We start from the raw sequence: 57,671 nt of genomic DNA, 5'->3' as shown, positions 1-57,671 counted from the left end.
TTTGATACTTCCACAATAAATACTATAATTATTGGCACACAAACTAATGTGGCTGTTACTTATTTTGATGAGAATGGAACACCGCTTTCTAGTCCATTACCAAATCCATTTATAACGGCTTCACAAAATATTACAGCAAGAATTGTAAATACAAACTCCCAAGATAAAGACGGACAATGTTTTGATGAAACTATACTAAGTTTTATAGTAAATTCTGTACCTATTGCAAATGCAATTGCTCCACAAGAAGAATGTGATGATGATTTTGATGGAATTATAAGTTTTGATACCTCAGCAATACAAGGCACAATTCTAGGAGCTCAAACAGGTTTAGTTGTTAAATATTTTGATGAAAACAACAACATTTTACCAAGTCCATTGCCAAATCCTTTTACAACAGCATCTCAAACCATTAGAGTTCGTTTAGAAAACCCAATTTACGATGTTTGTTTTGAAGAAACTACTATAGATTTTATAGTTAGAGAAAAACCAACTGTAAACGTAATTAAGGAAGATATTATTTGTATGAATGCCAACCCTCAATTACAAATTAGCGTTGAAAATCCAAATTCTAATTATAGTTATACTTGGAGAGATGAAAACAATACCGTAGTTGGTAATTCTGAAAACACAACAATTTCCAAAGGAGGGATATATAGTGTAACAGCAACTTCTGTTTATGGTTGTAATTCTGAAGAAGCTAGTATTACCGTAAAAGAATCTTCAGTGAGTACTATTCGTATAACTGATCTTGAAATACAAGATGATTCTGATAATAATTTTATAAAAATTAATACCACGAATCTTGGTTTAGGAAATTATGAATTTAGATTATTAGATTCGAACTCTAATATTTTATTCGGATATCAAGATAATTTAAATTTCGAAAATCTCGACGGAGGAAATTATATTATAGAAGTAAACGATAAGAATGGTTGTGGTAGCATACCTTTTGAAGTTTCACTAATTAGTTTTCCGAAATTCTTTACACCAAATGGAGATGGAAAAAATGACATTTGGCAAATAAAAGGATTAGAAAAAGGTTTTTATAAAAGTGGAGAAATAGTTATTTACAATAGATATGGAAATCGTATAACTAATTTTACGATAAATGATGTAGGTTGGGATGGAACTTACAATGGAAAAATATTACTTTCTAATGATTATTGGTTTAGCGTGATACTAATTAATCAAAACAATGAGATAAAAAAAAGAGTTGGTAATTTTAGTTTATTAAGAAAGTAAGTTCTCACTTTACTCCTCCAATAGTTAACAACTCACTCCATTGAGTAGTAAATCTTGGGCTTCTGTGTTCTTTAATTAGCGCCCATTTTTTTTCGCGATTGCCAACAGTTGCGAGTTTTACTTTATTTTTACCAAACTTACTGTTTAATGCATCAATAACTTCAGTCAATTTTGAAGATTCACTTTTTTGAGGTTGATAAAATAAATTCGTTTGAATATCTGTATCTGGTACTAAACCAAACAAGTTTACGCCTACTTTTTTGTAACGGTATCCTTTTTTAAAAATAGCTCTCAATCCTTTTAAAGCCTCTTGTGTTAATTTTACAGTACTATTTGTAGGAACCTCTAAAGTGATGATAATTTTATTACGATATTGATTATCAATATTACTAAACGAATTGGTGGTTAAAAAAATTTCAATATACTTGGCTGCCGAGTTTTGCTGGCGTAATAAATCTGCCACTTCTGCTACATAATAACTAGTTGCTTCTTCAATTAAACCATAATCTTCTAACTTGTAGCCAAAAGATTTTGCAGTACCAATTCCTTTTTTGGCATCAACCTCTACTGTCATTTCATGGCAAGGTAAGTTGTTAAGCTCTCGCCACAAACGCTCACCAACTACTGTCATTTCTTTACGAACCCAAGCCAATGGTAACTTTGTAAAATCGAAAGCGCTTATGGCTCCTGTATTTTCTACTCTAATCTTATGCTTTCTTCCAATTCCCCAAATATCTTTCACCTTAAAATAATGTAACATTGCTATTCGCTTTGCTTCATTTTCTACAGTATAAACACCATTGTTTTCAGTTACTTTTTTGGCAAATTTATTCGCCATTTTAGACAACGATTTTGTTTTGGCAACACCCACTCCAACAGGAATTCCTGTATTTTTATGAACTCTTTCTTTAATTCTATGAGCGATTTCATCCAATTCATCAATAGCGTAATGCGATAAATCCACAAAACTTTCATCAATACTATATTCTTCTACAATTGGCGAAAATTCTCTCAAAGTATCCATAACACGTTGAGACATATCTGCATACAAGGTGTAATTTGATGAAAAACAAGTAACATTATTGGCTTTTAAAATCTCCTTAATTTTAAAAACAGGCTGAAACATAGGAATGTGTGCCAAGGCTTTTGCTTCTTTATTGGCAGCAATTATACAACCATCGTTGTTACTTAAAACCACAACTGGTTTTCCTTGTAAATCGGGTCTAAAAACTTGTTCGCAAGAAGCATAAAAACTGTTACAATCTACTAAAGCTATCATAAAGTAGATTTTATAATATAGGTAATTACTCCCCAAAGTTGAAGCTCTTCTTTAGAGTTGGAATCTATTCTATTAATTTGAAAACATCCTTCTTGCACAACAACTGCTAATTGATTATTTTTTGGTGTGAGCGATTTATCAATAATTAAAACATCTTTCTCAAAAATTTCAAATTCGCTAAAACTATTATCTGCAACTCGCACATAAAAAGTGGCTGACGGATTTTCGATTAAAGCATCGTTTAAATCTATTCTTGGTTCTGTATAATGTGTTGCAGGACTTGAAAAACCCGTCTGATTTGGACGCACAACTCTGTAGCTTTTTTTCGTTTTTTGAATTCGTTTTACTTCTTCCTGTTCCACACTTTAAAATTACGAGAAAAAGAAATATAGAATTGTTAAATTAAAAAGAACTAATTAACAAATTTAAAATACCTTGATTATCAGTGTTTTATAAATAAAAATTTCTAAAGTCTAATTTTTAGTCTTATTCAAAAATAGACTAGAAAAACAACGGAATTACATATTGATAGTACAAAATTAGTAAACCAACAGCTATTATATTTAAGACAACTCCAGCTTTTACCATTTGATTAACTTTTACATAACCACTTGCAAAAACAATCGCATTTGGTGGTGTTGCCATGGGTAACATAAAAGCACAACTACTTGCCATAGTTACAGGAATTAATAAATTCAAAATCGGAATATTTAATCCGATAGCAATACCTGCTACAACTGGCGCTAAAACTGCTACTAAAGCAACATTGCTCATGAGCTCTGTCATAAACAACATCAACACAATTAATAAAGAAACTGTGAGTAAAATTGGGAAGTTACCAGCTGCAATTGTTTCGGTTATTAAATCTACCAAACCACTAGAAGCCATTCCTTTTGCGAGCGCTAAACCTCCTCCAAAAAGAATTAAAATACCCCAAGCTAATTTTTGGGTATCATTCCATTCTAAAATAAAATTTCCTTTTTTAAAATTTAGAGGAATTGCAAATAACGAAACAGCACCTATTAAACTGATAATGGTATCAGACAATTTTAGTTCTGGAAAAATACTATTGATAATTGTCCTGGTAATCCAAAGTGAAACTGTAATGGCAAAAATGGTTAATACTCTTTTTTCTTCTTTGGATATTTTACCCAGTTTTTTAAGTTCGTCATCTATAATAGTTCCTGATGCTGTAAATAAAATGTCTTTGCAAGGAAACATCCATTTTACCAATACAAAATAAACTGCAGTTATCATCAATAGCGAAAAAGGTAAGCCAAAACTCATCCAAGTTAAAAAGGATATTTGGATGTTGTATTGATTTTCAAGTAAGCCAATTAAAACAGAGTTTGGTGGTGTACCAATAACGGTTGCAATTCCACCAGCATTTGCTCCAAAAGCGATACCTAACATAATACTTAAAGCAAAATTTTGATCGCCTTTTGTAAAACCATCTTCGTCTTTTATTAATAATCTAATTACGGAAATTGCAATGGGCAACATCACTACTGTACTTGCTGTATTGCTAATCCACATGCTCATAAATGCTGTGGCCAACATAAAACCCAAAACTACTTTTTCTGGTGTTGTGCCTGTAAGTTTTACAATGGTTAACGCAATTCTTCTATGTAAATTGACTTTTTCTAACGCTAAAGCCAACACAAAACCTCCAAAGAATAAAAAGATAATTGGACTCCCATAATTGGCGCCAACATCTGCAATGTCCATAACTTTTAACAACGGAAAAAGTAGTAAAGGCAATAATGCTGTTACTGCAATATGAACGGTTTCTGTAATCCACCAAATAACCATCCAAACAGCCACTGCAATTACTGCATCTGCTTTGTCTGAAATTAAAGTGATTGGTAAAAACTGAATCAAAAAAAATAAAATGGGACCTAGTAATAAGCCTATTTTTTTGGTTGGTTGCATTTTGGTTGATTAATATGAATGCAAAATACTAAAAAGTAATCTTCAAAAAACATCTCACTACAAATTTGATGTAAAATCATTATTTTAAAATTCTGAAAGTTTGCTTTAAGGATAGAAACGACATCCTTTTTTGAAAAATGAAAAAAAGATATAGCCTTTCGTCTTCGCTCAAGATAAATTCTTAGCCTGTTAAAACGCCCAAATAAAAAAATCCCTACAAATTAATGTAAGGATTTTTGAGTTTTATGAGATTCTGAAACAACCTTTCGACTGCGCTCAAGGTGACATTTTCAGAATAACGCTTTATTAATATCTATATTGCTCTGGCTTGTAAGGTCCTTCTTGAGTAACACCAATATAATCTGCTTGGTCTTTACGCAATTCTAGTAACTCTACACCAATTTTTTCTAAATGTAATCTTGCTACTTTTTTATCTAAATGTTTTGGTAACATATACACTTCGTTTTTATACGCATCTGCATTGTTCCATAATTCCATTTGTGCCAAAGTTTGGTTGGTAAACGAGTTACTCATTACAAAACTTGGATGACCTGTTGCACAACCTAAATTTACCAAACAATCTTCTGCTAAATTAGAAATAATCGATTTAAACAAAAAAAGGAAAATTTTAAAAACTTAAAATTTTCCTTTTTCACTCTGTATTATTTCTTAATTATTTTTTTAGTTTCCAAAATGCCTTTGTTTTGAATTCTTACAAAGTATATACCAGATTTATTTTTTAGTTGAATCTTCATTTTTTCATTTGTAACTGCTATTTTTTGGATTAATCTACCAATACTATCATAGATTGTAATTGTGCCATTTTCTATATCTGCATCATTAATATGTACCGTTAAAGATCCTGATGTTGGATTAGGATACACAGAAGCAAACTCAATAAGTTCATTAGAAACAACATTTAACGTTTCTTTAGTATTTGCATTTTTAGCGCCTGAAGCACTACCGTTAATTATCAAAACAGGAGCATTTGTACCCTCTTTACTTGATATGGTCATGTAATTATCTGTAGAACCTTTTATACCTAAGGTTACTTTATTATCATCTTCAGCGCTTTTTTCGTTTATAACAAAATTGGTTACATCTACATCATAAAATCCATTACCATTGAATGATACATTTGTTATATAATTACCGATAGATGGTTTATTATTCCAAGTGATATTGTTTTCATTCCAATTATCATCATCAACTTCATAAATATTTACTGTGCCATTACTTCCTGTATTATAGAATCTTAAAGTAGCAGAAGTTATATTTGAAACCGTGCTTACATCAAACATTAAATAACCATAACGTTTAAGTCCATTTCCATTTTTTTGTCTAATCTGTAAACTGGATGCTGAACCAAAATTGTCATTTTTATAACTTCCATTTCTAACATGTGCATCATGCACTACAGCTAAAGTAGTTGAACTTTGACAAGCAAGAGTGGTTGATGTAATTGATTCACTTGGTACAGAATCACCTATATTATTATAGGCAATAACTTTAAATCCATAGCTTGTACTTTCTGTAAGCCCTGTGGCACTGAACGATGTAACATCAGCCGCTAGCGTTTGATATAGTTCATAAGCACCTCCATCTACACTTCTAAATAATTTAAAACCATCTTCATTATCTGAATTGTCTGACCACGCAATATCTATTGATGTACACTCTACTTTTGTAACAGGCAGCATTGTAGGTGCAATTGGCACAGTTGGACAAACACTAGTTGTTTTATTAACTTGTGCAGCAGCAGAATTTCCAGCTTCATTATATGCTTCAACTCTAAAACTGTACTCAGTATTCTCTTCTAAACCAGTTACAGAATAACTAATAATGTTTTCTGCTGTTGTATGAATACTTATATAATTTATACCTCCATCTGTACTTTGTAGAATTTCAAAACCATCTTCGTTATCCGAATTATCAGTCCAATCAAGGTTTATTGAATTACAATCTCCCTCTGTAGCCTCAAAAACTAAAGGTGCATTTGGCACAGTTGGACAAGTACTAGTTGTTATAAGGTCTGTTCGTGCAGCAGCAGAATTTCCAGCTTCATTATATGCTTTAACTCTAAAACCGTACTCAGTATTTTCATCTAAACCAGTTGCGGTATAACTTTCAATGTCCTCTTCAGTTGTGTGGTATAATGTGTAAGCACTACCATTAATACTTTGCATGATTTTGAAACCGGTTTCATTATTTGATGCATCATTCCAAGTAAGTTTTATAGAGGTACAAGTTTCCTCTGCTACTTCAAGTAGAGTTGGTTCATCTGGTATTGTTGGAGAAGCAATTGATTTTCCAATTACTTCTACCTCAGCAAGTTTTATTTTAGTAGACCCAATGGCTTGGATTCTAATATATCGCCCAGTAGCACCCAAGTTATTTAATGAAAATTTTCTTGAAGGTGTACCATCTTTTAAATATTCATAATTTGCGATGTTTCTAGCACTTGTTAAGTCCATTGTTCCAAAAGGAGTGTCTGAAATTAAAACATAAAAATCTTTAAAATGTGGTGATGGTGTTTCTATGTCTTCACCCTTCAGTTCTACGCTATTCCAAAGGTCAATAAATTCTATTTCTTTTATTTCTCCTAAATCAAGGTCGAACCAAGGCTCGTTTTCAACGTTTGTTGAAGAAATACTTCCTACAGAAACCAATCTTTGTTGGTAATACTCTGCGTTTATTCTACCGTTATTATTACCATCAACCGCTTTATGAGCACCAGCATCAATACTTGTTACATCTCCATAGGATAAAGACGTATCTGTACTACTTTGAGTTACTGTTCCAAGCCTACTTATCATTTCCAGCTTAGGTGCTAATGCAGCAGGCGACTCCGTTTGTGGTGATGCAAATACTCCTGAAGAAGGGGCGTTTTTTATATTTACTCTAACAGGAAAACTAGTATATGCGTAGGTGCGTCTGTTAGGTAAATTTTCATTAATGATAAAGTACAATTCATTGGTTGTAGCGTCTTTATAAACACCATTAACAGTTAAATACTCTTCAAATTTCGCCTGAGATGCAAACTCATAAATACGTGTTGGATATCCTTGTCTTAATGTCCCTTGAGCCAATGCTTGTCTAATTCCCATATTATAACTTCCAAAATCATCAGTAATAATACCGTCTACTTCAAATTTAAAATCATTAGTGGCATAATCAACTTCTAATGTCGAGTCATCCAATATGGTAAATGTAGTTGGTCTTGTAGTAATATCAGATGTATTTAAAATAATTGAATTATCGCCATGTTCTACATAATTCTCTGGTGTGCCTGGGTCTTCTTTTTCTATTTTGTATAACTTAGTAACATTTTCTGTTGTTAAATTCACAAATATCCAAGGTGTAAAACCATTATTTCTGGTTTTTAGAGAGCCATCATTATTTTCAACTAATTTTGAAACTTGAATGCCATAGCCTAAATCTACCATTTTAATATTCTCGAAAGTATGGTTGTGTGCATGCTTCCATAAATACGCCCCTATAGCATTTGAATTTTTACCTGAGATAAAAACATCCTTAAAAGTATAGTCTGCTTGATACGTTATAGATAAGCCTTGGTTTACTCCCCATGCATAAAATCCATCAAAAACAGAACGCGACTCATGGTTTACACCCATTTCTCTCTCTATAGACTTTAATCCTAAAGTAGTATTAATAACTGTGGTATTCTCCATAATTAACGCCACTTCTTGAGGCATAACACCATCACCTTCACTACTGTAGCCATTTACACTTAAAGGAAAATTATCTACCTCATATCCTGGTCTTTGTGCTAATGCAGCAGCATCCATTCGTACCTGATTAGTGCTTACTGGATTCATATTCATAACACCTACTCCTTGTTTGGCATTTACAATAACATTGCCTTTACAAACAACAGCTCTTCCTTTTAATCCTAAACCTTGTCCTGAAAATAAATAATCTTCGTAAGTTATAACAGAACGATAAGGACTTTCGGAATGTCCTTTTTTAACATCAATTACTAAATTATCTTCCCAAACTCCTGTCTCATTTCCAGCTTCTGATACAATACCTGCACCAGTTACATCATATACTACATTATCTGAAATCGTTGCATTAGCATCGTGATGCGTGATTCCCCATCCTGGGTTACCCCAAACAACATTTCCTGTAACATAAGTCATGCTTGATGTAGCAACAGAACCAGTATGATGTAAATGAATAGAATAACGCCCTCTAGAATTTGTGATTTCGTTTACAGGGTTTTTTACCGTTTTAACACATTCTTGACCTAATGGCGAAGAGAATGATTTAAATGTTTTTGGCTCCACCCATTCATCCCAAATAAAATCATCTAATAGTTTAGATTTGTCTGTTCTTCCCATATCTACAAACGCGGCATTCCTTACTTGGACATTTATATCGTTGTGCATTGCCATAAAATGACCTCTTCTATGAACCTGTGAAATATCAGTAGAACGAAATGTAATATTACGTGTTAAATTCCCAACATAACAGTGTAAATTATCTGCAGCTCTTCCTTGATGGTTTTTTAATAAATTAGAAGTACAAGTAATGGTTTTATCTGTAATATAATCTATTACGCTTACATCTTCACCATTGTTTGAAGCGCCTTTATTTCCTCCTGAAGAAATCACGATTGTGTCATCCTCTTCCCATCCTGTTGGCGTAGTGCTTAAAACTACCTTATTTTGTCCCGATAAGGCATCAATAGACAATTTAGACATGCCTAGTTTTTGTTTACCAATAATTTCAACCTGTCCCATTAATGCTATTCCAATGGATACTTGATCTGGATCCCACTCATGTCTTCCTAATACACCTGGTCCATCTGATATGACGTTTCTAGATGTTTCGGTAACTGTTGTATTGGCAGCTAAAGCATCTGCATGAGTTTTATACCTATAATTGTTTCCTATGGTTTTAGTGACTTCATAAGTAGTTTTTCCATCACTATAATGGGACATTGCACTGCTATTCCATGTTTGCGAATAACCACTTGTTCCAGCTTTATGCGCCTCTATATCAAATGGAGAAATACTAACGTCAATTTTTCCATCAGTAGTTGCGCTGGCTAAAAATTTCACTGTAGACATCATGGTGCCTACAAATGTATCAACCGTTAAAGTGGTAGTTAGTGAATTGTTGGTTTGAGTACAATTAAATACACCATCAACTCTTATTGCAAAAATATGAGCCGATGATTGTCCGCTATAATGTACGGTTATGCCACTTGGTATAACAACAATTGCTCCATCACCTGGAACTGTTTCAGTGTCCCATGTAGAACCATCAAACCAAGATCCTTCTTGTACAGCAGTATGTGTTGCTGTGTTAGTTGGTATTAGAGCTCCTAAATTTTGTGAGTAAACCGTTGAGCAAACAAATAACAGTAAAATTATAAGAGTATTAGAATTAAAAATTTTCATTTTTTGGGTTTTGGTGGTTAGTAAATAAATAATTTTAGTTGTCTACAACAACACTAACGCTAAAGTATATTTCACAAAAGCATTTAAGGTTTAATGATTATCAATAATGGTATTATTATAGTCTTTAAATATCAAAATCTAAAAAAATTAATACTAATAAAATGAATTTGATAAATCTTTATAATTTTAAAGAAAAATTTGATAAATTTATTGACATATTTTTTATAGGAAATTCATTAATGACGAGTAAAAGCTAAGTAATAATATTTTGTATTTTATTCCAATTAATTGGAATCAGGAACTTTAAATACTTCTATATTTTTTATTCCAAAACATATGAAGAATTCTTTAACAACAATAAGTGATAAAGTTTTACTTAGAAAAAGTTCTTTTATTGAAACTGCAAATGACGAACTTAAAAATATTAGTCAAATTAAACGTCTCATGTTTAAAAGCTTTCTTAATTTTTTATCAAATATATTTTCATGACTTATTGCCTATATTTTTCCCCTAAAAAAACCTCTATCAAATATTAGGTTGTAAAAATTTAATAAATTGATGTTTTGTAATAGAGTTTAGGCTTTTAAAAAAGAGTAGCCTTTTCGACTTTGTTCAAGATAAATTATAGCCTGTTAAAACGCCCAAATAAAAAAATCCTTACAAATTAATGTAAGGATTTTTGAGTTTTATGAGATTCTGAAACAACCTTTCGACTGCGCTCAAGGTGACATCTTCAGAATAACACTTTATTAATATCTATAGTGCTCTGGCTTGTAAGGTCCTTCTTGAGTAACACCAATATAATCTGCTTGGTCTTTACGCAATTCTGTTAACTCTACACCAATTTTTTCTAGATGTAATTTTGCTACTTTTTCATCTAAATGTTTTGGTAACATATACACTTCGTTTTTATACGCATCTGCATTGTTCCATAATTCTATTTGCGCTAACGTTTGGTTGGTAAACGAGTTACTCATTACAAAACTTGGATGACCAGTTGCGCAACCTAAATTTACCAAACGACCTTCTGCCAAAATAATTACATCTTTACCATCAATGGTATATTTATCTACTTGTGGCTTGATTTCTACTTTAGTATTACCATAGTTTTTGTTTAACCAAGCAATGTCTAATTCGTTATCAAAATGTCCAATATTACAGATAATGGTTTTGTCTTTTACTCCTTTAAAATGTTCTGCTGTAACAATATCTTTATTACCTGTTGTGGTGATAATAATATCTGCATTCCCCATTACTGTTTCTAAACGTTTTACTTCAAAACCATCCATTGCAGCTTGTAAAGCACAAATTGGGTCGATTTCTGTAACTGTAACAATAGAACCTGCACCTTTAAAAGAAGCAGCTGTACCTTTACCTACATCTCCATAACCACAAACCACAACACGTTTTCCTGCTAACATAATATCTGTTGCTCTACGTATTGCATCTACTGCAGATTCTTTACAACCGTATTTATTATCGAATTTTGATTTTGTAACAGAATCGTTAATATTGATAGCTGGCATTGGTAATGTTCCGTTTTTTACACGCTCATATAATCTGTGTACTCCTGTAGTTGTTTCTTCAGACAAACCGTTAATTCCTTCCGCTAATTCAGGATATCTATCTAAAACCATATTGGTTAAATCTCCACCATCATCTAAAATCATATTTAATGGCTTTCTATCTTCACCAAAAAATAAGGTTTGTTCTATACACCAATCAAATTCTTCTTCGTTCATACCTTTCCACGCATAAACAGGAGTGCCTGTTGCAGCAATTGCAGCAGCAGCTTGATCTTGTGTAGAGAAAATATTACAAGAACTCCAAGTAACTTCTGCGCCCAAAGCTTGTAACGTTTCTATTAAAACCGCAGTTTGAATAGTCATATGCAAACAACCTGCAATTCTTGCTCCTTTTAAAGGTTGGCTATCTCCATATTCTTCTCTTAAACTCATTAGTCCTGGCATTTCTGCTTCTGCCAATTCAATTTCTTTTCTTCCCCATTCTGCAAGAGAAATATCTTTAACTTTGTAAGGTACGTAAGCTGTTTTTGTGCTCATTTTATGTATATTTATATTCTAAATTTTCGAATTGCAAAGTTACGACATAGAAATTAAAAAATATGGCTCTTTACAAAACATTAACGGTTAACAAAACAACTAAAGTCTTGATTTGGAAGATTGAAGAATCTATACCTGATTTAAAAAGCGGAGTTTCTCTTTCTGAAAGTAGCTCAACTCGTTTGAATTCAATGAAATCTGAACTACATCAAAAAGGATTTTTAAGTATTAGACACCTGTTAAAAAAAGTGGGCTATACGGATTTTGATTTGATGTATGACGATTTCGGAAAACCTCATTTAAAAGATGGAAAATTTATTTCTATTACACATTCTTTCACTTTTACGGCGATTATTTTTTCGGATGATTTACAAGTAGGAATTGACATAGAAAAACAACGTGATAAAATTTTAAAAATTGCTCATAAATTTACCCCTTTAGAAGAGTACAAAACAATTGCAAATCACGATGCATTAATTAGCAAATTAACCATTGTTTGGGGAGCAAAAGAGAGTTTATATAAAATTTACGGAAAGAAAAAGTTACTTTTTTTACACAATATTTATATTGAAGATTTTAAGTTTGAAGACGAAAAAACCACAGGAGAAATTAAATACAATGGTGAACAATTTTCTTATAGCATTGAGTTTTTAGAATTTGAAGGTTTTACCTGTGTGTTTGCTTACTAAGAGATTCAAATTTTTAGGTTTAAAATTTAAAGTTGAATTTATTTTATAAATAATTTCGTGAATACTCAACGCAACAAAAAATTGTATTTTCGCAATCGTGAATTTTTACCAAAACATTTTACAAGCAAAAAAAGAAGGCAAAAAGTTATTGGCTGTTTTAATTGATCCTGAAAAAATTGAACTGCAAAACATTTCATCTTTTTTCGAAAAAGTGCATCAATCTATGGCAACTCATATTTTTGTGGGTGGAAGTACGGATGTAAATAACAAAACCGAAGCTGTTGTTTCTGAAATAAAAAAAGCAACAAAATTACCTGTAATTTTATTTCCTGGAGATGTTTCTCAAATCACCAATAAAGCAGACGGAATTCTATTTTTAAGTTTACTTTCTGGAAGAAATCCTGAATATTTAATTGAGCAACAAGTAAAAGCAGTTCCGCTTTTGCAAAAAACTAAATTGGAAATTATTCCAACTGGTTATATTTTAATTGATGGCCAAAAAGAAACGGCTACTCAAAAGGTAAGCAACACAAAACCAATTTCACAATCAGATATAGAACTTATAAAAAACACAGCTTTGGCTGGTGAATTTTCTGGAAAAAAAGCAATTTATTTAGAAGCTGGAAGTGGTGCTAAAGTACCTGTGAATGCAACTATTATTTCACTGGTAAATGATAATTTAAAAATTCCATTAATTGTTGGTGGAGGAATCCGTTCTAAAAAACAATTAGATGCAGCTTTTAATGCTGGAGCAGATTTGGTAGTTATTGGTACAGCTTTTGAAAATGATGAAAGTTTCTTTAATCAATTAAAAAAATAAATTCAATGTCAACAATTTTCGATTTCTTTTTTTCTCAATACAAAGAATACGCAACCATAGATATTGTTCTTGAAATTATTGCCGTATTTTTTGGTTTTTTGTCAGTTTGGTTTTCGAAGCAAAACAAAATTTGGGTATTTCCAACTGGAATGGTTAGCACCATTATTTTTGTGTATCTTTTATTAAAATGGGAACTTTTAGGAGATATGATGATAAATGCTTACTACTTTATAATGAGTGTTTATGGTTGGTATATTTGGACTCGTAAAGTTGACGAAACACATGTTACACCAATTTCTAAAATTAATTTACAAGAAAAAAAAATGGCTGTATTTATATTTATTGCCACCTTAATTTTTGTTTATAGTATTTATAATTATTTTGATAGATGGACAAGTTGGGTTGCTTATGTAGATACTTTTACGACTGCAATTTTCTTTGTAGGTATGTGGCTAATGGCAAAACGAAAAATAGAAAATTGGTTATTTTGGATTGTTGGAAACATCATTTCTGTACCTTTATACTTTTACAAAGGTTTTACATTTACTAGTCTGCAATATTTTGGATTTACTTTTATTGCCATTTTTGGTTATTTAGCATGGAAAAAAAACTTACTCAACACCCAATCAACTTGATAAAAGTTGTTTTATTTGGTCCAGAATCTTCTGGAAAAACAACACTTTCACGTCACTTGGCAAGACATTATAACACAGTTTGGGCTCCAGAATTTGCACGTGAATACTTGCAAAACAAATGGAATAATGAACGTAAAACTTGCGAAAAAGAAGATTTGTTGCCTATTGCAACTGGACAAATGGAGTTAGAAAATTCATTAGCTAAAAAAGCCGATAAAATATTAATTTGTGATACAGATTTGTTAGAAACAAAAGTATATTCAGAAGAATTTTATGGAGGTTTTGTAGATGATAAGTTAAATGAAGCTGCAAATAAAAACGAATATGATTTGTATTTGTTAACTTATATTGATACACCTTGGGAAGAAGATGATTTACGAGACAGACCAGACGAACGTTTGGAAATGTTTAATGCTTTTGAAAATGCTTTAAAAAAACACAACAAAAACTATATTTTACTAAAAGGAGACAAAGAAACACGTTTAAAAACTGCCACAAAAGCCATTGATAAAATATTGTTAGAGAAAAAAGATTTATACTCATTTTCTGATTCTTTACAAGATTTAGATATGCACTTTTTACATCAAAATTCTGGAGATTTTAGCACAAATTTTGAGTATTAAGTCTACACTCAAACGAACAACTTCTAAGAAAAATGAATACTGAAAACATTGTAAAAGAATTAAATTTCAAGGCTATTAGAAGTTCTGGTGCTGGTGGACAACATGTAAATAAAACGTCGTCTAAAATTGAATTGACTTTCGACTTAGAAAATTCTGAATCACTTTCTGATAGTGAAAAAGCATTACTAAAAACAAAACTTTCTTCGAAGTTAACTAACGATAATTTGTTAATTCTTTTTTGTGAAGAAACTCGTTCACAACATAGAAATAAAGATTTAGCTATTAAAAAGTTTATTGATATTATAAAAACGAATTTAATTCGACCTAAAAAAAGAAGAAAAACAAAACCAAGTAAAGCTGCTATTAAAAAAAGAATTGAAACTAAGAAAAAAACATCTTTAAAAAAAGCACTTAGAAAAAAACCTAAATTTGATTAAAGCAAAAAACACCTAAGTTAACTTAGCCCTGATTGAACGGTTTGTTTGAGCTCTTTTTATCTTTTTTTTAAAAGATAAAAAAGCGAGTAGTGAAAGCAGGAAATAGCTTCTAAAAAATAAATCACTTTTTAGTTTCACATTAAATTTTTCCAACTTAATTTTGCAGTGTTCTCATAAAGGGGTGCTAAAATAAGTTGGCAGTAACAGTTTTCAGTTCACAATAATTTTGAACTTTAAATTTGAAACTTTGAACTTATGGAGGCTGAGATCATACCCAATGAACCTAGAACAGGTAATGCTGTTTAGGGATTTCGAACTTAACTAAACTATTTAGTTGTCGGTTCGAGCGCAGTCGAGAACTATTTAAAACCTCTCGACTGCGCTCGAGGAGACATTTTAAGACTAATAATTTATAAGTTTTTAACAAATTATTCAATATTAATCGCAAGAATAATTACCTCTTTTTATTCGTTTTAAATTTTTTAAAATGAAAAAAATATCTATTTTTTTATTCTTGTTTGCAAGTATACTTGCAAACGCCCAATCATTTACACTTTCTGGAAAAGTTGTAGATGAAAACAAAAAACCTTTACCAGAAGCATCTGTATTTGTAAAGGAAATTAAAAAAGGTACTTCTACAGATGTATCTGGAAATTTTGCATTTAAACTTAGCAAAGGAACGTACACAGTAGAAGTTTCATTTTTAGGTTACAAAACCATTTCAGAAAAAATTACGCTTTCTAAAGATGAAAACTACCTTATTCAATTAAAAGCTGAATATGCTGTTTTAGACGAAATTTTAGTTTCTGCTATTCGTGTTAATGCAGATATTCCTGTAACGTTTTCTAACTTATCTAAAAAAGAAATTGCAAAGCGAAATTTAGGACAAGACATTCCTATTTTAATGAATTATTTACCAAACGTAGTTTCCTCAAGCGATGCTGGTGCTGGAGTAGGTTATACTTACATGAGTGTTCGTGGTTCTAATGGCGAGCGAATTAATGTTACCGTAAACGGAATTCCGTATAACGATGCAGAAAGTCATGGTACTTTTTGGGTAAATTTAGGTGATTTTGCCTCTTCTACTCAAAACCTACAATTGCAACGTGGAGTTGGAACATCAACAAACGGTTCTGGTGCTTTTGGTGCAAGTTTAAACATATTAACAGATGCAATTTCAGAAGACGCCTTTGGTGAAATTTCTAATTCTTTTGGGTCTTTTAACACCAGAAAACATACCGTAAAATTTGGTACAGGAAAGTTAAATAATAACATAGAAATTGCTGGACGTTTGTCTAACATTTACTCAGATGGTTATGTAGATAGAGCATTTGCCGATTTAAAATCATACTATTTACAAGGAAGTTATACTGACGAAAACACGTTAATTAAAGCCATTACTTTTGGTGGAAAAGAAAGAACATACCAATCTTGGGAAGGTTTAACTGAAACTCAGTTAAAAGAAAACAGAAGACAAAACCCTTATACATATGACAATCAAGTTGATAATTACAATCAAAATCACTACCAACTACATTGGAATGAAAAATTGAATAACAACTGGTCTACAAATGTAGCATTAAATTATACGAAAGGAGCTGGATATTTTGAGCAATTTAAAGACGGAGAAGATGCTGCCGATTTTAATAATTTAATTGTTGATGGAAGTGACGTAATTGTAAGACGTTGGCTAGATAACCATTTTTACGTTTTCAACTTCAATACAAACTACAAAACCGATAAAATAAATTTAATTACCGGAATTTCTTACTCTAATTATACTGGAGATCATTTTGGGGAAGTCATCTGGGGATCAGATTTGGCTCCAAATACAAATATTAGAGATCGTTATTACTTTTCTGATGCAACTAAAAATGATTTTTCATTATTCGCAAAAGCTACATTTAATCTTTCTGAGAAATTAGCAATGTATGCAGATTTACAAGGTAGATTTGTAGGTTATAAAACCGAAGGAATTACAAATGATATTGTACCTATTGATGTAGATGCTAATTTTAATTTCTTTAATCCAAAATTTGGTTTTACTTATAAAATAAATAGTCAAAATAATTTATACACTTCATTTGCAGCTGCTAATAGAGAGCCAAATAGAAATGATTTTGAAAACGGAGTTTCTACACCAGAAACATTAAATGATTTTGAATTTGGTTGGCGTTTGAAAAAAGAAAACGTAAAATTAAACACCAATATTTACTACATGGATTATAAAAACCAGCTTGTTTTAACAGGTGCAATTGATGATGTAGGTGCTCCTGTAAGAGCTACTTCTGGTAGCAGTTATAGGTTAGGCTTAGAAATTGATGCTGATATTCGTTTAAGTGACCAATTTACAATAAAACCAAATGCCGCTTTTAGTTCTAATAAAAATAGAAACTTTTTTATTACCAGAAATGGAAACCAAACTCCAGAATCATTAGGAGAAACTGCTATTTCTTTTTCTCCAGATATCGTTATTGGAAATGTTTTCACATACATGCCTTTAGAAAATCTACAATTCTCATTCTTATCTAAATACGTTGGTAAACAATTTATGAGTAATTTTAGCAGCGCAATTTCAGATAATGATGTGTTAGATGGTTTTTTTACATCTGATTTAAACGTAGTTTATGAAATTAAACCAACTAAAATTTTTAAATCTGTAACATTCACAGCTTTGGTAAATAATATTTTTGATGCAGAATATGTGGATAGAGGTTATTATTATACTTTTAATTTTGATGATGGTAATGGAAATACAATTACTGGTGATGGCGCAGGATATTACCCACAAGCCACAAGAAATTTCTTAGTTGGTGTTACTTTAAAATTTTAAATTCACACAAAACCCTTTAAGATATTTCTTAAAGGGTTTTTACTTTTTATAATATTCGCTCGGTCTTTTTCCGTATTTATTTTTGAATATTTTACTAAAATGACTCGCATCTACAAAACCAGTTTTAGCAGCAATTTGTGTAATATTTAGGTTACTTTCTTTTAAAAGTCTTTCTGCCAATTTTAATTTCGATTTTATAATGTAATCTTTTATGGAAATTCCTGTCTGCTTTTTCACGTAAATGCTAATGTAATTTGCAGACATATTAAAGGTATTTGCCAACGCTTTAATTTTTACTTTATCAGCATCAAAAAGATGCAATCTTATGTATCCTAAAATGTTTTCGATTTTTTCTTTTTCAGATAAAATTGGGTTCGATAAATAATCTACATTAGAAATTAAGTTTCGAGAAATAATTAATAACAAAGCTCCAAAAAGCTCTAAGATTATATTTCTACTTCGTAAATTCGGGTTTTCTAATTCTGTTTTAATCACTTTATACAAAAACAATAACTGCTTTTTATCTGCTTTGTAAGCTTTTATACTTTTATCAGAAATTGAAGAATTAAAAATAATTTCCTCTACTTGTGTTTTTAATTCCTTGTTCGTATTAAAACTTGTGTTTTCTAAAAAAAGCTGTTCCGTAAATTTTAAAATCCCAAATTTAGAAGGTTTTTCCACCAGAAATTCATGCTCATCTTTGGGTGTTAAAAAGAAAATATCTCCTTTTTTATAAGTAACAGCACTCTCATTAAATACATGTTTTCCTTTACCTTTTAAGATAAAAGTAAGCTCAAAAAAATTGTGTTTGTGTTTAGGATATCCCCAAGTTTTTGCAGCATCAAACTCAACAATATCAATAGATTTTAAAATAGTAAACCTTTTAATCATGTTTTAATGGTTTTGTACAAATATACAATGTATTTGTACAATATTAGTACTATACTTCTCCTCTAATTTTGCAGTGTAATTATAAAAGAAATAAATTTTAAATAAAATGAAAACAGTATACAAAACATTTGTAGCAATAATACTAATCACATTTTCTGCCTGCGATGCTAAAAAAGAAGAAGCACCAGAAAAAAAAGAAATAAGTACCAAAGTAACCAAAGGAAAAAGTTTTTGGCCAAATGGTGCACAATTAGTTATTTCAGTTTCTATGCAATTCGAAACTGGTGGACAACCAGAAGGCGCAGAAAGTCCTTTTTCGGGAAATCCGTTACCAAAAGGAAACCCAGATATGCCAGCAGAAAGTTGGTTTCGTTATGGAGCAAAAGAAGGCATTTACAGAATGTTAGACCTTTGGAAAAAACACGATATCCATGTTACTTCTCATGTTGTTGGTGAGGCTGCTATAAAATATCCTGAAGTTGCCAAAGCCATTGCAAATGGTGGTCATGAAATTGCGGCTCATGGAATCGCTTGGAAAGATCAGTGGAATTTAAGTTATAAAGACGAGTTGAATTTCATTAAAAAAGGAATCGATACAGTAGAAGCAATTACCGGCCAAAGAGGTCGTGGTTACAATGCAAATTGGTTGCGAAGAGGCGTAAATACGTTAAAAGTTTTACAGGATTTAGATTTTTTATATCATATAGACGATTTGAGTAGAGACGAGCCTTTCGTGACGAAAGTTAGAGGAAAAAACTTTGTAGTGATGCCTTATACTTTAAGAAATAACGACATCGTAAATATCGAAGGCAAACATTGGAGTCCAGACCAACATTTGGCACAATTAAAAATGGAATTCGATCAATTATACAAAGAAGGTGCAACAAAAAGACGCATGATGTCTGTAAGTATGCATGATAGAATTGGTGGAACTCCAGCTGTTGTAAATGCAGTAGATCAATTTATAAAATACGCGAAAGAGCACACAGGAGTAGTGTTTATGCGTAAAGATGAAATTGCAAATATGGTAAAAGACGACCCAAATACACCAGAAGACAACTCTGAATTGAAGTTTAATAATTAGAAGCCAGGAATCTGCTTTTACTACTCAATCTTTTTACTGAAAAGGCAAAAAGTATTTCAGATATGGAGCCTGTCTTGAGCGAAGTCGAAAGGCTCAATCAGGACTAGAAATCAAGAAAATCGAGTAAAGCAATCACTAAAAAAACATAAAATGAAAACACAATTATACATATTATTACTAGTTATTTCTCAATTTGTAAATGCGCAAACTAATTTGCCTTTTCAATTAGAAAAAGACTGGGAACTTACAGGATTCGAAAATCCAGAAAGTGTTGTTTTAGACACAAAAAATAATGTTCTATATGTTTCGAATGTAAATGGCGCTCCAACAGAAAAAGATGGAAATGGCTATATATCTAAAGTTAGTTTAGAGGGTAAAATTTTACAACAAAAATGGATTACAGGTTTAAATGCTCCTAAAGGATTGGTTATTTCTAAAGGAAAATTATACGCAACAGATATAGATGAAATTGTAGAAATAAAGATTAAAAATGGTAAAATCAAAAAATTTAAAGCAAAAGATGCCACTTTTTTAAATGACATTACAGTCGATAAAAAAGGGAATGTATATGCAAGTAATACCTTTGGTTTTAGCGGAATTTACAGATTACCAAAAAAAGGAAAAAGAACTGTAGAACTTTGGTTAAAAGACGAAAACCTAAATATGCCAAATGGTTTATACGTTTCTAAAAACAAATTATTTGTTGCAAATTGGGGTGAAAACATGAATCCAGAAACCTACGAAACAACCACAAATGGTAGTTTATTAAGTATAGATTTAAAATCTAAAGAAATAAAATCGGTGTCAAAACCAATTGGGAATTTAGATGGTTTAAGTGAAACTTTACACGGTTTTTTACTAACAGATTGGTTGGCTGGAGAATTACTTTATTATTCAAAAAAACTAAATACAACAACAAAGGTTATCAATCTTACAAAAGGAAGTGCAGATACTTTTTTCGATAAAAGATCGAAGTCGCTTTTTATTCCTTTAATGTTAGACAATAAGTTATTAAAATATCACTTTAAAAAATAAAGTATGAAAACAACTCCACAACAAACAGGTTTCGCTTTGCTTCGAATTGCAATGGGTGTAAATTTTTTAGGGCATGGTTTGGTACGATTTTCTAAATTAGAAGGTTTTAAAAACTGGATGATTACTACGTTTCAAGATAGTATTTTACCCAACTTTGCAGTATCGATTTGGGGGAGTGTTTTACCATTTTTAGAATTCGCAATTGGTCTTTTATTAATTTTAGGCTTGTTTACTTACAGAGCAAGTATTGCTGGAGCCATTGTAATTATTATTTTAATAACAGGTTCTTGTTTAGTAGAAAAGTGGGATTGGGCAGGAATGCAAATGATTTATGCATTGTTCTTTTATTTTATAATTACTAATATCGATAAAAATAAAATTTCGATCGACAATTTAATCCAAAAGAAATAATGAACACAACAGAAATTAACAAAAAAGGAAATTGGGATTCTTTTTGGACAGAAGACTTAAAAGAAGCATTAAAAAAAGCCGAAAAAAACGAAATTGTTGGTGAGCATTTAGTATTAGAAAACGATATTTTTAAAGTTTGGAACATACAATTATTGGCAGGAAAATCTTTACCTTTTCACAAACATTCCAAACCGTATTTTTATACAGCAATTACTTCAGGGAAATCAAGATCTTTTTATAGTGATGGCAAAATAGTTGACACAGAATACAAAAAAAACGACATTAGGTACTTTAACAATTTAAGCGAAAGTAATTACTTTATACACAATTTAGAAAACATTGGTACAACTACATTACTATTTACCACTGTAGAATTTAAAAAATAATGAATATGAAAAATACACTTTTTACACCTTATAATATGAACGGAATTTCTTTAGAAAACCGTTTTTTAATGGCTCCAATGACGCGCTCTAGAGCATCGCAACCTGGAGATGTTCCTAACCAGTTAATGGCAGAATATTATGGACAAAGAGCTTCTGCAGGACTTATAATTTCTGAAGCAACACAAGTTTCTATGCAAGGAATGGGCTATGCAAAAACACCAGGAATTTACACACAAGAACAAATTGAAGGTTGGAAATTAGTAACGGACGAAGTTCATAAAAAAGGTAGTAAAATCTTTTTACAGTTGTGGCACGTTGGTCGTGTTTCGAGTTCTAAAGTAAATGGTTTACAACCAATTGCGCCTTCTTCAAAAATTGCAAAAGAAACAACTGTTTATATTTTTGATGGAGCTCCAAATGGAGATGCAACTTTTGTTCCTGTGGAAGAACCAAGAGAAATGACTCAAGAAGACATCAATCAAGTGATTGAAGAATTTAGAGTTGGTGCAAAAAATGCCATTGAAGCAGGTTTTGATGGTGTAGAAATTCACGGAGCAAATGGCTATTTAATCGACCAATTTTTACGAAGTAATTCTAACGAAAGAACTGACAATTATGGAGGAAGTAAAGAAAATAGAGTTCGCATTTTAACTGAAATTACAGAGGCTGTTGCCAAAGAAGTGGGTACAGAAAAAACGGGTGTTCGTTTATCTCCTTTTATCAGTTTTAAAGACATGAACGACCCAGAAATTTTAGAAACCATACAAATCGCTGCAAAAGATTTAGAGAGAATTGGGGTTACCTATATTCATTTATGTGAGGCAGATTGGGACGATGCTCCTGAAATTCCGAATGATTTTAGAGTTCAATTAAGATCAAATTTCAGCAAAACAATTATTGCAACTGGAAACAAAACTCCAGAACAAGCAAATGATTTATTAGGCAAAAACTTAGTAGATTTGGTTGGCTTTGGAAGAAAATTTTTAACAAATCCAGATTATCCAAAACGTGTTGAGTTGAATGCTACAATGAATGAAATTAGCGATAACCATACTTTGTTTGGTGGAGGAACTGCCAGAGGTTATACAGATTATCCTTTTTTAGAAGTAAATTAGGTGGTTTAAAATATTGAAATTTTAATGAAAATGGCATTTTTCGTTAATTTTAGTTAAAAATCAAAAGAAAAAGAGTCGTTTTTAGTTAAAATAGCTCTTTTTTTCGTATATTGTCATTTCATGAAGAAAAGAAAAATCTATTTTATTTCCACTATTGATTTTACAGTTCTAAAAAATCAATTTCTTCAAATTATTTCTTCCGTTTTCTAATTTATATAGAAGCATCGCTTTTTAGCAAACATTATCTAAGAGAATTATTTCTCTTTTGGAATTATCATTTTTTATTAATCCGAAAAAAAAATCAAAAATTATATATGAGACAACTTAAAATTGTAAAGCAAGTAACCAATCGTGACGCTAAATCTTTAGAGAAATATTTTCAAGAAATTAGTAAAATCGGGTTAATTACTGCAGATGAAGAAGTAGAATTAGCTTTGAAAATAAAAAAAGGAGATAATAGAGCACTAGACGCACTTGTTAAAGCAAATTTAAGATTTGTAGTTTCTGTTGCTAAGCAATATCAAGGGCAGGGTTTAAAATTATCTGACTTGATAAATGAAGGAAATTTAGGTTTGGTAAAAGCGGCAAAACGTTTTGACGAAACTCGAGGTTTTAAATTCATCTCGTACGCAGTTTGGTGGATTCGTCAATCTATTATGCAGGCTTTAGCTGAACAATCTAGAATTGTACGTTTGCCATTAAATAAAATTGGTAGTATTAGTAAAATAAAGAAAATTTACGCAAGGTTAGAGCAAAATGAACAACGCATGCCTACCAATAAAGAAATTGCAAAACAGTTAGATATGACTGAACGCGAAGTTGAACAATCATTAAAAAATTCTGGAAGACACGTTTCTATGGATGCACCATTTAAAGAAGGTGAAGATTCTAATTTATACAATGTTTTAAAATACGACGAATCACCAAAACCAGATAAAAACTTAATGAAACAATCTCTATCTATAGAAATTGATAGGGCTTTAGACACTTTATCTTTAAAAGAAGCAAAAGTGATTAAAATGTTCTATGGTATTGGTAATGAAAACCCGTCTAGTTTAGCCGAAATTGGTTTAAAGTTTGATTTATCGAGAGAACGAGTTCGCCAAGTAAAACAACGTGCTTTAAACCGTTTAAAATCGAAATCTAAAACACATATGTTAAGAACATATTTAGGATAGTGATTCCCTTAAAATTTTAAAAATCTAACTTGCAAAAATTGCGTTTTATTTTAGATATAATAATAAAAAAACGAGCTAGTGCTCGTTTTTTTATTTAAGAATCTATTCTACCTACTGCACAACTCACAAAAGACTTTGCTTTGTGTACAATGGTATTCTTATCACCAACCTCTGGATAGCCTAATTTAGATAATTTTTCTTTTATATTTACTGAATTTTCATTTTCAGAAGTAATGGAAACTATGGATTTTTCTACATCTACACTTACATCATTCACGCCTTCTAAAGTTAGTAATCCTTTTTTGATAGTTGCTGCACAACCACCACATTTTAAATTTTCTATTTTTATTGCTGTTGTCATTTTATTTTTAATTTTCTTTTTCCCATTGATTGTAACCTCCTAAAACATTTACAACTTCAAAACCTTCTTCTTTTAAAATTTTACATGCTTTGGTACTTCTATTTCCTGATCTACAAACCACGTAAACTGATTTATTTTTGTCTAATAATTTGTTTGATATTTCTGAAAAATTATCATCAAAATAATTGATGAAAATAGCTGATTTTATATGGCCTTTTTCTATTTCATCAGGAGTTCTAACATCTAATAGTTGAATTTTTTCTTCTGCTATAAGTGTTTTTAATTCTTTGGTAGAAATTGTTTTAATTTCTTTTTGAGAATCGCAATTTGAAACAAAAAACATTATAAAGGCTAAAAAGAAAAACTTTTTCATAGGTTTTATTTTAAAGTTGAAGGGCAAACTGCTTCTGTTCTTTCTATAGTAGTATTCTTAATTGCTGCGTAACCTCCAGCAACATCAACTACGTTATGAAAACCTCTTGCTTTTAATATAGATGCTGCTATTACTGAACGATAACCTCCTGCACAATGTAGGTAAAAGTTCTCTTTTTTAGGAAATTCAGAAATATGATCATTTAAAAAATCTAAAGGAGTGTTTTCTGCAACTTTTATATGTTCACTATTGTATTCTCCAGGTTTTCTAACATCAAAAACAGGTTCTTTTGCATCTATTTTATGTTTTAAAGTTTCTGCTGAAATAGATTCTATTGTATCAATTTCTTTACCTGCTTTTTTCCAAGAAGCAAAACTTCCATCTAAATAACCCAATACATTATCAAAACCAACTCTGGAGAGTCTTGTAATAGTAGTTTCTTCTTTACCAATTGGTGTTACCAACAATATTGGCTGTTTAATATCTTTAATTAATGCGCCAACCCAAGGTGCAAAACCTCCGTTAATTCCGATGAAAATAGATTTTGGTATGAATCCTTTTATAAATTCTTCTTGATGACGTACATCTAATATTAAAGCATCTGTTTCGTTTGCAATTACCTCAAACTCTTCAACAGATAATGGTTTTTCGCTATTTTTTATAACATCATCAATATTTTCGTAACCTTCTTTATTTAGCTTTACATTTAAAGGAAAATAAGCTGGTGGTGGTAATAAACCATCTGTAACTTCTTTTATAAATTCCTCTTTAGTCATGTTTGCTCTTAGAGCATAATTTGTTTCTTTTTGATTACCAATCGTACCAACAGTATCTTTACTTAAATTTTTACCACATGCAGAACCTGCACCATGTGCTGGATAAACAATCACGTCGTCTGCTAAGGGCATGATTTTATTACGTAAACTTTCAAATAAAAAACCTGCTAAATCTTTTTCTGTAAGGTCTCCTTTTTGAGCCAAGTCTGGTCTTCCAACATCTCCTAAAAACAGTGTGTCGCCACTAAAAAGAGCATGATCTTTTCCGTTTTTATCTTTTAATAAATAACAAGAACTTTCCATTGTGTGTCCTGGTGTATGTAATAGAGTTATTGTTATTTCTCCTACTTTAAAAACTTGATTGTCTTCTGCTATTACTGCATCAAAATTTGTTTTAGCAGTTGGACCATAAATAATTTTTGCACCTGTTTTTTCTGCTAAAGTTACGTGTCCGCTCACAAAATCTGCATGAAAATGTGTTTCAAAAATATATTTAATTTTTGCATTGTTTTTTGCGGCTTTATTTATATAATCTTGTACTTCTCTTAGAGGGTCTATTATTGCTACTTCGCCATTACTTTCAATATAATAAGCTCCTTGTGCTAAACAACCTGTGTAAATTTGTTCTATTATCATGTTCTTTTCTTTATTATTATAAACTTCAAAATAAACATTAAAAGAGTAATTTTAAAATGATATTTATCAGTATTGCTTTTTTAATGATATGCTTGGTGAATGTATTTTGCATATTTTTCTTGATGTGCTCTGTCTCCTGTTTTGTAATAAACAACTGCATCATTATCTCTCATAAAAAAATGATTTAAATCTATTATTTCTAGTAATCCTCCTTTAAAAAGAGAATCTCTAACAGGCCCTTTTACACCAGCAAAATAAAATGCAACATTCTTTTTTTTGTAAAATTTCACTCTTTCTTTAAGCATTTCTACTCCAGTACTATCAATTCTATTAATACTTTCTGCATCTAATACAATTAATTTTAATTTATCTCCTTTTTTAAAAGCCATTGCATCTAGATTATCTCGAAAATAGCTTGAATTTGCGTAAAATAGTTGCGCATCAAATCTAAAAACCAAAACATCATCTTCAATAATTACTTCTTTAAAACGATTCTTGTTTCTGTAGAAATCAGAGTCTGGAACTTTACCTAATTCAGTAAAGTAAGGTCTGGATGTTCTAAATATTAAAATGATTAATGATAAACCTACCCCAACAATTATACCATATTCTATTCCGAATATTAATGTGGACAAAAATGTAGCGATCATTAACCAAAAGTCTAAATTATTTGCTTTCCATAAAAAAACAGCTTCTTTAACATTTATTAATCCAAAAACAGCCACAATAATAATTGCTGCCAAAATAGTTTTTGGTAAATAGTAAAATAAAGGGGTTAAAAACAATAAGGTAATAACAACCATTACTACAGAAATTAATGCTGCCATACCTGTTTTTGCTCCGCTTTCTTGATTGATTGCAGAACGTGAAAAGCTTGATGTACTTGGATATGCTTTAAAAAGTGAACCTACCATGTTTGCCAAACCTAAAGCAATTAACTCTTGATTCGGTCTAACTCTGTACTCGTCTTGTTTTGCTTCTAAAGATTTACCAATTGAAATGGTTTCTAAATAACCAACCATAACCAAAGTTAATGCAATAGGTAATAATTCTCTTATTTGCTCTAAATCAAATGTTGGTATTTCAAAATTAGGTAAACCAGAAGGAATATTTTTTACGATGGAAACATTGTACATTAATTCTCCAAAAAACTTCATTGTTAAAATACCAAAAACAACTACAATTAAAGCTGTTGGAATTTTTTTATTTATCCTTCTAAAAAAAACTATGATGGTTACAGATATGAGTCCTATAATTGTTGTGTGAAGATTAAAATCTGAATATTGTAACCAAATATCTTCTAAAAGAAGATGAATTTGATCACTTTGAATAAAATCTACTCCTAGTAAATTTCGAAATTGATTGAGTCCAATTATCAAAGCAACAGCTGAAGTAAAACCAGTGATAACGGGTTTTGATAGAAAATTTACAATAAACCCCAAACTAAATATACCCATTATGAATTGAATCGTTCCAACCAATAACGCCAGTAAAATAGCAATGGAAATGTAACTGTCTGAACCTGCTAAAGCTAATGTAGAAACTCCTGTAGCAACTATTAAAGAATCCATAGCAACTGGACCTATTGCAACTTGTCTTGATGAACCGAAAATTGCATACATTACTTGTGGAACTAATGCACAATACAGTCCATAAATTGGTGGCAAACCAGCAATTAATGCATATGCTATACCCTGAGGAATTAAAATAATACCTACAGTTATACCTGCTACTAAATCTCCTTTAAAAAGAGATTTGTTGTAGTTTGGCAACCATTCTAAAATTGGTATTACTTTTTTTATATTCATTTCTTTTGCTTTTCTCTTTTAGAGTTTTGCTAAAAGTTAAATACAGGTTATTTTTAAAACAATTCTCCTTGAATTCTTCCTTTTGTTCTACCTAAATGTTTATAAGCTAATTCTGTTACCTCTCTTCCTCTTGGAGTTCTCATGATAAAACCTTGCTGAATCAAAAAAGGTTCATAAACTTCTTCTATTGTTTCTGTATTTTCACTTACTGCTGTTGCGATTGTGCTGATTCCAACAGGCCCTCCTTTAAACTTATCAATAATAGTAATTAGTATTTTATTATCCATTTCGTCTAAACCGTGAGCATCTACATTTAGTGCTTTTAAAGCAAATTTTGCGATTTCAATAGTAATGCTTCCATTTCCTTTTATTTGTGCAAAGTCACGTACTCTTCTTAACAAAGCATTTGCAATTCTTGGGGTTCCTCTACTTCTTCCTGCTATTTCAATTGCACCTTCCATAGAAATAGGAACTCCTAAAATATTTGCACTTCGTTGGATAATAGTAGTTAAAAGTTCTGTTGAATAATAATGCAATCTACTGTTAATACCAAAACGAGCTCTCATTGGAGCTGTTAAAAGTCCGGATCTTGTAGTCGCTCCAATTAATGTGAATGGCTCAAGATTTATTTGTACTGTTCTGGCATTAGGGCCAGATTCTATCATAATATCAATCTTATAGTCTTCCATTGCAGAATATAAATATTCTTCTACAATAGGACTTAAACGATGTATTTCATCGATAAAAAGAACATCTCGTTCATCTAAGTTTGTTAGTAGGCCAGCTAAATCTCCAGGTTTGTCTAAAACTGGACCTGATGTTACCTTAATACCTACTTCCAACTCATTTGCAAGAATATGTGCTAATGTAGTTTTTCCTAATCCTGGAGGACCATGAAACAATGTGTGATCTAATGCTTCACCTCTTTGATTAGCAGCTTCAACGAAAATTTTTAAGTTGTCTATTGCTTGGTCTTGGCCCGAAAAATCTTGAAATGAAAGTGGACGTAATTTTTTTTCTACATCTAACTCTTCATTTGTATAATTATCGTTTTCCGGATTTAAGTTTTCGTTCATAAAAACAAAGATAATAGAATTTAAGATGATAAAATAATGTTCTATAAAGCAAAAAACCTCTCCAAATTGGAAAGGTTTTTATAATTTATAATATTTTGTTATGAAGGTTCTTCTCCTTCTAGTAAAGGCGTTGTTTGTAATACAAAATCTTTACCATGTAAATAGTCACTGTCATCATCATTTGGATCTACACGTTTACTGTAGTCGTAAGCCCATCTATGAACTTCTGGTAATTTACCAGGCCAGTTCCCATGAATATGTTCTACTGGAGTTGTCCATTCTAGCGTGTTAGATCTCCAAGGATTTTGTGTTGCTTTTTCTCCTCTATACATTGATATGAAGAAGTTTGCAATAAAAATTATTTGTGCAATACCTCCAACTAAAGCAAAAATAGTAATTACTACATTTATATCTGCTAAGTCATCAAACATTGGGAAATTTGTATTTGAATAATATCTTCTTGGTAAACCAGCTAAACCGATAAAATGCATTGGCCAAAATACACCATAAGCACAAATAATAGTTATCCAAAAGTGCCAATAACCAAGTGTTTTATTCATCATTCTACCATACATTTTTGGAAACCAGTGGTAAATACCAGCATACATTCCAAAAATTGCAGAAACACCCATTACTAAGTGGAAGTGAGCGACCACAAAGTATGTATCGTGAATATTTATATCTAATGCAGAATCTCCTAAAACTAATCCTGTTAAACCTCCTGTTACGAAAGTTGATACTAAACCAATTGAAAATAACATTGCAGGATTTAGTTGCAAATTACCTTTCCAAAGAGTAGTAACATAGTTAAATGCTTTTACAGCTGATGGAATTGCAATTAATAATGTTGTAAAAGTAAATACAGATCCTAAAAATGGATTCATACCAGAAATAAACATGTGGTGACCCCAAACAATTGTAGATAAAAATGCAATTGCCATGATAGAACCAATCATTGCTCTATATCCAAAAATTGGTTTTCTAGAGTTTGTTGAAATTATTTCTGATGTTATACCTAATGCTGGTAATAATACAATATATACTTCTGGGTGACCTAAGAACCAAAATAAATGTTCAAATAATACAGGTGAACCACCTTGATAATGTAAAACTTCACCAGAAATAAAAATGTCTGATAAATAGAACGAGGTTCCAAAACTTCTATCGAAAATTAATAATAATGCTGCTGATAGTAATACTGGGAAAGAAACTACACCAATAATTGCAGTAATAAAGAATGCCCAAATTGTTAAAGGCAATCTTGTCATTTTCATTCCTTTTGTACGTAAATTAAATACCGTTACAATGTAATTTAAAGATCCTATTAATGAAGATGCAATAAATATAGCCATAGATACCAACCATAAAGTCATACCTGCTCCAGAACCTGGAATTGCTTGAGGCAATGCACTTAAAGGAGGATAAATTGTCCAACCTGCAGATGCTGGTCCAGCTTCTACAAATAAAGAAATAACCATTACAATACTAGATATAAAAAATAACCAGTAAGAAATCATATTTAAAAAGCCAGAAGCCATATCTCTAGCTCCAATTTGTAATGGAATTAATAAATTTGAAAATGTACCACTTAAACCTGCAGTAAGTACAAAGAAAACCATTATTGTACCATGGATTGTTACCAAAGCCAAGTACATATCTGGATTCATAATTCCATCTGTTTGGTGTGGTCCAAGAAAAGCTTCAATTATTGTAAAAGATTTTTCTGGCCACGCAAGTTGTATACGAAATAACATAGACATTAATACACCTATAATTCCCATAAACATACCAGTTACCAAAAACTGTTTAGAGATCATTTTATGATCTTGACTAAATATATATTTTGTTACAAACGTTTCTTTATGATGATGATCTGACATAATCCTCTTGTATTTGTATATTTTTTATTTTGTTGTGATGTATTCTGCTAAAGTTGGTTGTTCTGCAAGCCATTTTTGGTATTCATCTTCTTCTACTACTGTAATTTTCATTTGCATGTTGTAATGAGAAGCTCCACAAATTTTATTACACAATAATAAGTAATCGAAAACATAAGGATCTTCACCTTTTTCTCTTCTTACTTTATTAATTCCATTTGTTTTTTCAATAACCTCTGGTTGCTGTCTCATTTCTTCTGTAGTATATTTTGGAGTAAAACCAAATTCTGTAACCATACCAGGAACACAGTTCATTTGTGCTCTAAAGTGTGGCATATACGCAGAGTGTAAAACGTCTTGTGAACGGAATTTAAAATGAATTTTTCTTCCTTTTGGTAAATATAATTCTCTAACTTGTTTGTCGTCTTGAGAATTTTTATCATTCATATCTACACCAATAGAATTAAGTCCTTTTATGAAATTTACATTTCCTAAACCTAATGTATTGTCTTCTCCTGCATAACGTGCTTGCCAATCAAACTGTCTTGCATACACCTCAATAACTACAGCATTTTCTTCATCAGATAAATCCATTACATTATTCCATTGCCATAAACCGTAACCAATTAAACCTACCAAAACAATTGCTGGAGTAATTGTCCAAATAAACTCTAATTTATGACTATCTGCATAAAATTTAGCTTTTCTATCCTTACTTCCTCTATATTTAAAAGTGAAGTAGAAAATAAGAAATTGCATTATGAATTGTACAATACCTATTAACCAAAATGTAATGTTGAATAAATTATCATCATGTTCGCCTTCGAATGAAGCAGATTCTGGCAGCATTATCACATTCATGAAGATTAAACAATAAATCATCATTGCATAGAAAAAGGCCATAAAACCGATTGCGTATTTACCTTGAGCAGCATTATCTTTATCGTCGGCTATTGAACTTCTAAAGTTCATAATTCTAGTGATTTGCCAAAAACTTACACCGATTGCAACACCTATAAAAATATAAAATAGAGCTAGCATATTTATCTTGTCTTAATTTTTAATTCAATTATTTATTAATGATGATCTGCTGATCCTTCTCCTCTGTGTTCAATATTATAATAGTGAAAATGTTCACTTTCATCTAAGAACGGGTTTCCTTTTGGAACTGCATTTGCTTTTGCAAAAGCACTAAATGTTGTATATATGAAAATTCCTAAGAAAAATAATAATGCACTAATTTCTGCAATTCCGAAATACCATTGAGAGCCAACTGTTGCTGGCATTATCATAATAAAAACATCTACATAATGACCTGCTAATATTACAACCCCTCCAATAACAACAAACCAAGGTATACTCTTAAAATCGCTATTTAATAATAGTAGTACTGGAAAAGCAAAATTCATAACTACCATTGCTAAAAACGGTAATTTATATTCTGAAAATCTTGCTACAAAGTAAGTTGTTTCTTCTGGGATATCTGCATACCAGATTAGCATAAATTGTGCAAACCATAAATACGTCCAAAATACTGAAAAACCAAACATAAACTTAGCCAAATCATGAATATGACTATCGTTAACTGATGGTAAAGCTCCTTTTGATCTTAAATAAATAGTCACAAAAGCAATTACTGTTAATGCACTTACTAAAAGGGTTGCTAAAACATACCAACCAAATAATGTTGAGAACCAGTGTGGATCTAACCCCATTATCCAATCCCAAGACATCATAGATTCTGTAATCATAAAAACGAATAAGAATATAACTGATGCATTGTAGTTTTTCTTGTAGGTTTTAAAACCGTCATTTGCTGTATCTTCTGCTATAGAATTTTTTCTAATAAACCATCTATATGCATTCCAAAGTAATAAATAAACAACACTTCTTATTGCCCAACCTGGAACGTTCATCCACCAAGATTTACCGTCTACAATTGCATCATAGTTGTCACTAGATGGATCAAAAGTACCAGGAGTCATCCAAGAAAACATATGATTGAAATGTCCAACAGTTAGTCCAATAAAAACTAACATTAAAATAGATACAGGAACAATATTCGCTGTGATTGCTTCCATTACTCTAAATAGAACGATAGACCAACCAGATTGTGCAACTCTTTGAGCTGCATAAAAAGCCAATACTAGTAATGAAATTCCTAAGAAAAAGAATAGAGCTACATAAAAAGCAGACCAAGGTCTGTTTTGTAATTGATGTAAAACGTGTTCTGCATGAGAATCATCTCCATGAGCTCCATGAGCACTCATTTCTTTATCAATATTTCCTTCACCAACATGTGAACCACTTGTATCATGCTTTTGAGTTGTTGAATGGCCCTCGTTTGAATGTGTTCCTTCTACAACTTTATCATGAGAAGTGCCATGTGCATCTCCATGAGATTGATTTGCTATAATTTCTTTAGCATCTTCTACAGTTTTTGGAGCTGTAAAAAAACTAAATGCGATACCTAAAGCGCCTACTAAAATTAGTGCTAAAGAGAAAATTTTTAATTTACCTGAGAATTGATACATATCTTTTCGTATTCTATCTTTTTGTAATCTATTTTAACAAATCTGCACGTAATACTTCTACATATTGTACAACTTGCCAACGTTCTTTATAAGTTAATTGAGATGAGTGTGAACCCATTAAACCTTTACCATACATTAAAACATGATAAATGCTACCTTCTGTAATATCTCTATCTTTATAATTTGGTATTCCAGCAAATTTTTCTGCTTCTACTAAGTAACCATTTCCATCTCCTTTGCTACCATGACATGATGTACAGTAAATAGTATACATTGCTTTTCCATTATCTAAATTTTCTTCGGTAATTTCTAATGGATTTTTAAGCGTTTGTTTTGCCAATTCATAGCCTTCAACAGTATCTGGAATATCGTAAGCTGGTGTGCCTCCAATTGGAATAGTACCTGCTACTGGTTTTAAATTTACAGGATTACCGTTTAAACCATTTTCTGCATCTGCATCGTAAGGCACAGATGTATACATATCTGGCATATACTGTAATTGTCGTGTTCTTTTATTATTGCAAGACATAAAACTTGCAACAACTACTAAAGCAATAATTAATTTAAAATTCTTCATTATCTATATATTAATGCTTGTCTACTATATTTATTTCTACAGCTCCTGTATTTGTTAATAATTCAGTTAATTCTTCTTCATTATTATGAACTGGAATTTCCATTAAAAAATGATCATCTGTAGTTCTTGGGTCTGGATTTTCAGCTTCTTTAAAAGGCCAAATTCTACTTCTCATATAAAAGGTGATTACCATTAAATGGGCTGCAAAAAAGACTGTTAATTCAAACATAATTGGCACAAATGCTGGCATGTTTTCAAACCAAGAAAAACTTGGTTTACCACCAATATCTTGTGGCCAATCTTGAATCATAATATAATTTGTCATCCAAATAGCGATAGACAAACCTGTAATACCGTACATGAATGAAGTAATTGCCAATCTTGTTGGTGCTAACCCCATTGCTTTGTCTAAACCGTGAACAGGAAATGGACAAAAAACTTCTTCTATATGATGGTGTTTTGCTTTTACAGCTTTCACTGCGTCTAGCAATACTTCATCATCTGTATAAAATGCGTGAATAACTTTTGATGCTTCCATAATTATTCTTTTGTATTTTTATCTGAAGAATCAACTTCAGTTATTTTCTTTTTTGCAATAACAACAGTTGGTTTCGTTGGAATACCTTGTGCTAATCTCTTCTTGTAAAATTCACCAGAAGATTTTAAGATTGTTTTTACCTCAGCTTGTGCAATTACTGGGAATGTTCTTGCATATAATAAGAATAATACAAAGAAGAACCCAATTGTTCCAATAAAAATACCTACATCTACAAATGTTGGTTCAAAACGCCACCAAGTTGACGGTAAGTGACCTTTACTTAGTACGATTGCAATAATATCAAAACGCTCAAACCACATACCAATATTAATAAATATTGAAATAATGAATGACCATATAAAACTTCTTCTAATTTTCTTAAACCATAACAATTGTGGTGTTAATATGTTAAAGAATAAAAGTGAGTAAAATGCCCATGCATAAGGTCCTGTTGCTGCACCTACTGATAGGTATGTGTAGTTTTCGTAAGGAGATCCTGTATACCAGGCTATAAAAAATTCTGTTGCGTAAGCTACTGCTACAATTCCACCAGTTAAAATGATTACAATATTCATATATTCTACGTGTAAACGTGTAATATAGTCTTCCATATTCGTAACCTTTCTCATAATACCTAATAAAGTCTGTACCATTGCAAATCCTGAAAATATTGCTCCAGCTACGAAATAAGGTGGGAAAATTGTTGAGTGCCATCCTGGGTTAATAGATGTAGCAAAGTCCATAGATACAATTGTGTGTACAGAAAGTACTAATGGTGTTGCTAAACCTGCAAGAACTAATGAAACTTCTTCAAAACGCTGCCAATCTTTTGCTCTACCAGACCAACCAAAACTTAATAATGCATAAATTTTCTTTTGGAAAGGTTTTACGGCTCTATCACGAATCATAGCAAAATCTGGCAATAAACCTGTCCACCAGAAAACTAATGATACAGATAAATAGGTTGAGATTGCAAATACATCCCATAATAGTGGCGAGTTAAAGTTTACCCAAAGAGATCCAAATTGGTTTGGAATTGGCATTACCCAATAGCCATTCCATGGACGTCCCATGTGAATAATTGGAAACAATCCTGCCTGAAAAACGGCAAATATTGTCATTGCTTCTGCAGAACGGTTTATAGCCATTCTCCATTTTTGACGGAATAATAAAAGTACTGCAGAAATTAATGTTCCTGCGTGACCAATACCTACCCACCATACAAAATTGGTAATATCCCAAGCCCAACCAATGTTCTTGTTCAATCCCCAAACTCCAATACCTGTTCCAACTGTATAGAAAATACATCCAAATCCCCAAAGCATTGCTGCTAAAGAAATATAAAATGCTATATACCAGTTCTTGTTTGCTTTACCTTCTATAGGTTTTGCAATGTCTTCGGTAATATCATGGTAACTTTTATCACCTAATACTAAAGGTTCCCTTATGGGTGCTTCGTAATGAGACATATTTTTATATCTTAAAATTTAATTACGCTTCGTTTGTATTTCTAACTTTCACTTGATATATTACATTAGGCTTCGTTTGAAGGTAATCTAATACATTGTAAGCTCTTTTATCTTCTGCTAATGCAGCTACTTTATCTTCTTTGTTATTTACATCTCCAAAGACCATAGCTCCTGTTGTACAAGCGGAAGAACAAGCTGTTTCAAACTCATCTGTATTAACTTTTCTTCCTTCTTTTTTCGCTTTTAAAATTGTTGCTTGTGTCATTTGAATACACATAGAACATTTTTCCATAACTCCTCTTGAACGAACTACAACATCTGGATTTAATACCATTTTACCATATTCGTTATTCATATTGAAGTCAAACTCGTTATTATTTGCATAATTAAACCAGTTAAAACGACGAACTCTATATGGACAGTTATTTGCACAATATCTTGTACCAACACATCTGTTGTATGCCATTTGGTTTTGACCTTGACGACCATGTGAAGTTGCAGCAACTGGACAAACCGTTTCACAAGGAGCGTGATTACAGTGCTGACACATCATAGGTTGAAAAGTAACTTCAGGATTTTCTGCTTCAGTTTCTAATGCTTCATACATTTCACCTCTGCTTAATCCTAATTCTTTTGCTTCTTCTCTTGTTTCTACTTCTGAAGAATAGTATCTATCTATACGCAACCAGTGCATATCTCTACCTACTCTTACTTCTTTTTTACCTACAACTGGTACGTTGTTTTCTGCGTGACATGCTACCACACAAGCACCGCAACCTGTACAAGATGTTAAATCGATAGATAAATTGAAGTGATGTCCAATTTCTCTATTATGTTCATCCCATAAATCAATGGTATTGGCTTCAACCTCTTTATGATCATAAGAAACATACGCAGGTTTGTTCCAACCATGATGATGATCTTTAGGATCTACAGTCTTGTAATCTTTTAAAGAAGTTACTTTTAAAATATCGTGACGACCAGCAATTGTTTTTTGTACTTGTGTACAAGCAAATTCGTGAACACCACTAGCTTTTTCAACTTTTACATTATATTGAATGTTATTTCCTCCTTTATACAAAGGATATGCATTAACACCAACATGCATTTCTTCTTTTAAACCAAATGTTTTTCCGTAACCTAATGCTAAACCAACAGATCCTTTTGCTTGACCTGGCTGTACCATAACAGGAACTACAACTTCAACACCATTCACGGTTACTTTTGCAAAGTCTCCGTTAATTGATCCATTATCTTTCACAGGATTAGAAAAACCAATTTCTTTAGCATCTGCCATAGAAACTGTTAAGTAATTATCCCAAGAAGCTCTTGTAATTGGGTCTGGAAATTCTTGTAACCAAGGATTGTTTGCTTGTTTACCATCTCCTAAACCAGTTTTGGTATATAAATTTAACTCCATTCCTGAAGGAGTCGTATTCATTTTTAAAATTCTAGCTACTTCAGCAATTGAAATATCTCTTGGAGTTTCCACACCATCTTCTGTAAGAGCTACTTCTTTTTGAAAGAAACCATTGTGTAAAGCTTTATTCCAAGAACTACCTCCTAAAACTTCTGTTGACCAAAAAGATTTTAAATAGTCATAATAAGAAGTTGAACTTCCAGACCATTTTAATAACGTATCTTGAAATTGACGAGTTTTAAATAATGGTTGAATTGTAGGTTGTATCAATCCGTAGTTTCCTTCAGAGAAATGAGTATCGCCCCAAGACTCTAAGAAATGTGGTGCTGGTAAAGCATAATCCATTGCATTTACAGTTGCACTATTTTCAACAGCGATTGCAACTTTTAAAGATACATTTTTTAACGCCTCAGCAAAATCAGCTCCGTTTTCTAAACTATAAACTGGGTCTACATTGTAAGTAATAATTCCTCCTATTTTTCCAGACTTTGCATCTGAAACTAATTTTTGAACTTGTTCGTAGTTACCTTGACGGATATTTAAAGAATTATTAATATCTAAAATCTCGCTATTTAAAGCTCTGTTTATTGCTAAAGAAATTAATTGAGCATTGATATCGTTCACACCAGTCATTACAACTGCTTTTGAACCTGCCTTTTTTAATTCTTGTGCTATTTTTTGAATTTCGCTATCAATTGGTGTTGCTTTAGATGCAACTCCTTCTTTAGTGATTGCGTTATATAAATTTATTAAACTAAAAACAACATCAGATGGTTTTGCAACAATACGCTTGTCTGCATTGGCACCTGTTAATGACATGTTGCTCTCCACTTGAATGTGACGAGACATTTTACCTGTTTCAGGTTTTCTACCTTGTACATATGCTTTTTCAAAACCTCCGTGAAAATCTCCTAAAAAATCTGCTCCAAAAGAAACGATTGTTTTTGCATTTTCTAGCTTATAATTTGGTAGAGCTCTTCTTCCATACATTGCTTGAAAAGCATCTGCAGCTGCTGCTTCAGAAACAGCATCATAAACTACATGAGAAATATTTGGATGCGCAGTTGTAAATTCATCAACTATTTTAGATGTTGACGGGCTTGCCATTGTTCCAGTTAATAAAACTACAGGTTTACCTGCTTCTTTTAACTTTAACAATTCTATACCAATTTCTTTATCTGCATCTGCCCAAGAAATAGTTTCACCTTTTTTTGATGGTTCTTTCAAGCGAAGTTTTTCATCATATAAAGAAAGAACTGCTGCTTGCACTCTTGCGCTTGTTGTTCCATTCGCTTCTTTGTTTGGCATTATTTGAATAGGACGACCTTCGCGCGTTTTTACTAAAACATTTGCAAAATCATACCCATCTGCCATAGAAGTAGCATACCAATCTGCAACACCTGCAATAACATCATTTGGTTTTACTACGTAAGGAATAGATTTTATTACTGGTCCTTCACAGGCAGCCAAAGAAGCTGCTGCTGTAGTAAAGCCAACATATTTCAAGAAGTCTCTACGAGATGTAGAAGAAGTCTCAAGTGTTTCTTTATCACCTAAAAAATTATCTGTAGGGATGTTTTCTACAAATTCATTTTTACTCAGCGTTTCAACAACAGAACTATCTTTTAGTTCTTCAACACTTTTCCAGTATTTTTTGTTTGAAGCCATTTACTTTTAGTTATTAGTTTTAGTTCTTAGTTCTTAGTTTTCACTTTCACTAAAAAACTATATTTTTAAATTAATAGTGACACTTACCACATTCTAAACCACCTAATTGAGATATTGTAACTTTCTCAACACCATACTTGTCTGCTAGTTGTTTATGAATTTTTTCGTAATAGTCATTATTTTTTAAATCTACATTTGTTTCTCTATGACAATCAATACACCAACCCATTGTTAATGGTGAGTATTGATACATTTCTTCCATTTCTTGAACTGGACCGTGACATGTTTGACATGCGATACCTGCAACAGTTACGTGCTGAGCGTGATTGTAATAAACAAAGTCTGGTAAATTATGTATTCTAACCCATTTAATTGGCTTTTCTTCACCTGTATACTCTAAGACTTCTGGATCCCAACCTGCAGCTTTATAAACTTTAGCAATTTCCATATCTAACTCTGCTTTCCCTAAAACAACACCGTCTTCTAATTCAACAACCGTATTTTCTGCTACTTCTGCAATATTCTTATGACAATTCATACAAACATTTACAGAAGGAATACCTGAATGCTTACTATGTTTTGCAGATGAGTGACAATATTGACAGTCGATTTTATTATCTCCTGCATGAATTTTATGTGAAAAAACAATTGGCTGAATTGGTTGATAACCTTGATCTACACCAACTGAAAACAATGTTCCAAAAACAACGTAAGCACCTACTAATAATAAAAATATAGTACCTAATACTTTTAAAAACGTATTGTTTTTAACACCAATCCAAAGTTCTTGTAAATCTCTTTTTAGATTTGATTGAACTTCCGGTTTTTTATTTCCTTTTAATTCGCTTACTTGCTTCAACAAGCTTGCAATCATTAAAAAAGCCACAACAATTGCTGCTGCTAATAAATAAATTAACCATTCTGGAGCGCTTCCTGTTTGAGTAGTTACTACACCACCTTCTGCAACTATTGGATCTTTTTTAATTTCACCAACTGTAGTATAATACAAGATAGCATCAATTTGTAAATCTGAAAGCTGTGGAAAAGCTGTCATAGCAGATGGGTGAAACTCAGCCGCTTTTGCAGCTTCTGCATTTACTTTTTGAAACTCTGCGTTATTTTTTATCCAAGATTTTAACCATTCATTTTCTCTACGTTCTTCAACGCCTCCTAAAGCTGGACCAATTAACTTCTTATCTAATTTATGACAAGACGCACATAAGCTTCTAAATAATTTTCTACCTTCTTTTTGTTTTACTTCATCAACTTCTTGTGAATAAGAAGACAAGGTAAATGAAAAAAATAAAAGTAATGTAAAACCTTTAAGGAACAATGAGGTTAGTCTACTGTGCAATGCTACACTTTTCATATTTACAAACTATAATTTTAGTAATGTGTATAATTTCGTTCAAAAAAATTGATATTTGAACAGTTGTACAAAAGTACTACATATTGCTAAATTTTGAAAAGCTAAAGGAACGTTAAATATTAATTTATAATAATTCTAAATAACCGTTTTATTCAATTTATTCTTAATGAAGTCGTTATTTTTGTAGAAACATTTAAAACTATGAAAAACAGATTGTTTTTAAAACTATTTTTTACAGGTTTGTTATTAGGAACTGCTACTTTAAAAGCACAAAATAATACGAATAGTAGTGAGGAAGTAAAAAGTTTAATTGAAAAAAAGAGAAGTTATAACAAAACTGTTGGATTTGGATATAAAATTCAAATATATAATGGTACTGAAACTACTGCAAAAAGGAAACAGGCAAAATTTAAAATTTTATATCCTAGGGTTGTTTCTAGACTAGTGTATAATGCCCCAGAATGGAAAGTACAAGTTGGTAATTACAAAACCAAATTGGATGCAGACAGAGCTTTACTAATTTTTCAAAAAGAATTTTCTGGCATTATTGCTGTTCCAATGGGAAAATAATTAAATATTACCTCATATTTACCATAAAAAAAAGCCGAAATTTTAAAAAATTTCGGCTTTTAAATTGTATAAAATTATCAATTATTTCAACTTCTTTTTAACAGCTACTTCTTTGTAAGCTTCTATCACATCACCTTCTTGGATGTCGTTATAATTTTTAATTTGAAGTCCACAATCATACCCTTTCGCAACTTCTTTTACATCGTCTTTAAATCGCTTTAATGATGATAAAACTCCGTCATGAACTACGATTCCGTCTCTAATAATTCTTATTTGAGAATCTCTAAATATTTTACCAGATATTACCATACAACCTGCAATGTTACCTACTTTAGAAATTTTATAAACCTCTCTAATTTCAACATTACCAGTTACTTCTTCTTTCATTTCTGGTGACAGCATTCCTTCCATTGCATCTTTCAGGTCGTTGATTGCTGCATAAATAATTGAATAAGTTCTAATATCTACTTCTTCTCTATCAGCTACTGCTCTTGCATTTCCTTGCGGACGTACATTAAATCCAACAATAATTGCATCTGATGCTGTTGCTAATAACACATCACTTTCTGTAATGGCTCCAACTCCTTTATGTAAAATATTTACTTGAATTTCTTCCGTAGATAATTTCTGGAAAGAATCTGTTAATGCTTCCACAGAACCATCTACATCTCCTTTTAAGATAATGTTTAGTTCCTTAAAGTCTCCTAACGCTATTCTTCGTCCGATTTCATCTAACGTTAATGTTTTTTGAGTTCTTACAGATTGTTCACGTTGTAATTGAGAACGTTTTGATGCAATTTGTTTTGCTTCTCTTTCATCATCAAAAACAACAAATTTGTCACCTGCTTGTGGCGCTCCATCTAATCCTAAAATTGATATTGGAGTTGATGGACCTGCAACTTCTAAATTGTTTCCTTTATCATTAAACATTGCTTTTACTTTTCCACTGTGTTTACCAGCTAATAAGTAATCGCCAATTTTTAAGGTTCCTGCTTGTACTAAAATTGTGGTTACATAACCTCTACCTTTATCTAACAATGCTTCTACAACTGCACCAACTGCATTTTTATTAGGGTTTGCTTTTAATTCTAAAACTTCTGCTTCTAATAAAACTTTTTCTAACAACTCAGGAATACCTTCTCCTGTTTTTGCTGAAATATCTTGTGATTGTATGTTTCCACCCCATTCTTCAATTAATAAATTCATTGAAGAAAGTTGTGTTTTTACATTGTCTGGATTTGCGTTTGGCTTATCAATTTTATTGATTGCAAATATGATAGGAACTCCTGCTGCTTGTGCGTGTGAAATTGCCTCTTTTGTTTGTGGCATTACATCGTCATCTGCTGCAACTACAATAATTACTAAATCTGTAACTTGAGCTCCACGTGCACGCATTGCTGTAAAGGCTTCGTGACCAGGTGTATCTAAAAATGCTATTTTTTGATCGCCAACATTTACAGAGTATGCTCCAATATGTTGCGTAATTCCTCCACTTTCACCTTCAATTACGTTTGCTTTTCTAATATAATCTAACAATGAAGTTTTACCATGATCTACGTGACCCATTACCGTAATAATTGGTGCTCTTGTTTCTAAATCTTCTGGTTTATCTTCTACTTCTTCGATAGATTCTTCTACTTCTGCTCCAACAAATTCTACTTTGTGGTTGAATTCTTCTGCAACTATAACCAATGTTTCTGCATCTAAACGCTGATTCATGGTTACCATCATACCTAATGACATACAAGCAGATATAATGTTTGTTACAGGAACATCCATCATTGTAGCAACTTCACTTACTGTAACAAATTCTGTTACTTTTAAGATTTTGTTATCTAATGCTTGTGCTTCTTGTTCTGCTTCTGATTGCTCTCTGTGAGCATCTCTTTTATTTCTACGGTATTTTGCTCCTTTTCCTTTTGAAGATTTTCCTTGAAGTTTCTCCAAAGTTTCTCTTACTTGTTTTTGGATTTCTGCTTCTGTTGGTTCTTCTTTTTTAACGTTAGAAGATCTTTGTCCTCTTCCTTTATTATAAGGACCTTTATTGTTTCCTGGCTTGCTACCTGTTCTGTTTCCAGGACCTCTGTTGTTTGCAGCACCAGCCTTATTTACAATACGCTTACGTTTTTTTCTAGGATCTGAACCACTATCTTTTTTAGCTTCTGGCTTTTTCTTTTTAGGTTTTTCAAATTGTTTTAGATCAATTTTTTTACCTGTAAAATTTGGACCATCTAACTTTTTATATTGTGTTTTTATAGACTCTGCATTTTCTGCGGTAACCTCTTCTGATTTTTCTTCTACTTTTTTAGGAGTTTCAGATTTTTTAGGTATTTCTTTTTTTGCAGATTCTTTATCAATTTGAGATACAGATTTAGTTGCTTTTGGAGCAATAGGTTTTGACACCTCTTTTTTGACTTCTTCTTTTACCTCGTCTACATTTTGCTTTTCTGCTACAACCTCTTTTTTAGGTTCAGTAGTTTTTGGAGCCTCTTTTTTAACTTCTTCTTTATTTTCTGCTGGCTTTTTACCGATATTATCGATATCTATTTTACCTACAGTTTTAAATTCAAGTTTTTCGGCTTTTGCTTTAAGAACTTCTTCTTTTTTAGCGTCTTCTGCTCTTTTTTTCTCTTGCTTAGCTTCTAGTTCTGCACGAATAGCTTCTTTTTCTTTTCGTTTTTCTTCGCCAACTTCTTTAGACGCAGCTTTTTTACTGGCATCTGTTTGGAAACCATCTAGCAGGACTTGATAGACATCACCAGAAATTTTAGTAGTAGGTCTTGATTCTATTTCATGACCTTTATCTGCTAAATATTCTACTGCTCTATCTAAAGAGATATTTAATTCTCTTAAAACTTTATTAAGCCTCATTGTTTTGCCTTCAGACATATATTATTTTTTAGCCTTTAATTTTGTAAAAATATGCTTTTTTACGTTACTTTTTACTTTTGAACTATTCTTCGAATTCTTCTTTTAAAATTCTCTGCACATCTAAAATAGTTTCTTCTTCTAAATCGGTTCTTTTCACTAATTCTGCTACGCTTGTTTCTAATACGCTTCTTGCAGTGTCTAAACCAATATTTTTGAATTCTTTGATAATCCAATCTTCAATTTCATCTCCAAATTCTGTTAACTCTACGTCTTCTTCTTCTAAACCTTCTCTTTGAACGTCTATTTCGTAGCCTGTTAATTCACTTGCTAAACGAATATTTACACCACCTCTACCAATTGCTTTAGAAACTTCTTCTGGTTTTAATAGTACGTTTACACGTCCTTTTTTACCATTTTTTTCTTCTTCATACATTTCAATTTCCATTGAAGTCACTTTTGCAGGACTTAATGCTCTTGAAATAAACAATTGCTCGTTTTTGGTATAGTTGATAACATCTATATTTTCGTTTCCTAATTCACGCACAATACCGTGAATTCTAGAACCTTTTACACCTACACAAGCTCCAACAGGATCTATTCTATCATCATAAGAATCTACAGCTACTTTTGCTTTTTCACCAGGTATTCTTGCAACTCCTTCAACTGTAATTAAACCGTCGAAAACTTCTGGTATTTCTTGTTCAAATAACTTGTTTAAGAACATTGGTGATGTTCTAGATAATATAATTGCAGGTTTGTTACCTCTCAATTCTACTGTTTTGATAACACCTCTTACAGAGTCTCCTTTTCTAAAAAAGTCTGAACGAATTTGCTCACTTTTTGGTAATACAATTTCGTTTCCATCATCATCTAATAAGATAATTGCATTGTGACGAATATGGTGTACTTCTGCACTGTATAATTCGCCTTCTAAATCTTTAAAATGTTTAAAGATGTTTGTGCTATCGTGTTCGTAAATTTTAGAAATTAAGTTTTGACGTAATGCCAAAATTGCTCTTCTTCCTAAATCAATTAATTTTACTTCTTCTGAAACATCTTCACCAATTTCAAAATCTGGTTCAATTTTTCTTGCTTCACTAAGTTCTATTTCTTCATTGTCATCTTCAGAAAAACCATCTGCTACAACTACTCTGTTTCTCCAAATTTCTAAATCTCCTTTATCTGGGTTGATAATAATATCAAAATTATCATCTGAACCAAACTTACGTTTTAAGGCTGCTCTAAACACTTCTTCTAAGATAGACATTAGTGTTACTCTGTCTATACTTTTATTATCTTTAAATTCTGAAAACGAATCAATTAACGCTATATTTTCCATTACATTTTTGCTTAAAATACAATCTTCACTTTTGCTTCTTTAATATCTTTATACTCTATAGTTGCTGTTTTTTCTACAGTAACTTTTCCTTTACCTATTAGTTTTGGTTCTCTTGCTTTCCATTGTAAAACAATTTTATCTTCGTCTGCATTTGTTAAAGTACCTTCAAAAGATTCTTCTGCAGTTTTTACTTTAAGAATTCTATTGATATTCTTAATGTATTGTCTTTTTTCTGTTAATGGATGTGCTATATCTGGTGTAGTCACTTCTAGAGAAAAATCTTCTTCTTCCCTGTCCAAATTATGCTCTACATTTCTACTAATTCGAATGCATTCGCTTAAAGGAACTCCATTATCTCCATCTACGGTTACTTGAATTTTGTTGTTTTCTGAAATAACTAAATTTATTAAAAACAACGATTTATTCAACTCTAACGCTTCGTCTACTAAATCTTTTATCTTTTTCTGATCCATTTTAAACTTTAAAATAAAGTATAAAAAGAGGGGACTTTTAAGTCCCCTTCTTTCTTCATTTACTATAAATTTCGGTGCAAATATACGAATTGTTTGCGATTTACCAAATTAACTTTAAATCAATTATTTATGAGTGAACTTTATTTTAAGAAAAACAATGTTTGTGTTTTTTATAAATCTCTTCATTTTAAAGTATTTAAGAAATTTTGCATTTTTTTTTGTAACTTTAGGTATTGCGCTCTTAACTTAAAATACTTGTATTATGAAAAAAATTTTACTTCCAATTGATTTTTCGAAACCTTCTGAGTATGCTGCAAAAATGGCAAATAAAATTGCTTTAAAAACAAAAGCTACTGTATATTTAATTCATATGATTGAACTACCTTCTGGAATTGTAGATATGGGAATTGGCAATAAATTTAGCATTCCTGAAAGCATGCTATATCTTCGAAAAACAAAAGAAAAAATTTTAAAATTTAAAGAAAAGTTTTTTGATGAAAATATTGTAGTTGAATATTATATTAAATTAAATAACCCGTTTGAAGGTATTAAAAAATATGCAGATAAAATTAATGTTGATTTGATAATTATGGGTTCCAAAGGACACTCTGAATTTGAGGAAATTATTATTGGCTCTAATACCGAAAAAGTAGTGAGAACCTCTAAAATACCTGTAATTGTTGTAAAAAGAGATTCAAAAAAATATAAACTTAAAAATTTGGTATTTGCTTCTAATTTTAAGCTTGAAAACAAAGAAGTTTTTCGTAAATTTTTAAATTTTGCAAATGCGTTTGATAGTAAAATTCATTTATTAAAAGTAAATACACCATCTAATTTTGAAAGTACTTTTAATGTAAAACAAAAAATAAAAGATTTTATAAACGAATATGAATTGCCAAAATATTCTATAAATATTTACAACGATACTTCTGTAGAAAAAGGTATCTTAAATTTTACTAGAGAAAAAAATGCTGATTTAATTGCTTTGAGTACACATGGCAGAAGTGGTATTTCGCATTTATTTACGGGAAGTGTTACCAAAAATCTATCTAAAAAAGCCTTGAAACCAATGTTTACTGTGAAAGTTTAGAAATTGGTATTGCTCAAATATTTACTGAGAGTCTTATTTTGATTTGTTTCTAAACTTCTTTTCTTATAATTTCGTTGATGATTTTTATAAAAGCTTTCTAGTAATTTTGATTTTCTCAAAAAAAAAATAATGGTAAATAAATTTTTAAAACAAACTTGTATTCTCCTTTTATCCTTTTCTGTTTTATCCAGCTGCAATAAGAAACAACACAGTAACAATTTTGAGCTAAAACAAGGAGATTTGCTATTTCAAAATACTGGCACAGATGAAATAGATAATGCAATTAAAAATGTAACAGCAACTTCTTTTTCTAAGAACTATTCGCATGTTGGAATGGCAATGCAAAAAGATGAAAAATGGTTTGTATTGGAAGCTATACCTAAAGAAGGAGTTTGCCAAACACCTTTAAATAAGTTTCTAAACAGAAATAAAAATAAATTTAACAAATCTCAAACTACAGTTGCAAGATTAAATAAATACTACCAACCTTATATTTCTGAAGCGATAGTATATGGAGTAGAAAGAGTAAATACACCTTATGATGATATTTTTTTATGGGATGACGATTCTTATTATTGCTCCGAATTAATCTACAAAATGTTTTCTACTCAAAATATACCAACAGATTCTATTCCTTTTGTTACTCATCCAATGACGTTTAACGATAGTTCAGGAAACCCTATGCCTGCTTGGAAAACTTATTATAAAGTACGTAATCAGCCAATTCCTGAAGGAGTTGAAGGAACAAACCCTAACTTAATGGCAAGTAGTTCTCACATAAAATTTGTGCATGATTATGAAAAAGAATAAAAAGTAAACTACCATCAATTAGTATTACAGAAAATATTATCACGAAACAAAAAACCTCCACTTTTGCTGAAATAAATTCAGCATAAATGAAGATTTTTTTAGTTTAAAACGCTACTATTTCTACAAAATATAATCTGTACTAATAAAATTAGATGCTTTTTTATCTAACAATTCTTGTAAAATAGCGTTGTTGTAAGGTGTGTCTTTAGAAGCTACAAAAGTTCTAATCGAAAAAGAACGCAATGCATCATGTACACTTAAAGTTGCCACTGCAGAATCTTTTCTTCCTGTAAAAGGATATACATCTGGACCTCTTTGTGCTGCACTGTTTAAGTTTACTCTACAAACTAAGTTTACTAAAGTATCTATTAATGGTGCCAAGGTTTTTACTTCGCTACCAAAAACACTTACTTGTTGTCCATAGTTAGATGCTGCCATATCATCTAAAGGCTCCTGAATATTTTTAAATGAAACCACTGGAATTACAGGTCCAAATTGTTCTTCTTCAAAGACTCTAGAATCTTTAGAAACTGGATATAAAACTGCTGGAAAAATATAATTTTCAGAAGTTTCTCCTCCTTTTTTATTGATAATTTTTGCTCCTTTTTCTGTAGCATCGTCAATTAATTCTTGAATATATGCTGGTTTTCCTGGTTCTGGTAATGGCGTAAGTTTTACGTTTTCTTCCCAAGGATTTCCAAATTTTAAGGCATCTACTGCTTTTGCAAAACGCTTGTTAAATTTATCTACAATATGTTCATGCACATATAGTATTTTTAAAGCTGTACAACGTTGTCCGTTAAATGAAGTTGTTCCAGAAATACATTCGTTAATTGCTAAATCTAAATCGGCATCTGGTAAAACAATTCCAGGGTTTTTTGCTTCTAAACCAAGTACCAAACGTAATCTGTTTTTCTGTGGATGATTTGCCTGAATCGCATTGGCAGATTTACTGTTTCCAATTAAAGCTAACACATCAACTTTACCAGTTTTCATGATTGGTGTTGCTAAAACTCTACCTCTACCATAAATAATATTTACAACTCCTGCAGGAAAACTATTTTGAAAAGCTTCTAATAAAGGCGATAATAATAAAACTCCGTGTTTTGCTGGCTTAAAAATGGCTGTATTTCCCATAATTAAAGCAGGAATTAACAATGCAAAAGTTTCATTTAAAGGATAATTATAAGGCCCTAAACATAAAACAACTCCTAAAGGCCCTCTTCTAATATGTGCGTGAACTCCGCTGTTTTTTTCAAACTTTGCAGAGTCTCTGTCCATTTGTTTGTAGTCTTCAATTGTGTCGTAAATATATTCTACAGTTCTATCGAATTCTTTTTCAGAGTCTGGTAAAGATTTACCAATTTCCCACATTAACAATTTTACAACTTCTTCTCTTTTGGTTTTCATTTGCACCACAAACTTTTCCATGGCTGCAATTCTACTTTCTACTTTCATAGTTGGCCATAAACCTTGACCTTGATCGTAGGCTTTTAAAGCAGCATTTAAAGCTTCTGTTGCTTCATTTGCTGTTAAATCTGGAACCGTTCCTAATAAAGTTGGTTTGTATTCTTTTGTTGATGAAATCGTAGAATAAACTTCCGCATTTGCACCTTTCCATTCTTTTAATTCACCTCCTACCAAGTATGTATTTTGGCTTACAAGTGATGTGATTTTATATTCGTTTGGAATTTCTTTGAAAGTATTCTTCATAAGTTGAATTTTAAAAATTTGTCTAAGATTTTGATTGATTTACTGTAAATATTTAGACCTATTTACGTATCAAAATTAATTAAAAATAATCGTAAAACTGTCTGTTTCTATCTTAAAAGACGAAAAGGATTTCGCGTTTTTCTTTTATTTATGTTAAAAAATGCATTATTACACCAAAAACTGAAACAAATCTGGCTTGTCATTTAAATATTCGCCAAAAAAATTGCGATTTTTCATTCTTTCGATTAGTGGCGCCAAATCTGCAGATGTTTTTAATTCTAAACCAACTACTGCTGCCCCATTTTCTCTATTTGTTTTTTTGGTATATTCAAAATGAGTAATATCGTCATTTGGACCTAAAATTTCTGCCACGAATTCTTTTAAAGCTCCTGCTCTTTGTGGAAATTTTACAATAAAATAATGTTTTAAATTCGCATATAATAATGCGCGTTCTTTAATTTCTGCAGTTCTTGTAATATCGTTATTACTTCCACTAACAACACAAACTACATTTTTACCTTTTATATGCTCTTTGAAAAAATCTAAAGCTGCAATACTTAAAGCACCTGCAGGTTCTACAACAATAGCGTCTTTGTTGTATAAATCTAAAATAGTCTGACAAATTTTACCTTCTGGAACTGTAATGACATCGTGTAAGTTTTGCTGACAAATCGCAAAATTTAAATCGCCCACTTTTTTTACTGCAGCTCCATCTACAAAAGCATCAATTTTTTCTAAAAAGGTGTTTTCTTTATTTCTGATGGATGTTAACATGGAAGGTGCTCCTTCTGGTTCTACACCAATTATTTTTGTGTTTGGAGACAAATTTTTAAACACAGATGATAAACCTGCTGACAAACCTCCACCACCAACTGGAACAAAAACATAGTCTATTTTTTTATTAGATTGATTTAATATTTCTAAACCCACTGTTGCTTGTCCTTCTATTACTTTTTCATCGTTAAAAGGATGAATAAACACTTTCTTTTTAAAATCACATTCTAAAGTTGCTGCGTTAAAAGCATCGTCGAAAGTATCGCCTTCAATAACCACATCAATAAAATCTTCGCCAAACATTTTTACTTGGTTTATTTTTTGATTTGGTGTGGGCGAAGGCATAAAAATAGTTCCTTTTATTTGCAATAATTTACAAGACAAAGCAACTCCTTGTGCGTGATTTCCTGCGCTTGCACAAACAATTCCTCTTTGTTTTTCATCAGCATTTAAAGCAGCCATTTTATTGTATGCTCCCCTAATTTTATAAGAACGAACTACTTGCAAATCTTCTCTTTTAAACAGAATATTGGCATTAAATTCTTTTGAAAGATTAATATTCGTGTTTAGTGGAGTTTTGTAAGCGACACCTTCTAAGTTTTTGGCAGCGGCTTTTATGTTTTCTAAACTCGGGAAATATATTTGTTTCGTTTGCATATTCAAATGTAAAAAGAAAACCTGTCAGACTTAAACTCTGACAGGTTTTTATAAATGTTAAAATCTTTATTAATTAAGCAGATTTTATAACTTTCATAGCTGTCATTGAAGCTCTTAATTTTGCCCCAACTTTTTCTACTGGGTGGTTTCTAATAATGCTATTAATTCGAATTAATTCTTGGTTATCTACCTCGTTAGAATCTGAGAATTTCTTTCCAATAATATTGGTATCTACTGTTTTCATAAAATCAGTTAATAATGGCTTACAAGCATGATCGAATAAATAACAACCATATTCTGCAGTATCAGAAATTACACGGTTCATTTCCGCCAATTTCATTCTTGCAATCGTGTTCGCAATTAATGGCGTTTCATGTAAAGATTCGTAGTATGCAGATGCATCTATAATTCCAGACTCTGTCATTGCCTCAAAAGCTAACTCTACACCAGCTCTTACAAAAGCAACTAATAACGTTCCGTGGTCGAAATATTCTTGTTCAGAAATTTCTTGGTCTGTAATTTCTTGTTTTTCGAAAGCAGTTTCTCCTGTTGCAGCTCTCCATTTTAATAAGTTAACATCGTCATTTGCCCAATCTTCCATCATGGTTTTAGAAAAATGACCTGTCATAATATCGTCCATATGTTTTTGGAATAACGGACGCATAATATCTTTTAATTCTTCAGAAATTCTAAATGCTTCTACTTTTGCAGGATTAGACAATCTGTCCATCATATTCGTAATTCCACCATGCTTTAACGCTTCTGTTACAGTTTCCCAACCATATTGAATTAATTTTGCAGCATAACCTGGTTCAATTCCTTTTTCTACCATTTTATCGAAAGACAAAATAGCTCCTGTTTGTAACAAACCACATAAAATAGTTTGTTCTCCCATTAAATCAGATTTTACTTCTGCAACAAAAGAAGATGCTAAAACACCTGCTCTATGACCTCCTGTACCTGCTGCATAAGCTTTTGCTTGATCCCAACCTTTGTTTTCTGGGTCGTTTTCTGGGTGTACAGCAATTAATGTTGGCACACCAAAACCTCTTTTATATTCTTCACGAACTTCAGTTCCAGGACATTTTGGAGCTACCATAATTACAGTTAAGTCCTTACGAATTTTCATTCCTTCCTCCACAATATTAAATCCATGAGAATACGATAACGTTGCTCCTTTTTTCATTAAAGGCATTACAGTTTCTACCACGTTTGTGTGTTGTTTGTCTGGTGTTAAATTGATAACCAAATCTGCAGTTGGCAATAATTCTTCATAACTACCTACGTTAAAGTTATTAGATGTTGCGTTTTTATAAGAATCTCTTTTTTGGTCGATTGCTGCTTGTCTTAACGTGTATGAAATATCTAAACCAGAATCTCTCATGTTTAAACCTTGGTTTAAACCTTGTGCTCCACAGCCCACAATAACAATTTTCTTCCCTTTTAATGCGTTTACTCCGTCTTCAAATTCTGAAGCGTCCATAAAACGACATTTTCCTAATTGTTCTAATTTTTCTCTTAATGTTAATGTGTTGAAATAATTTGACATTTTTTTTGTTTTAATTTTTGATAAGCATAAAGAAATATCTTTACTCTTTAATCTATTTTTAGTTGTTGTATGTTTCTAATAATGTTGAAATTTTCATTTCGTCTTTAGATACTGCTATTAATCCTGAACGTGTGTATTGCATAATTCCAAAAACACTTAGTTCATTGTATAATTCTACTATTTCTTCCTTTCTTCCAGATTTTTCAAGAACAAAGAAATCTTTATTAACAGTAACAATTCTTGCATTACTTTCTTTAATGATATTTTGAATTTGACGTTCTTCAAATAGTAATTCAGATTTAATTTTAAATAATCCTGAAATTTGATAAATAATTTCGTCTAAGTCGTGATAATAAGCCTTAATAACCTCTACTTGTTTTTCTATTTGACCTATGATTTTCTTTACATTTACTTCGATCATATTTACAACAATCGTAAATTTAGCAACTCCTTCTATTTCTGATGGAGAAATATTTAAACTTTCTATATTGATGTGTCTTCTTTGAAAAATTGCTGATATTCTATTCAACAATCCAACATTATTTTCTGTATAAACAGATATTGTAAATAATTGTTTTTCTGTACTCATTTTTAGTTCAAGGTTTAAAGTTTAAAGTTTCAAAAGTTGAATTACTGGATACTTTAATCTTCGTTCTTTTATCTTGTTCTTTTTTATAATTTTTAGGCTTCAAGCTTCATGCTTCTAACTACTCCAATCTCACATCTGAAACACTTGCTCCTGTAGGAATCATAGGAAAAACATTTCCTTCTTTTTCTACACAAACTTCTAAAAAATAGGCTTCTTTACTTTCCATCATTTCTTTAACAGCTTCTGCTAAATCTTCTCGTTTCGTAACTTTTCTTGCTTTGATATAATACCCTTCTGCAATGGCTACAAAATTAGGATTTATCATTTCTGTAGATGCATAACGTTTTTCAAAAAATAGTTGTTGCCATTGACGCACCATTCCTAAGAAATCGTTATTTAAAACCACCACTTTTACAGCAGCTTTTTGCTGAAAAATAGTTCCTAATTCTTGAATTGTCATTTGGTAACCTCCATCACCAGAAATAGAAACTACTTCACGATCTGGAGCCGCCATTTTTGCACCAATTGCTGCTGGCAAACCAAAACCCATGGTTCCTAATCCACCAGAAGTAATGTTACTTTTAGTTTTATTAAATTCTGCATATCTACAAGCAATCATTTGATGTTGACCAACGTCTGAAACGATTGCTGCATTTCCTTTACTTTGAATATTTATTTCTTTTAAAACTTCACCCATTGTTAAACCTTCTTTGGTTGGGTGTAAATCGTCTTTTATTACTTTCTCATATTCAATAGCATATAAATCTTTAAATTTTTGATGCCACTCTATATGAGAATTACTATTAATTAAAGGTAAAATAGCTTCTAAAGTTGTTTTTGCATCGCCTAAAACAGCAATATCTGCTTTTACGTTTTTATTTACTTCAGCAGGATCAATTTCAAAGTGAATTACTTTTGCTTGGGTAGCATATTCATCTAATTTTCCTGTAACTCTATCGTCAAAACGCATTCCGATTGCAATTAAAACATCACATTCATTAGTTAATTTATTGGGTGCATAATTACCATGCATACCAACCATACCCACATTTAAAGGATGTTTTGTAGGGATTGCAGAAGCCCCTAAAATTGTCCAAGCAGCAGGAATTCCTGCTTTTTCAATTACTGCTTTAAATGCTTCTTCTGCTTTTCCTAAAATAACTCCTTGGCCCCATACAACTAATGGTTTTTTTGCTTCATTAATTAATTTTGCAGCTGCTTCTAAAGAACCTTTCACTGTTTTAGGAACAGGTGAATAACTTCTTACTTTCGTACACTTTTCATAAGAAAAATCAAATTTTTCTATTTGTGCATCTTTGGTAATATCAATTAAAACAGGTCCTGGCCTTCCACTTCTTGCAATATAAAATGCTTTTGCAATTGCTTTAGGAATGTCTTCTGCTTTGGTAACTTGACAATTCCATTTTGTAACTGGTGTAGAAATACCAACAATATCTGTTTCTTGAAACGCATCGCTACCTAACAAATGAGAAAAAACTTGACCAGTAATACACACCATTGGTGTAGAATCTATTTGTGCATCTGCAATACCCGTAATTAAATTGGTTGCTCCTGGACCAGATGTTGCTATAGCAACTCCAACTTCACCAGAAATTCTTGCATAACCTTGTGCAGAATGTGTTGCACCTTGCTCATGACGTGTTAAAACGTGATGAATTTTATCTTGATATTTATACAATTCATCATAAACAGGCATAATTGCGCCTCCAGGATAACCGTATAAAATCTTAACTCCTTCTTCTATAAGACACCTTACAATTGCTTCACTTCCAGAAATATTTTCTGTAGTTTTAGTAGCTTTTTCTGTGTTTTTTATGGTTTGTGTTTCCATATGTTTTTATCTTTTTTGATAAAAGAATATAGAAAAGAGAGAAAAGAATTACTCACTCCCTTGTTTCTTATTTCTTTTTTCTATTTTCTTATTTACAAATCTGTTACACACCCTTTTGAAGCTGATGCCACTGATTTTGCATATTTATATAAAATTCCTTTTTTGTGTTTTAGTGGTGGTGCAACCCATTTTGCTTTTCTTTCTGCCAATTCTTCATCAGAAATTAAAACATTAATTGAATTGTCTTCTGCACTGATTCTAATTTTGTCTCCAGTTTCTAGCAAACCAATTGCGCCTCCAGATTGTGCTTCTGGTGTAATATGTCCGACCACAAAACCATGTGTTCCTCCAGAAAAACGACCATCTGTAATTAAAGCGACAGATTTTCCTAAACCTGCTCCCATAATTAAGGATGTTGGTTTTAACATTTCTGGCATTCCTGGTCCTCCTTTAGGTCCAACATACCTAATGACGACTACATCTCCTCTTTCTACTTCTCCGTTTGAAATACCTGTATTTGCTGCTTGTTCACCATCATATACCACTGCTTTTCCTTCAAACAATAAACCTTCGTTTCCAGAAATTTTTGCTACAGCTCCTTCTGTGGCTAAATTCCCATAAATAATTTGAATATTTCCAGACGATTTTAATGCTTTGTTTTTTGGATAAATTACATCTTGGTCTTCGAATTCCATCGCTTCTACATCTGCCAAATTTTCTGCTAAAGTTTTACCGGTAACAGTCATACAATCGCCATGTAAATACCCATTGTCTAATAAATATTTCATAATCGCTGGTGTACCTCCAACTCCATGAACATCTTCCATTAAGTATTTTCCAGAAGGTTTTAAATCGGCAATTAATGGTGTTCTATCTGAAACTCTTTGAAAATCTTCTAATGTAAATTCGATATCTGCAGCATGTGCAATTGCTAAAAAGTGTAAAACTGCATTTGTAGAACCTCCTAATGCGTTTACAATTGCAATAGCATTTTCTAACGATTTTTTAGAAATGATATCTAATGGTTTTAAATCTAATTCTAATAAATTTTTTATAGCTAAAGCTGTTCTTTCTCCTTCCGATAATTTATTCGGATTTTCCGCAGGAATTGACGAGTTGTAAGGCAATGCAAAACCCATACACTCAATTGCAGAAGCCATTGTGTTTGCTGTGTACATTCCTCCACAAGCTCCTGCTCCTGGAATGGCTCTTTTAATGATTTCTCTATATTCTTCTTCTTCTATTTCTCCAGCTACTTTTTGCCCTAAAGCTTCAAAAGCAGAAACGATATTTAATTTTTTTCCTTTATAATTTCCTGACGCAATTGTTCCACCATACATCATTATTGAAGGACGGTTTAAACGCAACATTGAGATTACAGCTCCAGGCATATTTTTATCACAACCTACAATTGCTATTAAAGCATCATAACTCTGAGCATTCATTACAGTTTCTATAGAATCTGCAATAATATCTCTGGATGCTAAAGAATAATTCATTCCTGAAGTTCCCATAGAAATTCCGTCTGAAACTCCAATTGTATTAAAGCCCAAACCGACTAAACCTGCAATTTTAGATTCCACTTTTACTTCTGCTGCCAAGTTATTTAAGTGCATGTTACATGGGTTTCCATCATAACCTGTACTTGCAATACCCACTTGTGCTTTGCTCATATCTTCATCAGATAAACCTACTGCATACAACATTGCTTGTGATGCTGGTTGAGATTCATCTTGTGTTAATCTTTTGCTGTGTTTATTTAATTCCATTTATTGTTTTGTTCAATTTGTTTACTAAATTATTGTTTTTCTGTGTTTTTAATGCATATTATTTAATACCAATTTTTAAACTCATGTGTTAAAAAAAACACTTAAACAACTGTATTATAGTGTTTTAATTATATTTAATTATGATACTCAATGATTGAAATAAATTCAAAAAAAAACCTTCCAAATTAATGGAAGGTTCTTTTATAAAAAATATAAATATCACTTCCTTATCATGTCGTAATAATTACGATGACAATAATAATAGAAATAATATTTAATGCTTGTTTTATCATTTTTCAAATATTTGAAATTTTATATTAATTATCCAAATAAAAACTGATTTTTTATATAATGTAATAAGTTTTTAAACTGGTTTAGTCCAGATTGAAACGGCATCCTTTTTATGCAAAATTTATTTTTTACTGCTATAAAATGCTTACAATAAAATGCTATCATTTAACTATTTTAAAATAAATACTACATAAAAAGATATAGTGGAAAGCTGGAAATGGCTTCTAAAAACTTAAAAGTATTTTTTAAATAATTGTACTTTGACCTACGTGAATATTGATAAAATTTAGATTACTATCGTCTTGATTTAAAATATAATCTGCAATAAAATCGCCTACTTTAGAGGTTTTTGCTGGATATTTATTTTTACCTTTAATATCTTCTGTTGTGATATTTAAATCTAAAGATTTTTCTACTGCTCTTTCAATTGCATCTGCTTCTTCATGCAAACCTAAATGCTCCAGCATTAAAGCTGCTGATAAAATAGATGCTAAAGGATTTGCAATATCTTTACCTTTTGCTTCTGGAAAAGTACCATGAACTGGTGCAAATAAAGCATTTTGATCTCCTATAGATGAAGATGCTAATAAACCTATTGAGCCAGAAATTACACTTGCTTCGTCTGAAATAATATCTCCAATAAAGTTTTCTGTTAGAATTACATCAAACTTTTTTGGATTTAAAATTAGCTTCATTGCTGCATTATCTGCGTACAAATATTCTAATTTCACGTTTTTATATTCTTTAGATATTTCTG

The 57,671-nt window shown here is 31.4% G+C and carries 45 protein-coding genes and 2 pseudogenes (2 of these 47 running past the window's edge); 17 read left to right on the top strand and 30 right to left on the bottom strand.

Annotation, left to right across the window (positions count from 1 at the left end; genetic code table 11):
- Positions 1-1,245: the final stretch of a T9SS type B sorting domain-containing protein gene (locus tag FDT66_RS09225; protein WP_138535884.1), read on the top strand. It extends 2,103 nt beyond the left edge of the window; only the last 1,245 of its 3,348 coding nucleotides appear in the window; its start codon lies beyond the left edge, outside the window; its stop codon occupies positions 1,243-1,245.
- A gap of 4 nt (positions 1,246-1,249) precedes the next feature.
- Here FDT66_RS09225 and FDT66_RS09220 read toward each other — a convergent pair whose 3' ends face one another.
- From FDT66_RS09220 to FDT66_RS09200, 5 genes and pseudogenes are all read right to left on the bottom strand, one after another.
- Entirely contained in the window at positions 1,250-2,524 is a 1,275-nt protein-coding gene (locus FDT66_RS09220) for a Y-family DNA polymerase (RefSeq protein WP_138535883.1), read from the bottom strand.
- Positions 2,521-2,886, bottom strand: coding sequence for a S24 family peptidase (locus FDT66_RS09215; protein WP_138535882.1), 366 nt, complete (start codon positions 2,884-2,886; stop codon positions 2,521-2,523). The genes FDT66_RS09220 and FDT66_RS09215 overlap by 4 nt, the downstream gene beginning before the upstream one ends.
- Before the next feature lie 139 nt (positions 2,887-3,025).
- Positions 3,026-4,456 (bottom strand): SLC13 family permease, encoded by a 1,431-nt coding sequence (locus tag FDT66_RS09210; RefSeq protein WP_138535881.1) that lies wholly within the window; start codon positions 4,454-4,456, stop codon positions 3,026-3,028.
- A gap of 306 nt (positions 4,457-4,762) precedes the next feature.
- Positions 4,763-5,047, bottom strand: a pseudogene (locus tag FDT66_RS09205) (adenosylhomocysteinase); the annotation flags it as partial.
- 71 nt (positions 5,048-5,118) lie between these two features.
- Positions 5,119-9,885 carry a CBM96 family carbohydrate-binding protein gene (locus tag FDT66_RS09200; RefSeq protein WP_138535880.1) on the bottom strand — a complete coding sequence of 1,589 codons (4,767 nt, stop codon included), beginning with the start codon at positions 9,883-9,885 and terminating at the stop codon, positions 5,119-5,121.
- A gap of 324 nt (positions 9,886-10,209) precedes the next feature.
- On the opposite strand from FDT66_RS09200, the pseudogene FDT66_RS14225 reads away from it, so the two are divergent.
- Positions 10,210-10,371: pseudogene (locus FDT66_RS14225) on the top strand (transposase); the annotation flags it as partial.
- Positions 10,372-10,634: 263 nt separating this feature from the next.
- On the opposite strand, the gene ahcY reads toward FDT66_RS14225, so the two are convergent.
- A complete protein-coding gene (gene ahcY / locus FDT66_RS09190) occupies positions 10,635-11,948 on the bottom strand; it encodes an adenosylhomocysteinase (RefSeq protein WP_138535878.1) in 1,314 nt (437 codons plus the stop codon).
- Positions 11,949-12,010: 62 nt separating this feature from the next.
- Here ahcY and FDT66_RS09185 point away from each other — a divergent pair, with 62 nt between their 5' ends.
- The 6 genes from FDT66_RS09185 (at position 12,011) to FDT66_RS09160 (ending at position 17,985) form a co-directional block, all read left to right on the top strand.
- Positions 12,011-12,637 (top strand): 4'-phosphopantetheinyl transferase family protein, encoded by a 627-nt coding sequence (locus tag FDT66_RS09185; RefSeq protein ID WP_138535877.1) that lies wholly within the window; start codon positions 12,011-12,013, stop codon positions 12,635-12,637.
- A 94-nt stretch (positions 12,638-12,731) separates the two neighbouring features.
- Positions 12,732-13,457: a phosphoglycerol geranylgeranyltransferase gene (locus FDT66_RS09180; RefSeq protein WP_138535876.1), complete on the top strand. Its 726-nt coding sequence runs from the start codon at positions 12,732-12,734 to the stop codon at positions 13,455-13,457.
- A gap of 5 nt (positions 13,458-13,462) precedes the next feature.
- On the top strand, positions 13,463-14,092 hold the full coding sequence (pnuC, locus tag FDT66_RS09175) for a nicotinamide riboside transporter PnuC (protein ID WP_138535875.1): 630 nt from the start codon (positions 13,463-13,465) through the stop codon (positions 14,090-14,092).
- Positions 14,056-14,715: an AAA family ATPase gene (locus tag FDT66_RS09170; RefSeq protein WP_138535874.1), complete on the top strand. Its 660-nt coding sequence runs from the start codon at positions 14,056-14,058 to the stop codon at positions 14,713-14,715. Before pnuC ends, FDT66_RS09170 begins: the two co-directional genes overlap by 37 nt.
- A gap of 32 nt (positions 14,716-14,747) precedes the next feature.
- Entirely contained in the window at positions 14,748-15,152 is a 405-nt protein-coding gene (gene arfB / locus FDT66_RS09165) for an alternative ribosome rescue aminoacyl-tRNA hydrolase ArfB (RefSeq protein WP_138535873.1), read from the top strand.
- 487 nt (positions 15,153-15,639) lie between these two features.
- Positions 15,640-17,985, top strand: a complete 2,346-nt coding sequence (locus FDT66_RS09160; protein ID WP_138535872.1) for a TonB-dependent receptor — start codon at positions 15,640-15,642, stop codon at positions 17,983-17,985.
- 39 nt (positions 17,986-18,024) lie between these two features.
- On the opposite strand, the gene FDT66_RS09155 is transcribed toward FDT66_RS09160, so the two are convergent.
- Positions 18,025-18,876, bottom strand: a complete 852-nt coding sequence (locus tag FDT66_RS09155) for an AraC family transcriptional regulator (protein WP_138535871.1) — start codon at positions 18,874-18,876, stop codon at positions 18,025-18,027.
- A 106-nt stretch (positions 18,877-18,982) separates the two neighbouring features.
- On the opposite strand from FDT66_RS09155, the gene FDT66_RS09150 reads away from it, so the two are divergent.
- From FDT66_RS09150 to FDT66_RS09125, 6 genes are all read left to right on the top strand, one after another.
- On the top strand, positions 18,983-19,960 hold the full coding sequence (locus FDT66_RS09150) for a polysaccharide deacetylase family protein (protein ID WP_138535870.1): 978 nt from the start codon (positions 18,983-18,985) through the stop codon (positions 19,958-19,960).
- 150 nt (positions 19,961-20,110) lie between these two features.
- Positions 20,111-20,995, top strand: a complete 885-nt coding sequence (locus FDT66_RS09145; RefSeq protein ID WP_138535869.1) for an SMP-30/gluconolactonase/LRE family protein — start codon at positions 20,111-20,113, stop codon at positions 20,993-20,995.
- Between the two features lie 3 nt (positions 20,996-20,998).
- A complete protein-coding gene (locus tag FDT66_RS09140) occupies positions 20,999-21,406 on the top strand; it encodes a DoxX family membrane protein (protein WP_138535868.1) in 408 nt (135 codons plus the stop codon).
- Positions 21,406-21,792, top strand: coding sequence for a cupin domain-containing protein (locus tag FDT66_RS09135; RefSeq protein WP_138535867.1), 387 nt, complete (start codon positions 21,406-21,408; stop codon positions 21,790-21,792). Before FDT66_RS09140 ends, FDT66_RS09135 begins: the two co-directional genes overlap by 1 nt.
- Positions 21,793-21,797: 5 nt before the next feature.
- Positions 21,798-22,907, top strand: coding sequence for an alkene reductase (locus FDT66_RS09130; RefSeq protein ID WP_222927917.1), 1,110 nt, complete (start codon positions 21,798-21,800; stop codon positions 22,905-22,907).
- Positions 22,908-23,221: 314 nt separating this feature from the next.
- The gene (locus FDT66_RS09125; RefSeq protein ID WP_138535865.1) at positions 23,222-24,085 is read left to right on the top strand and encodes a sigma-70 family RNA polymerase sigma factor; all 864 of its coding nucleotides are present in this window, start codon (positions 23,222-23,224) and stop codon (positions 24,083-24,085) included.
- A 94-nt stretch (positions 24,086-24,179) separates the two neighbouring features.
- Here the strand turns inward: FDT66_RS09125 and FDT66_RS09120 are convergent, their stop codons facing one another.
- The 13 genes from FDT66_RS09120 to FDT66_RS09060 form a co-directional block, all read right to left on the bottom strand.
- Complete coding sequence (locus FDT66_RS09120) at positions 24,180-24,446, bottom strand: heavy-metal-associated domain-containing protein (RefSeq protein ID WP_138535864.1); 267 nt, start codon at positions 24,444-24,446, stop codon at positions 24,180-24,182.
- Positions 24,447-24,453: 7 nt separating this feature from the next.
- Positions 24,454-24,819, bottom strand: coding sequence for a rhodanese-like domain-containing protein (locus FDT66_RS09115; RefSeq protein ID WP_246034818.1), 366 nt, complete (start codon positions 24,817-24,819; stop codon positions 24,454-24,456).
- 5 nt (positions 24,820-24,824) lie between these two features.
- Positions 24,825-26,231 (bottom strand): MBL fold metallo-hydrolase, encoded by a 1,407-nt coding sequence (locus FDT66_RS09110; protein WP_138535863.1) that lies wholly within the window; start codon positions 26,229-26,231, stop codon positions 24,825-24,827.
- 80 nt (positions 26,232-26,311) lie between these two features.
- A complete protein-coding gene (locus FDT66_RS09105; protein WP_138535862.1) occupies positions 26,312-28,039 on the bottom strand; it encodes a SulP family inorganic anion transporter in 1,728 nt (575 codons plus the stop codon).
- Between the two features lie 53 nt (positions 28,040-28,092).
- The gene (gene ruvB, locus FDT66_RS09100; RefSeq protein WP_138535861.1) at positions 28,093-29,115 is read right to left on the bottom strand and encodes a Holliday junction branch migration DNA helicase RuvB; all 1,023 of its coding nucleotides are present in this window, start codon (positions 29,113-29,115) and stop codon (positions 28,093-28,095) included.
- A 98-nt stretch (positions 29,116-29,213) separates the two neighbouring features.
- Positions 29,214-30,995, bottom strand: coding sequence for a cytochrome c oxidase subunit I (locus tag FDT66_RS09095; protein ID WP_138535860.1), 1,782 nt, complete (start codon positions 30,993-30,995; stop codon positions 29,214-29,216).
- A 24-nt stretch (positions 30,996-31,019) separates the two neighbouring features.
- Entirely contained in the window at positions 31,020-32,033 is a 1,014-nt protein-coding gene (locus tag FDT66_RS09090; RefSeq protein WP_138535859.1) for a cytochrome c oxidase subunit II, read from the bottom strand.
- A 35-nt stretch (positions 32,034-32,068) separates the two neighbouring features.
- A complete protein-coding gene (locus FDT66_RS09085; RefSeq protein ID WP_138535858.1) occupies positions 32,069-33,526 on the bottom strand; it encodes a quinol:cytochrome C oxidoreductase in 1,458 nt (485 codons plus the stop codon).
- Between the two features lie 28 nt (positions 33,527-33,554).
- Positions 33,555-34,103, bottom strand: a complete 549-nt coding sequence (locus FDT66_RS09080) for a c-type cytochrome (protein WP_171032360.1) — start codon at positions 34,101-34,103, stop codon at positions 33,555-33,557.
- A gap of 10 nt (positions 34,104-34,113) precedes the next feature.
- On the bottom strand, positions 34,114-34,641 hold the full coding sequence (locus FDT66_RS09075) for a DUF3341 domain-containing protein (RefSeq protein ID WP_138535857.1): 528 nt from the start codon (positions 34,639-34,641) through the stop codon (positions 34,114-34,116).
- A gap of 2 nt (positions 34,642-34,643) precedes the next feature.
- Positions 34,644-36,110, bottom strand: coding sequence for an NrfD/PsrC family molybdoenzyme membrane anchor subunit (gene nrfD / locus FDT66_RS09070; protein WP_138535856.1), 1,467 nt, complete (start codon positions 36,108-36,110; stop codon positions 34,644-34,646).
- Positions 36,111-36,132: 22 nt separating this feature from the next.
- Positions 36,133-39,198 (bottom strand): TAT-variant-translocated molybdopterin oxidoreductase, encoded by a 3,066-nt coding sequence (locus tag FDT66_RS09065; protein WP_138535855.1) that lies wholly within the window; start codon positions 39,196-39,198, stop codon positions 36,133-36,135.
- 70 nt (positions 39,199-39,268) lie between these two features.
- Positions 39,269-40,567, bottom strand: coding sequence for a c-type cytochrome (locus FDT66_RS09060; protein WP_138535854.1), 1,299 nt, complete (start codon positions 40,565-40,567; stop codon positions 39,269-39,271).
- A gap of 201 nt (positions 40,568-40,768) precedes the next feature.
- On the opposite strand from FDT66_RS09060, the gene FDT66_RS09055 reads away from it, so the two are divergent.
- Positions 40,769-41,137, top strand: a complete 369-nt coding sequence (locus FDT66_RS09055) for an SPOR domain-containing protein (protein WP_138535853.1) — start codon at positions 40,769-40,771, stop codon at positions 41,135-41,137.
- Between the two features lie 81 nt (positions 41,138-41,218).
- Here FDT66_RS09055 and infB read toward each other — a convergent pair whose 3' ends face one another.
- The 3 genes from infB to rimP form a co-directional block, all read right to left on the bottom strand.
- The gene (infB, locus tag FDT66_RS09050) at positions 41,219-44,026 is read right to left on the bottom strand and encodes a translation initiation factor IF-2 (RefSeq protein ID WP_138535852.1); all 2,808 of its coding nucleotides are present in this window, start codon (positions 44,024-44,026) and stop codon (positions 41,219-41,221) included.
- A gap of 64 nt (positions 44,027-44,090) precedes the next feature.
- Positions 44,091-45,347 (bottom strand): transcription termination factor NusA, encoded by a 1,257-nt coding sequence (gene nusA, locus FDT66_RS09045; RefSeq protein WP_138535851.1) that lies wholly within the window; start codon positions 45,345-45,347, stop codon positions 44,091-44,093.
- 11 nt (positions 45,348-45,358) lie between these two features.
- On the bottom strand, positions 45,359-45,820 hold the full coding sequence (gene rimP, locus FDT66_RS09040) for a ribosome assembly cofactor RimP (RefSeq protein WP_138535850.1): 462 nt from the start codon (positions 45,818-45,820) through the stop codon (positions 45,359-45,361).
- Positions 45,821-46,082: 262 nt separating this feature from the next.
- Between rimP and FDT66_RS09035 the strand changes: the two genes are divergently transcribed.
- Positions 46,083-46,910: a universal stress protein gene (locus FDT66_RS09035; RefSeq protein WP_138535849.1), complete on the top strand. Its 828-nt coding sequence runs from the start codon at positions 46,083-46,085 to the stop codon at positions 46,908-46,910.
- A gap of 129 nt (positions 46,911-47,039) precedes the next feature.
- A complete protein-coding gene (locus tag FDT66_RS09030; protein WP_138535848.1) occupies positions 47,040-47,720 on the top strand; it encodes a YiiX/YebB-like N1pC/P60 family cysteine hydrolase in 681 nt (226 codons plus the stop codon).
- Positions 47,721-47,840: 120 nt separating this feature from the next.
- Here FDT66_RS09030 and FDT66_RS09025 read toward each other — a convergent pair whose 3' ends face one another.
- From FDT66_RS09025 to leuB, 7 genes are all read right to left on the bottom strand, one after another.
- Positions 47,841-49,433, bottom strand: a complete 1,593-nt coding sequence (locus FDT66_RS09025) for an NADP-dependent glyceraldehyde-3-phosphate dehydrogenase (RefSeq protein ID WP_138535847.1) — start codon at positions 49,431-49,433, stop codon at positions 47,841-47,843.
- Between the two features lie 168 nt (positions 49,434-49,601).
- A complete protein-coding gene (gene ilvA / locus FDT66_RS09020) occupies positions 49,602-50,864 on the bottom strand; it encodes a threonine ammonia-lyase IlvA (protein WP_138535846.1) in 1,263 nt (420 codons plus the stop codon).
- A gap of 73 nt (positions 50,865-50,937) precedes the next feature.
- Positions 50,938-52,413, bottom strand: a complete 1,476-nt coding sequence (ilvC, locus tag FDT66_RS09015; protein WP_138535845.1) for a ketol-acid reductoisomerase — start codon at positions 52,411-52,413, stop codon at positions 50,938-50,940.
- A gap of 58 nt (positions 52,414-52,471) precedes the next feature.
- Positions 52,472-53,002: an acetolactate synthase small subunit gene (gene ilvN / locus FDT66_RS09010; protein ID WP_138535844.1), complete on the bottom strand. Its 531-nt coding sequence runs from the start codon at positions 53,000-53,002 to the stop codon at positions 52,472-52,474.
- A 118-nt stretch (positions 53,003-53,120) separates the two neighbouring features.
- The gene (gene ilvB / locus FDT66_RS09005; RefSeq protein ID WP_138535843.1) at positions 53,121-54,854 is read right to left on the bottom strand and encodes a biosynthetic-type acetolactate synthase large subunit; all 1,734 of its coding nucleotides are present in this window, start codon (positions 54,852-54,854) and stop codon (positions 53,121-53,123) included.
- 92 nt (positions 54,855-54,946) lie between these two features.
- A complete protein-coding gene (gene ilvD / locus FDT66_RS09000) occupies positions 54,947-56,623 on the bottom strand; it encodes a dihydroxy-acid dehydratase (protein WP_138535842.1) in 1,677 nt (558 codons plus the stop codon).
- A 536-nt stretch (positions 56,624-57,159) separates the two neighbouring features.
- Positions 57,160-57,671, bottom strand: partial view of a 3-isopropylmalate dehydrogenase gene (gene leuB / locus FDT66_RS08995; protein WP_138535841.1) — the end only. The gene runs 610 nt beyond the window's last position; 512 of the gene's 1,122 nt are visible here — the last part of the coding sequence; its start codon lies off the right edge, out of view; it ends in the stop codon at positions 57,160-57,162.

This window comes from Polaribacter aestuariivivens, assembly GCF_005885675.1.
In the GTDB taxonomy this organism is placed as follows: Bacteria; Bacteroidota; Bacteroidia; order Flavobacteriales; family Flavobacteriaceae; genus Polaribacter; species Polaribacter aestuariivivens.
The sequence above is the reverse complement of the archived record's forward strand: the minus strand, read 5'-3'. Positions and strand labels throughout refer to the sequence as shown.

Excerpts from the sequence above, each read along its gene's own strand:
- FDT66_RS09220 (WP_138535883.1), bottom strand. The coding sequence starts at position 2,524 with ATGATAGCTTTAGTAGATTGTAACAGTTTTTATGCTTCTTGCGAACAA.
- FDT66_RS09210 (WP_138535881.1), bottom strand. The coding sequence starts at position 4,456 with ATGCAACCAACCAAAAAAATAGGCTTATTACTAGGTCCCATTTTATTT.
- FDT66_RS09200 (WP_138535880.1), bottom strand. The coding sequence starts at position 9,885 with ATGAAAATTTTTAATTCTAATACTCTTATAATTTTACTGTTATTTGTT.
- ahcY (WP_138535878.1), bottom strand. The coding sequence starts at position 11,948 with ATGAGCACAAAAACAGCTTACGTACCTTACAAAGTTAAAGATATTTCT.
- FDT66_RS09185 (WP_138535877.1), top strand. The coding sequence starts at position 12,011 with ATGGCTCTTTACAAAACATTAACGGTTAACAAAACAACTAAAGTCTTG.
- pnuC (WP_138535875.1), top strand. The coding sequence starts at position 13,463 with ATGTCAACAATTTTCGATTTCTTTTTTTCTCAATACAAAGAATACGCA.
- FDT66_RS09170 (WP_138535874.1), top strand. The coding sequence starts at position 14,056 with ATGGAAAAAAAACTTACTCAACACCCAATCAACTTGATAAAAGTTGTT.
- arfB (WP_138535873.1), top strand. The coding sequence starts at position 14,748 with ATGAATACTGAAAACATTGTAAAAGAATTAAATTTCAAGGCTATTAGA.
- FDT66_RS09160 (WP_138535872.1), top strand. The coding sequence starts at position 15,640 with ATGAAAAAAATATCTATTTTTTTATTCTTGTTTGCAAGTATACTTGCA.
- FDT66_RS09155 (WP_138535871.1), bottom strand. The coding sequence starts at position 18,876 with ATGATTAAAAGGTTTACTATTTTAAAATCTATTGATATTGTTGAGTTT.
- FDT66_RS09150 (WP_138535870.1), top strand. The coding sequence starts at position 18,983 with ATGAAAACAGTATACAAAACATTTGTAGCAATAATACTAATCACATTT.
- FDT66_RS09145 (WP_138535869.1), top strand. The coding sequence starts at position 20,111 with ATGAAAACACAATTATACATATTATTACTAGTTATTTCTCAATTTGTA.
- FDT66_RS09140 (WP_138535868.1), top strand. The coding sequence starts at position 20,999 with ATGAAAACAACTCCACAACAAACAGGTTTCGCTTTGCTTCGAATTGCA.
- FDT66_RS09135 (WP_138535867.1), top strand. The coding sequence starts at position 21,406 with ATGAACACAACAGAAATTAACAAAAAAGGAAATTGGGATTCTTTTTGG.
- FDT66_RS09130 (WP_222927917.1), top strand. The coding sequence starts at position 21,798 with ATGAAAAATACACTTTTTACACCTTATAATATGAACGGAATTTCTTTA.
- FDT66_RS09125 (WP_138535865.1), top strand. The coding sequence starts at position 23,222 with ATGAGACAACTTAAAATTGTAAAGCAAGTAACCAATCGTGACGCTAAA.
- FDT66_RS09120 (WP_138535864.1), bottom strand. The coding sequence starts at position 24,446 with ATGACAACAGCAATAAAAATAGAAAATTTAAAATGTGGTGGTTGTGCA.
- FDT66_RS09115 (WP_246034818.1), bottom strand. The coding sequence starts at position 24,819 with ATGAAAAAGTTTTTCTTTTTAGCCTTTATAATGTTTTTTGTTTCAAAT.
- FDT66_RS09110 (WP_138535863.1), bottom strand. The coding sequence starts at position 26,231 with ATGATAATAGAACAAATTTACACAGGTTGTTTAGCACAAGGAGCTTAT.
- FDT66_RS09105 (WP_138535862.1), bottom strand. The coding sequence starts at position 28,039 with ATGAATATAAAAAAAGTAATACCAATTTTAGAATGGTTGCCAAACTAC.
- ruvB (WP_138535861.1), bottom strand. The coding sequence starts at position 29,115 with ATGAACGAAAACTTAAATCCGGAAAACGATAATTATACAAATGAAGAG.
- FDT66_RS09095 (WP_138535860.1), bottom strand. The coding sequence starts at position 30,995 with ATGTCAGATCATCATCATAAAGAAACGTTTGTAACAAAATATATATTT.
- FDT66_RS09090 (WP_138535859.1), bottom strand. The coding sequence starts at position 32,033 with ATGCTAGCTCTATTTTATATTTTTATAGGTGTTGCAATCGGTGTAAGT.
- FDT66_RS09085 (WP_138535858.1), bottom strand. The coding sequence starts at position 33,526 with ATGTATCAATTCTCAGGTAAATTAAAAATTTTCTCTTTAGCACTAATT.
- FDT66_RS09080 (WP_171032360.1), bottom strand. The coding sequence starts at position 34,103 with ATGAAGAATTTTAAATTAATTATTGCTTTAGTAGTTGTTGCAAGTTTT.
- FDT66_RS09075 (WP_138535857.1), bottom strand. The coding sequence starts at position 34,641 with ATGGAAGCATCAAAAGTTATTCACGCATTTTATACAGATGATGAAGTA.
- nrfD (WP_138535856.1), bottom strand. The coding sequence starts at position 36,110 with ATGTCTCATTACGAAGCACCCATAAGGGAACCTTTAGTATTAGGTGAT.
- FDT66_RS09065 (WP_138535855.1), bottom strand. The coding sequence starts at position 39,198 with ATGGCTTCAAACAAAAAATACTGGAAAAGTGTTGAAGAACTAAAAGAT.
- FDT66_RS09060 (WP_138535854.1), bottom strand. The coding sequence starts at position 40,567 with ATGAAAAGTGTAGCATTGCACAGTAGACTAACCTCATTGTTCCTTAAA.
- FDT66_RS09055 (WP_138535853.1), top strand. The coding sequence starts at position 40,769 with ATGAAAAACAGATTGTTTTTAAAACTATTTTTTACAGGTTTGTTATTA.
- infB (WP_138535852.1), bottom strand. The coding sequence starts at position 44,026 with ATGTCTGAAGGCAAAACAATGAGGCTTAATAAAGTTTTAAGAGAATTA.
- nusA (WP_138535851.1), bottom strand. The coding sequence starts at position 45,347 with ATGGAAAATATAGCGTTAATTGATTCGTTTTCAGAATTTAAAGATAAT.
- rimP (WP_138535850.1), bottom strand. The coding sequence starts at position 45,820 with ATGGATCAGAAAAAGATAAAAGATTTAGTAGACGAAGCGTTAGAGTTG.
- FDT66_RS09035 (WP_138535849.1), top strand. The coding sequence starts at position 46,083 with ATGAAAAAAATTTTACTTCCAATTGATTTTTCGAAACCTTCTGAGTAT.
- FDT66_RS09030 (WP_138535848.1), top strand. The coding sequence starts at position 47,040 with ATGGTAAATAAATTTTTAAAACAAACTTGTATTCTCCTTTTATCCTTT.
- FDT66_RS09025 (WP_138535847.1), bottom strand. The coding sequence starts at position 49,433 with ATGAAGAATACTTTCAAAGAAATTCCAAACGAATATAAAATCACATCA.
- ilvA (WP_138535846.1), bottom strand. The coding sequence starts at position 50,864 with ATGCAAACGAAACAAATATATTTCCCGAGTTTAGAAAACATAAAAGCC.
- ilvC (WP_138535845.1), bottom strand. The coding sequence starts at position 52,413 with ATGTCAAATTATTTCAACACATTAACATTAAGAGAAAAATTAGAACAA.
- ilvN (WP_138535844.1), bottom strand. The coding sequence starts at position 53,002 with ATGAGTACAGAAAAACAATTATTTACAATATCTGTTTATACAGAAAAT.
- ilvB (WP_138535843.1), bottom strand. The coding sequence starts at position 54,854 with ATGGAAACACAAACCATAAAAAACACAGAAAAAGCTACTAAAACTACA.
- ilvD (WP_138535842.1), bottom strand. The coding sequence starts at position 56,623 with ATGGAATTAAATAAACACAGCAAAAGATTAACACAAGATGAATCTCAA.